Genomic DNA, 57,671 nt, shown 5'->3' with positions numbered 1-57,671 from the left:
AGACCTAAACAGGCTGTCAGTATAAAATCTACCTCTAGCGGAAAAGATTTGGTAACTCATATTCCTTATGACGGATTTGGAAGACAGGTCGATAGCTGGCTTCCTGTTCCTATGGCCTCGTTAAATGGAAATATCCAGACCGGAGTAGAAAATAGTGCCAATAGTTATTATCAATCTAATGATATTAATGATTCCTATCCTTTTGCTCATAAAACCCTGGAAAACTCTCCGCTTGATAGAGTTTTAAATCAGAATAGCCCTGGTAATGACTGGAAAAACAAGCCTGTTACTTTTGGATATGAAGCCAATGCACAAGGTGAAGTTAAAAAATATACAACTGTCACTACATGGCCAGACGGAGCTACTTCCTCCGAACTAAGCTTATCTGGTACCTATGGAGAAGCACAGTTGTATAAAAATACAGTAACCGATGAAGACCATAATAAAACCATTGAATTTAAAAATGGTAAAGGACAGACTCTGTTGGTAAGAAAAGTAATCAGCTCCTCAGAAAATGCAGATACTTATTATGTCTATAATGAATACGATCAACTGGCATTTGTTATTCCGCCTTTAGCCTCTGTGGCATCAGCCATTTCTGCTACAGTGAAAGAAGATCTTTGCTACCAGTACAGATATGATGGGAAAAGCAGACTTGTAGAAAAGAAACTACCTGGCAAAGGTTGGGAAAAAATGGTATATGATAAATCAGATAGGCTGATTCTAACTCAGGATGCTAATCTCAAAGATCAGAACAAATGGATCATTACCAAGTATGATAAGTTGGGAAGAGTGGCCTATACGGGATTTTTAACAGGTGATGATAGAGCAGGCAGGCAGAATCAGATTAAAGATCTGGTGATCACTGAAGATAGAAGTACAACAGGATTTGCCCGAAATGGCATCACTGTGTACTATACTGATAGTGCCTTTGTTGGAGAAGTACCAACCATTTTGAGTGTTAATTATTATGATACTTATCCACAGGAAGCACCAGTAGTAACTACGGTTTTAAATCAGGAAGTATTACCACAGACACAGAGCTCAGATCTAAGTACTAAAAGCCTTCCAACAGCCAACTATACTAAAAATATTGAAAATGATAGCTGGACGAAAGGCTACACCTATTATGATAAGAGAGGGCGAGTCATTGCTATCCATTCTTTGAATCATTTGGGCGGATATACCAAGACTGAAAGTTCTCTTAAATTTTCAGGAGTACCAGATTACACCCTTATTGAGCATAAAAGAACAGCCAATGACCCGAAGATCAACATTAAAGAAACCTTTGAATATGATCATCAGGAAAGATTGGTAAGACATTGGAATCAGGTGAATGGCGGAGCTCAGGAGCTTCTTGCTGAAAACCTTTATAATGACCTAGGACAATTGCGAGTTAAAAATGTAGGAAATACGACAGGCAGCCCGCTGCAGAGTATAAAATATGCCTACAATATAAGAGGTTGGATGACTAAACTTAATGACCCTAACAATTTACAGAATAAGCTTTTTGCTTACGAACTGCGCTATAATAACCCCAACAATCAATATTCAGGTTCTGCAAGATACAATGGAAACATTTCCCAGATGTCCTGGATTACTCAAAACGATGCTGTACTGAGAAATTATTCTTATGAATACGATGCCCTTAACCGTCTTAAGGAAGGTCGTTTCTGGGATGCTATGAATCTGGATAGAGGTGAATACCACGAACAGCTTACCTATGATTTTAATGGAAATATTAAAACGCTTTTAAGAAGAGGAAAGCAACTTCCAGGATACACTGCACCAGAAGTAATGGACCATCTGGAATACCATTATGAAAATGGGGAACAAAGTAACAAATTGTCTTATCTTAAAGAAATAGGAACGGGAAATGCCCTAAGCGGATATCCATTATCATCAGGAAGTACGGGAAGTACCATTACTTACGATGCAAATGGAAATATGACAACTCAGTTGGATAAAGGAATTTCCTCCATTCAATATAATTATCTAAATTTACCTGGAAAGGTTACCCAAAACTCCAAAGTAACGGATTATCTTTACAGAGCAGATGGAGTGAAGGTAAGAAAGGTTTTCGGAACAGAAACAACTGATTATCTAGATGGCTTCCAGTATACCAATTCAATATTAAAATTCTTCCCAACACCAGAAGGCTATTTTAATGTTGAAACCGGAAAGTATGTTTATAACTATACCGACCATCTTGGAAATACCAGATTAAGTTATTCTAAAAATGGATTAGGAATAGAGATCATTGAAGAAAATAATTACTATCCGTTTGGATTAAAGCATGAGGGATATAATTCTTTGTTGGGGAATTCTGCCTATCAGTACAAGTACAATGGAAAGGAATTACAGGAAACAGGAATGTATGATTATGGAGCGAGATTTTATATGCCAGATATTGGTAGATGGGGAGTGATTGACCCATTAGCAGAGAAAGCTGTAGATTGGACTCCATTTAGATATGCTTTTAATAATCCTATAAAATACTTAGACACTAACGGTTTATACGAAACTGATGGTCATTTTTGGACAGTTTATTTAATGGCTACAATGATGGGGAGAAAAGATGCATATTCATTAGCATATTATACAGAAGCTCCAGATAATATTATGGCTAGAAATGGAGAAGTTTTATCATCTCCTAGCACATGGCTAAATCCTGTCGAACAAAGACGACTTCATGCTTTGACCAGTGGAACATCGATATCTGCGCGAGATAATGCTATTGATATGTTATCAAATGCAGGCACTTATGAAGAAATGGGTAATGCATTACATTATTTTGGAGATAGTTACGCCCATACCCAAAGAAATGATGATAGGTTGATGTATCCTACTGGACGTGGTCATCTTTTTGAAGGACATACGCCTGATAAAATTTCTGAAAGACCTGAACTGTATCGTGAATATGTAAATAATTTAGCAAATGTATTAAGTGCCAAATTAGGAGGAGGGAAAATTGACATGTTTACTTTTAATTATGTTGCCAATAATGGAGGTACAACAGAGCAAAATAGTGCTGTTTTTGAAACAGAAATAAGAATAAGAGAAGGAGCAAAAACATTCTCTGTAGCAGGTAATCAAGTAGGTACCATTAATAACTATTTGAACGCTAGAAATAACCACTTTAGTGGTAAGGCTAAAACTAATGTTGTTAATACAAATGTAGATATGTACAAGCGAAATAAGAAAGGAGAATGGGAAAAAACAACTGAAAATAGAACATTTGTAACATTTGCTCAATAAAAATGAAAAAAATAATAGTATTTAGTATTTTATATCAGTTTCTTTTTTTTATATTTTCTTTATTCTTAATAGGTATAAAAGAAAAATTTGGATCAGAATTGTTTGCGTTTGCACTTTATTTTAACATTTTATATTTTTTAATAGGATCTTTAGCAAGTATAGCTTCTATTAAACTTATATTAAAAATTAAGAATATTAAAATGACTACTTTTTTTATCTACTTTTCTTTGTTCTCCATATTGGCAATAAATATCTTTGTATATTTTATTAGTCAGAAATTTCTTATTTGGGATGTTTTTGCTATGCAAAATGATACATGGTATATTTCATTGTCATATCATTTGAGTATATTATTATCTGTAATCACAATATATTACTCACGTATTAGAATTAATGATAAGCAAATTTGATTTCCCTTGCTGGCATCGGTTTCTAGCTCTTGTCAAATAAGTAATATAAAAGTCTCCCAGCTGGCGCGAGCATCTTGCTCGTGTCTAGAAACCAAAACAAAACCACTGCATGAGCAGTGGTTTTTATGTACAAATAGATTCTAATAATTATATTCTTCCATTCAGTATAATTATCTAAATTTACCTCAAAAGATTACCCAAAACTCCAAAGTAACGGATTATCTTTACAGAGCAGATGGCGTGAAGGTAAGGAAGGTTTTCGGAACAGAAACAACCGATTACTTGGATGGATTCCAGTATACCAATTCAATATTAAAGTTCTTCCCAACAGTGGAAGGTTATTTTAATGTTGAAACTGAAAAATATGTTTATAACTATACCGATCATCTTGGAAATACCAGATTAAGCTATTCTAAAAATGGTTTAGGAACAGAGATCATTGAAGAAAATAATTACTATCCATTTGGATTAAAACATGAGGGATATAATACGTTGTTGGGAAATTCTTCATATCAGTATAAGTTCCAAGGTCAAGAGTTACAAGAGACAGGTTTTTATTCATTTAAGTGGAGGAATTACATGCCTGATGTGGGAAGGTTCTTTAATATTGATCCTCTTTCTGAAAAATATTCTTATCAATCACATTACAATTTCTCAGAAAATGCCGTAGTTGCACACAGAGAACTAGAAGGTCTTGAAAAAGTATTTTTCCAAAATGTTTTATTTAAAGATGAAAGATTTCAAAAAGCTTATCAGGCAGAAAGAAAGACTACCGGCGGAAAAGAATTTTCAAAGGCAGTAAGTTCACAAAATAAAATCAACGTTCTCTATACGAATTTTTCTAGTACGAATGCGACAGGTATTGCACCATTAATAGATAATAAGAAAAATTTTTCTGAAATTTCTAAAACCTTTAAGATTGGCGTAAGTGTAAAAGAATATGACAAAATCTCAGAAAATGGCACAAAAAAAAATACAACTTATAGGTATTAGTTTTGGAAATAAAAGTGCACCTGCTTTTGATGTTGCAGCAACTATAAATCATGAAGAAGTAGCCCATGGTACAGACGCAATTAAAAAAAATGAAGAACAATCTAATGCTTCAGGACATAAAAGTTATTATGGTGAGTACATAGAAACATCTCCAGAGGACAAAGATGTTTTAACGGATAAAAAATATGAAGGAACAAAAGCAAATACCAATCTAAAAGAATTAGAACAGATTCTTGAAAAACCTAAAAATTGAAAACTATGAAAGTGAATATAATAATTTTATGTAATTTTTGGTTATTTTTCTTAAGTTGTAAAGAAAAACAAGATATAATAGATAATTCTTTTTCTAAAAAATTTAACGTTGACAAGACAAATCTTGTAATTAATTCCAATAATGAGGAAAACCAGACCTTTATTACTGGAGAATTCAAATATTTTTCCAATATTATTCTATTAAAAATCCAATTTACATTAAGGATAGTATTTATTATTATGATAAAAATAAAATCTTATTTGATTTTAGTTCTAAAAAAGAATCAGGTTTCTTTACTATAAATGATTCCTTGCATTTAAAAGTTTCATTTTTTAACGATATAATTTCAGATCAAAATAAATTTCGACTGTTTAAAATTGACAACGTGGAAAATTATCACACATTAAACTTAACAAAAGTTTATATTGCAAATTATAAGTACGGCATAGTGGGTGAATTTATAGTTACAAAAGAAAATAATGAGTGGTTGATAACCAATATTATTGGTTATTTTCCTAATAATAATTTGTTTCTTTCAAAATTTAAAAAAGTTAAATTAGAATGATATGATTAAATTTATTATAAGAATTAGGAGACTATAATAAGTTCCCCCGCTTCGCAAAGTTTATAACTTTGCGGTAATAATAAAACCCTCACATTTTGCGAGGGTTTTTGCTACCCTTCTATCCAATATAATTTTCTAAATTTACCTGGAAAGGTTACCCAAAACACCAAAGTAACGGATTATCTTTACAGAGCAGATGGAGTGAAGGTAAGAAAGGTTTTCGGAACAGAAACAACTGATTATCTGGATGTCTTCCAGTATACCAATTCAATATTAAAATTCTTCCCAACACCAGAAGGCTATTTTAATGTTGAGACCGGAAAATATGTTTACAACTACACGGATCATCTTGGAAATACCAGATTAAGCTATTCTAAAAATGGCTTAGGCACGGAGATCATTGAGGAAAATAATTATTATCCGTTTGGATTAAAGCATGAAGGATATAATTCTCTGTTGGGAAATTCTGCATATCAGTACAAGTACAATGGGAAGGAGCTGCAGGAGACGGGGATGTATGACTATGGAGCGAGGATGTATATGCCGGATTTAGGAAGATGGGGGGTGGTAGATCCGCTGGCAGAAAAGATGCGCCGTCATAGTCTTTACAATTATGCTTTTGATAATCCTATTCGCAATATAGATACAGACGGACGAGCTCCTATGGATATAATTTTTAGAATGAAAAACTCAGGGAATAAAAATGTTGATTATAGATACCAGAATGGTAAATTTTATAATACATCAACAAATAAAGTTTATGCTGGAGGTAATAAAACATTAGATAAGGTTCAATCCACTTTTAATAAAATAAATTCATCAAATGACGTTTATCTGAAAAGAATGGTTTCAACTTTGGAAAAGAGTGATAAAACACACATGATCCAAGAATCACAAGTTGGCAGAAGTCAAACGTTAGTCTCAAGTGATGATGCTTATAAGGCTTATCAATTAGGGAAAGGAGTTGGTACAGGCGTTTTTCTAGATTTGGATCAAGGAAACAAAAAAGCTGATGCTGATTATTTAGCAAGTGAGAAAACAACTAATTCAGATGGAGCAACAATTGTACACGAATTAAAACATTCATATGATTTTGATCAAGGATATATGAAAGGGGAAAGTAAGGTTGATGGTGCTGAATCTCCAGCAGAAACAAGAAGCGTAATTATGGAAAATAAATATCGTAAAATTGAAGGAACTGATCCCCGTTTATATTATGATAATGTTAAAGTTGATTTTAATAACACAAAACCTTTAGATGAAAAAAAATAGAAATTTTAATTTTCTTTTTTTAATAATTTTTTCATTAATTTTTATTACATCGTGTAAAAATAATAATGAAAAAAATATTTATTTTGAAAAAATAGAGAATGAACAAGAACTACAGTCAGCTATTTTGTTTAGTGTAAAAAATGATAGCATTTCAATTGTAAAATATAATATTTTAAAAGGTTTCTATAATGAACAAAAAAAATCATTTAGATACAATGATTTAAATAGTTTACTTAAAAACTTAAACAATCTCTCAACCAAAGAAAAGGAATTATTGTACTTCACTAAAAATTTAAAAAAAGATAATAGCTTACAAGAATTAGAAGATTTATCCTTTAATGATAAGGTAAAAAAGTTACAATTAGATAGAAATTCTAAAAATATATATTTTGTTTCGGCTTCAAAATATACAAAAGAAGAATTATATTCAATTTTATATATTTTTTACAAAGAACAAAATTATATATTATATGATGATAACATTGGGAAGTTTTTGATTTTACAAAACTTAAAATAAAGTATAAAGAGGCTGTCTCAAAAGAGATAGCCTCTTTTATATTGTATTTTTTCTTCTATTCAAATTTCATATCAATATACAGCCTGTTTAGTCTGTCTTAAAAATTGAACATAATCAATTATTACATGATTTGTTGAAGAATACTGAAGTAAATGTAATTTTTAAATTATTATTGTTAAGCGTAGGTAAGATGACTGCATAAAACTATTTAACCAAAAAATTAAAATTCAACTGAATAAAATGACAGAATCAGAATTAAAAAACATCATCGAAATATGTAATAAAGCCACCTCATCTCCATGGACTTCATATATTGAAGGCAGAGATTTTGATTCTGAATCGAACTTTATTATGACCGGAGAAAAAGACAATAGAAATTACGATATAGAATTTATTTCAATAAAACCTGAAGATCAGGACTTCATTGCGATGGCAAGAAATGTAATTCCATTATTAGTTGATGAAATTATTAAATTAAAAGAAGGTCAATAAGAATGAACAATGTTTTTCTTGATCTTCAATACAAAGCAACAGGCTGCCTTTTCCAAGGTAGCCTGTTTTATCATAAGATTAAAAAAGATTAAACCAGATCAAATCTATCCAGATTCATCACCTTCGTCCATGCCTTAACAAAATCATTGATAAATTTACCCTGTGCATCAGCACTTCCATAAACTTCAGCAATCGCTCTCAGTTCAGAATTGGATCCGAATACAAGGTCAGCACGGGTAGCCGTCCATTTTGGCTGGCCAGTTTTACGGTCTGTACCTATATATACCTCTTTATCGTCTGACATGGCTTTCCATTGCGTTCCCATATCCAGAAGATTCACAAAGAAATCATTGGTAAGAACTCCCGGACGACTGGTAAACACACCATGTTTAGAACCGTCAAAGTTCGTATCCAAAGCGCGCATTCCTCCTACCAAAACAGTTAATTCCGGAGCGGTAAGGGTTAATAGCTGTGCTTTATCAATTAATAAAGATTCTGTAGAAACTGTGAATTTCGTTTTCAGATAGTTACGGAAACCATCAGCAGCTGGTTCTAAATATCCCATAGATTCTACATCCGTCTGTTCCTGAGAAGCATCCATTCTTCCTGGTGCAAAAGGAACTTTTACATCGTGTCCTGCATTTTTTGCGGCGGCTTCAACAGCAGCACTTCCTGCTAAAACAATTAAATCTGCTAAAGATATTTTTTTGCCTCCGTTCTGAGCATTGAATTCATTTTGAATGCCTTCCAATACTCCCAGTACTTTTTGTAATTGAGCTGGATTATTGACTGCCCAGTTTCTTTGAGGCTCTAGTCTTATTCTTGCCCCATTCGCTCCTCCTCTTTTATCACTCCCTCTGAAAGTGGAGGCAGAAGCCCAAGCTGTTGAAACTAGTTCAGAAATAGTCAATCCTGAGTTCAAAACTTTCGCTTTAAGTGCTTCAACATCGGCATCGTTAACCAGTTCATGATTTACTGCCGGAATAGGATCCTGCCAGATCAATTCTTCCTGTGGCACATCCGGTCCCAGGTAACGGGCACGCGGTCCCATATCTCTGTGGGTTAGCTTAAACCACGCTCTTGCAAAAGCATCTGCAAACGCATCCGGATTTTCATAAAAATGTCTTGAAATTTTTTCGTAAACAGGATCTAATCTTAAAGAAAGATCCGTTGTCAGCATAGTCGGTCTATGCTTTTTAGTAGAATCAAATGCATCAGGAATGATTTCAGCTCCGTCTTTTGCTACCCATTGGTGAGCTCCGGCAGGGCTTTTAGTTAATTCCCATTCATTTTTCAAATAAGTTTTTAAAGAAATAGTTGCTCCATTGAGTCGGAGTTTCAGTCCAGGTCACTTCTAATCCGCTGGAAATAGCATCTCTTCCACTTCCGGATTTATAGCTGCTTGCCCATCCTAATCCCTGTTGTTCAATTCCGGCAGCTTCCGGTTCTTTACCCACATGATCTGCTGGTCCGGCACCATGAGTTTTCCCAAAAGTATGTCCACCTGCAATCAACGCCACTGTTTCCTCATCATTCATCGCCATACGCCCGAAAGTATCCCTGATGTCTTTAGCTGCTGCAATCGGATCCGGATTTCCATCCGGTCCTTCAGGGTTTACATAAATTAATCCCATTTGTACCGCTGCCAATGGATTCTCAAGGTTTCTGGAATGAATATCTCCATCTGCTTTATCATCTGTAGGAAGAACGGCTGCATGTCCTTCCACTACTCCTTCAGAACCGTGAGCATAACGCAAATCTCCTCCTAGCCATGTTTTCTCAGATCCCCAATATACATCTGCATCCGGCTCCCATACATCTGCACGTCCGCCTGCAAATCCAAAGGTCTTGAATCCCATAGATTCAAGGGCTATATTCCCTGTAAGAATTAAAAGGTCTGCCCATGATATATTTCTACCGTATTTTTGTTTGATCGGCCATAATAATCTTCTTGCTTTATCAAGACTTACATTATCCGGCCAGCTGTTCAATGGTGCAAAACGCTGTTGCCCTGCTCCTGCTCCACCTCTACCATCTCCTACACGGTAAGTTCCGGCGCTGTGCCATGCCATACGGATGAATAATGGACCATAATGGCCAAAATCTGCCGGCCACCAATCCTGTGAATCTGTCATTAAAGCATGAAGATCTTTTTTTACACCCTCAAGATCAAGGCTTTTAAATGCTTCTGCGTAATCAAAGTCCTTATCCATAGGATTAGACAGTGATGAATGCTGGCGAAGAAGATCTACTCTTAACTGATCCGGCCACCAATCTTTGTTTTGAGTACCTTCACCTGCTACACTCTTCTTCATTGTTCCGTTGTGAAACGGGCACTTACTGATGTCATTCAAATCTTTTTCCATTGTCGTTTATTTATTTTTTATATTGATTAATACAGTTTAAGTAACTTCTTTCTTGTAAGGACATGACAAACTTACAACGTTCATTCAATAAATACAATCTATTAATAATTATTTCAATGATAGTTAAAAACTATAAAGAAATAGTTCCGACAGCATATAAACAATAGACACAATTGTGGTATTAAGTTAGTCATTTTTTAAATCCATTCAGTCACCTGTGCTCTATTTAGAATTACTCAATGTAAGAGATAAAAGCTGGAAGAGGGAGGCTGGAAGAGGGAAGTTTATATTGTGTTTAAAAATCACTTTAAGCCATTTATTTTGATGAATAAAAAAGCAAAACTGAAAGAACTTCCAGCTTTTAGAATATTTAAAACCCATCTTCAAGTTCCGCTGTTCGTTCTCATCAAAAATCAATTCATACCAAGCTCTGCATTCATTATAACACAGTGTATCCATCCTTTATCATCAAATACTTCCAGCCTGCATTCATTAAAAAAACAGCATATCCCCTTTTTCACAATCAAGTACCTCCAGCTTCCCACTTCCAGCCTCCATCAAAAAAAATAATTAATACCAAACCCTGCATTCATTAAAAAACAGCATATTCCCTTTTTCACAATCAAGTACCTCCAGCTTCCCACTTCCAGCCTCCATCCAAAAAATAATTAATACCAAACCCTGCATTCATTAAAAAAACTGCATATTCCCTTTTTCACAATCAAGTACCTCCAGCTTCCCACTTCCAGCCTCCATCCAAAAAAATAATTAATACCAAACCCTGCATTCATAAAAAAAACAGCATATTCCCTTTTTCACAATCAAGTACCTCCAGCTTCCCACTTCCAGCCTCCATCAAAAAAATAATTAATACCAAACCCTGCATTCATTAAAAAACAGCATATTCCCTTTTTCACAATCAAGTACCTCCAGCTTCCCACTTCCAGCCTCCATCAAAAAAAAATGACTAACTTTAATTCACCAACATAAACACCTCCTCATGAAAAAAGTGCTCATCATTCTTCTCGTAGCTTTCGTTATCATTCAGTTTTTTCCTATTGATAAAACCAATCCACGTCCTACACCCGGCATGGATTTTTTGAAAATAAAAAATACTCCTGAAAAAATAGCTAAGATCATCAGGACATCCTGCTATGACTGTCATTCCAATGAAACCCAATATCCATGGTATACCAGTATTTCACCTGTTTCATGGTATGTAAAAAATCATATCAATGAAGGTCGGAAACATCTTAATTTTTCTACCTTTGCAGTATATGAACCTCAAAGACAGCTTCATAAACTGGAAGAATGTATAGAAATGATTGAGAAAAAAGAAATGCCTCTTGAATCTTACTATATAGGACATCAAAATGCAAAACTGACTGATGAACAGCGTGCAGATCTTGTTCAATATTTCAAACAAGCCAAAGAAGATACAGAAAGAAGGATCATGTTTAATAAATAAAGTTGTGGAAAACTGGGAAGACAAACACATTGTATTTTTTGACGGAGATTGTGGAGTCTGCAATTTCTGGGTACAATGGATTCTGGAAAGGGATAAAAAAGACAAATTCATGTTCGCTTCACTTCAATCCGAATTTGGGCAGCAGTTTTTATCAGAAAGAGGCTTAGAGACTAAAGTTTTCAATACATTATATCTTTGGAAACCGAAACACTATTACTATATAAAATCGAGAGCTGTACTGCAAATTGCCAGTATTTTAGGCGGAATTTATAAACTTTCCTTCATTGGTAAAATTATGCCTGCTTTTTTTAGTGATGCGTTCTATGATGTCATTTCAAGAAACAGAATGAAACTGGCCAATCAAAAGTGTTTTCTTCCGGATCAGCATCAGAAAAAAAAATTCATCCAGGTTTAGAAACTATAAATTAAAAAATAATCTCTCGCAGATCCCACAGATAACGCAGATGATTATGCTATAATTTGAAAATTCCAAACGATAATAAAAATCTGCATGATCCGCAAAATCAGCGAGAGATATAATTATTACTTATTAAATAACGAGTTTGAACTTATTACTTATCATTCATCATTTATAAATTAAGCGACCACACAGAATAACTATTTGGTGGACATTGAATTTTCACCCGCTTATCTCCCTGTGTTGTCGGATACCAGCTTGAGTGCCCTGTAAAATCTTTGATCTGTTGATTAGTCCAATTGGTATCTATCCACCTTTCCTGCCAGTTTGATGAGGTGTTAATATACACTACAAGTCCCGGATTTCCATTGTAACCGTTACGTCTTGCAATATATTCGTCATTATCGGTATATAAAATAGAAGTAGTTCCAGTAGCTTTATTGTTGTGAATCCAGATCAGGTTGTTGAGTCTTTCTTTATTCAACCATTCTTCATAGTCTCTGTAAAAAATAGTTGGATATCCTTCATGAGTTAGAATATAAGCATACGCCGGCATTTTATTGTAGATAATATCAGTATCATGATTGGCAACGAAGGTTACTGCTTTGTACGGATTTCTTTTCCACATCATGTCATCATTCAAAACGTTCAGATTGCCATTATCAAATGCTTCATCCATCTTATAGTAAGCAGCAAAATCAAAAACGGAACTATTTGCATTATTAGCCCACCATTCTAAGGTATTAACATTGGAGTCCCATAGTTCCCCCACAGAAAAGCCCCCTACTTTAGAATTCCAGGTGTTTACTACCCAAGGACCGAAACCTTTCACATAATCAAATCTCCAACCGTCAAACTTCATGACATTTTTATAATACTTGGCAACAGAATCATCCCTTCCCCACAGCCAGTCCTGTACATGAGGGTTGGCATGACAAAGATCCGGGAATCCTCCAAAGGCTCCTTCATCATTGTTTCCGTAGGAGTTTTTATAAAAATCATTGTAATTTCTCTGAAATTTTCCGGAAGCAACTCCTGAAAAATCCGTCCATGTATTCGTCCCGGTAAACGGATTAGCTTCGGATTGACCTCCACTGTTATGATTGATTACAATATCAGCATACACCTGCATATTTTCTGCATGGGCTTTGGTAATCAAAGCTTCCAGTTCTGTTCTTGACCCAAATCGGGTTTCTGTACTTCCATTTTGGTTAAAATTTCCAAAATCATAATAATCTGTAGGGTCATATCCCATGGAATAGGCTCCGTTTTGAGCTTTTGAAGCCGGAGGAAGCCATACAGCACCCACTCCTGCATTAGACCATGCCGTTAGTTTATCTTTAACGGTGTTCCACCAATTGCCTCCATCAGGAACGTCCCAGTAAAATCCTTGCATCAGGACACTTCCACCAGGACCTGCCACAAACTTTGCCTGTGCTGATCCTGATTCAGCTCCTGTACTGAAAGGTCTGCCATCATGATGGGTTACGTTTACAATTTTATCATGTACTTCATCCTTCTTCGAGGATTCCGTACTCAATTCATCGTTACTCTGACAGGAGCTAACAAGTGCTAAAGCCAGTAGGGAAAGAATAAAATGTGTTTTTTTCATTGGAATATTTAATTATCAAACTATTAAACAAGTTACATTTTTATTAAAAACAAATTCAAAATAAGGAGAAATATTTTTATTTTAAATAATAATTCAATGAGAATTATCTCTAAAATTTTCATTAAAAAATCATAAATTTTTAAGATTCTCGAAACAATTTTTCTTTTAATCCATATATTTGCATACTATGGAATACAATACCCAAAAAACTCAGCTTCATATGCCGGAATACGGCAGAATTATACAACAGTTGGTTGAGCGCTGCAAAGAACTTCCTACCAAAGAGGAAAGGAACGAAATGGCTATGGCAATCATCGATTTTATGGGTCAGAGAAACCCACAACTTCGCGACGAAGAAAATTATAAACATAAACTTTGGGACCATCTTTTTATTCTTGCTAATCATGATTTGGATGTAGACTCTCCCTATCCGTTCCCTACAATGGAACAATTGGCTGAAAAACCTAAAAGAATGGAATACCCAAAACTTCAGGGAGACTTTAAGTTTTACGGAAAAAGTATTCTTCAATTGATAGAAAAAGCAATAGAACTGGAAACGGGTGATGAAAAAGAAGCCCTTATCGAAGTAATTGCCAACAATATGAAGAAATCTTATAATGTCTATAATAAGGAACATGTGACGGATGATGTTATTTTCCGCCACCTGAAAGAGTTGTCTGAAAATAGGTTGGATCTTACCGGAATAGATTCTCTTGAAAAAAGTAAAATCTACTACACCAGCAATAACAACAACCGAAATAATAACAATAACAACAGAAACAGCAACAACAGCAATAATAAGAACAATAATAATCAGCCCAACAAGAGAAGGCATAATAACAATCATAAAAACAGAAAATAATGAGTGGAACATTTCAGATAAGAGGAGGGAAAAGACTGCAGGGTGAAATAACTCCACAAGGAGCCAAAAATGAGGCTCTTCAAATTTTATGCGCGGTACTGTTAACTGATGAGGAAGTAAGAATTAAAAATATTCCGGACATCCATGATGTAAACAGGTTGATTGAAATTCTTGGTGACTTCGGAGTAAAGGTTACTAAAAACGGTCATGGAGATTATACTTTCAAGGCTGATCAAGTAAACTTCGACTATATAAAATCTAATGAGTTTAAGAAAGACGGAGCCAAACTTCGTGGATCAATCATGTTGATGGGCCCTATGCTGGCACGTTATGGAGAAGCTTATATGCCAACTCCGGGAGGTGACAAGATTGGGAGAAGAAGACTGGATACTCATTTCCAGGGATTGGTTGAACTTGGTGCCGAATTCCATTACGATGAAGAAGAATATTTCTATTCTTTAAAAGCTAAAGAACTTACAGGAAAATTCATCTTATTGGAAGAAGCTTCTGTAACCGGAACGGCTAATATTGTAATGGCTGCCGCCCTAGCAAAAGGAAAAACAAGAATTTATAATGCTGCCTGCGAACCTTATCTTCAGCAATTATGTAAAATGCTGAACAGAATGGGAGCTAATATTTCAGGGATCGGATCTAACCTTCTTACCATTGAAGGGGTAGACTATTTAAGAGGTACGGAACACACTATGCTTCCTGATATGGTAGAAATCGGATCATGGATTGGTCTTGCTGCCATGACGAAATCTGAAATCACCATCAAAAATGTAAACTGGAATCAATTAGGAGTAATTCCTAATACCTTCAGAAAATTAGGAATCGAGCTTGAACAAAGCGGTGATGATATCTACATTCCTGCTCAGGAACATTATAAAATTCAGAAATTTATTGACGGATCTATCCTTACGATTTCTGATGCTCCATGGCCTGGATTCACCCCGGATCTATTATCTATTATCTTAGTTGTAGCAACTCAGGCAAAAGGAAGTATCCTGGTTCACCAGAAAATGTTTGAGTCCAGATTATTCTTCGTTGATAAATTAATTGATATGGGAGCTCAGATCATTTTATGTGATCCACACAGAGCAACGGTAATCGGATTAAACCAGGAAGCTCCGTTAAGAGGAACAACCATGGTTTCCCCGGATATCAGAGCCGGAAATGCCCTTCTTATTGCAGCCCTTTCTGCAGAAGGAAAATCTATTATCCACAATATCGAGCAAATCGACAGAGGATACGAAAACATCGATGGAAGACTGAAAGCACTTGGTGCTGATATCGAAAGAATCTAAACTTATTTTTTTTAGCATACAGCGCTCAGAGAGATCTGGGCGCTTTTTTTTAAACCACCCCTTCAAAAATTCTCTGAATCTTTGACACCTCTTCGAAGGAGGGGAATTTTCACTCTTTCAATTGCAATTTTTAGCAGTACTAGAAATTTACTCTGAAACTATCATTCTTTATTTTATCTTTTTAATGTTAAAATATCTGCGTAATCTGTTTGATCTGCGAGAGAATAAAAAATATTATTTAGAACAAAATAAAAAGTGCCCGGTAAAAGAACCGGACACTTTGAGTAATTAAAACTATATGAATCTCCCCTAAGAATACTTCCGGCAGAGATACTCTACCGTTGTATTCAAAAGTTTATTTTTATTCAGATAGACTTCCAGTTTCTGATAGTCTTCTGAATTAACATTAATGTATAATTGTACTGAACCCAAACTATATCCGTTCACATATTCCACGTTCGCTGACAACACTCTATGACAGATCCCCATTTGATTATAGATGGTATTCATTAAATGCTCAAATTTCATTTTGCCATTCAACTCTATTTCCAATAATAATTCTTTTTTAGACAGGTTCAGTTTATTTTGAAAAACCTGCAGACTAGGGTTAGGTGTAATCATTGCTAAACATTTTTTGGTTAAACATTTTCAGATCATTTTGCGTTCTGCATTTAAATCTGTGACAAAAATATAAAAAAATATTAGTCCACCAAATTAGTAGACTAATATTTTTTAAAATTTAACTTAAAAAAAGGAAACCATTACAGCTTCTTTGATTATTTTGATCAAAATATAAATAAGGAATGAGGTAAGGAAGTCTGAAGCTGGTGGCTGGAAGTCATTGTATTTTTCAAATAAATACAAGTAATTTTATTCATTTTAAGCCAATGTGCTAGTTCTGACTCATAAATTATGTGTTCAATAATAACTTCTAACCTCCCTCTTCCTGCTTCCAGCCTTAAAGATCTCCTACCCTTTCCAGTTTTTCTGAGCCAGCCAGCCCATTGGGATTACATCCAGGTTCTCCTTCAGGAACTTTCAGGTTTTTCTTTCCATAGAATTCTTCCCAGAAAGCATTAACTTTGCCAGTCTTGGGATCAATAAACGTCATAGGTTCTAATTTAAAAATATGATCCTCACGAAAAGCTCTTTCTATAAAGTCTGAACAGTAATATGAGTTTTCATCCAGAATATAATTGAAGTTATAGAGTTTTCCCAACATGGAATGAGCCTTTTCAATAGCAATAGGAATTGATTTCTGATATTCAGCTTTCAAACGGTAAACAACAATGTTTTGCTGATCCTTTTTCTGATCTTCAACAAATTCCTTTAAACTTTGTTTTTGTGAACCACCCTTTGGAGCTGCATGTAAAACAAATAATTTGTTTCCTTCTTTTTCAAGAATACCGATGTGATCAAAAGACGCTGTTTTCTGTTTTTGGGTAACATTATTAATAGCACCGGAGAGTCCCGTTTCTTTAGCAGTAACGAAAAGTAAATCTCCGTTTTGAAGCTGAACGGTATTTTTCTGAGTACTACACTGGGTTAAAAGCAATGGTATTAAACATAAAAACCCTGCAACTATACTCTTGATAATCATTTGTTTCTTAAATTTCGGCATTTAATTAATCTCTATTCTGCCAAAATTACAAAATAGAATTCATTACATTTGTGAAGAATATTACTTCATATTTTCACTTACAAACACTTCACCTATTCTTATGCCTCATATTTTATTAGTAGAAGACGATGACAGACTTTCCAAGCTTATCACAAAAGGGCTTCAGGAAGCTGAATTTGAAGTAAGCACAGCGTATGATGGATCAACAGGATTGAAACTGGCATTGCAGAAAAATTATGACCTCATAGTCACTGATATTGTGTTGCCTAAAAAAAGTGGTCTCGAATTTTGCATTGAAATAAAATCTCTGAAACCTAATCTTCCAGTCGTAATGCTGACAGCATTGGGGACTACGGATGACAAACTGGAAGGTTTTGATGCCGGCGCTGATGATTATATGACCAAACCTTTTGAAATGCGTGAATTGGCAGCAAGAATCAATGTTCTTCTAAAACGTTTTTCACAACAGAGGCAGCAAAAAATTTTCGTCCTTAAATACGAGGGTATTGAAATGAATCTGGAGCAAAAAACAGTAAGCAGAGACCATGTTCCCATCAAACTGACTCCTAAAGAATTCAACCTTCTCAAATTGATGATGGAAAATTCAGAAAAAGTACTTTCCAGAAGTGAAATTGCAGAAAAGGTATGGGAAACTCACTTTGATACCGGAACCAATTTTATTGATGTTTATATTAATTATCTGCGAAAAAAAATAGACAGAGATTTCGAAAATAAACTCATCCACACCAAAGCCGGAATGGGTTTTATTCTGAAAAAAGACTACGAAACGGGAAATATTTAATTCGGGACAAGTGTAATTTTCACCAGAATGAAAATAAGGACAAGACTTACTCTGCTTTTTACTTTAATTACTGCAATGCTTTTAAGTGTTTACAGTATTACGATCTATTATTCCTCAAAAGAAGCCAGAGAAAAGTCTTTTTACAGCGAGTTACAGAATGAGGCTATTGCCAAAGCAGATTTATTTTTCCAAAGTTCATTACCGGAACAGGAAATGCATAAGCTCTATAAAAACAACAACAGAACTCTTAATGAAGTTCAGGTTGCCATTTATGACTCAAAAAAACAACTTGTCTACCACGATGATGCGAAAGTGGATTATGTAAAAGAAACCCCGGAAATGCTTGCTCAGATATTTGAGAAAAAGAAAATAAGTTTCTTTATGGAAGACCTGCAAGTGATCGGAATGGTATATCATCATCATGGAAAGACCTATGCCGTCACAGCTGCTTCCTATGACAAATATGGGTATGAATCCCTTAGGCATCTCCTCACAATAAGCATTGCTTCTTTCATCAGTATCTTAGTACTCATTTATCTGGCCGGAATATTTCTTTCCAAAAAAACATTAAGTCCTCTGAGTGAAATGGTCATCCAGATCAAAAAAATTACTGCCGGAAAGTTACAGTTACGTCTTAAAACTACTGGAGAAAAAGATGAACTTAACGAACTGGCTCAGAATTTTAACGGAATGCTGGAACGTCTTGAAAATTCGTTTGATGCGCAAAAGTATTTTGTCTCCAATATTTCACACGAACTTCGTACACCACTTTCCGCAATTATCACAGAATTGGAGCTGGCTTCTGAAAAAGAACTGACAAAGGAAGAATACAGGTCAACCATTCAATATGCATTAGAAGATGCCCGTAATATGGTTAAGTTATCCAATAGCTTAATGGATCTCGCTAAAGCAAGTTATGATCCTAATGAAATCAGTTTCTCAGAGATACGAATTGATGAAGTACTTCTGGAATCTTATGCAAAGATTCTAAAAGAAAACCCAAGGTATAAAGTTTCCCTGAATATTGATGATACGGTGGAAGAACATCAACTGATTACGCAGGGAAATGAATACCTGCTGCAGGTTGCTTTCACTAATTTAATTGATAATGCCTGTAAATATTCGCCTGAGCACTTATGCTCTATAGATGTGAAAGCAGATACAGAGAAACTTTATATCAGTTTCATCAATACTGGAATCATTATTTCTGAAGAAGATTTAATTCACATTTTTGAACCTTTTTACAGAAGTGAAAATTCCAGAAAAGAAAAGGGATACGGAATCGGACTTTTCCTTACTGAGAAAATTATTCACCTTCATCAGGCCTCTATAAAAGTCACCTCAGAAAATAATACAACTGTTTTTATGGTAGTCTTTGATATTGAAAAGGGTTAATTTTTTTTACGTGCAAATTTTTTGAGCTATAAAGAAACATAAGTTTAGAGAATACCTGGTTTTCTTATCCATAAAGATCTGTATAAATCTGTGTTATTTGTGGGAAATAAAAAATAACCTTCTTAGAACTTAATTATGAGAAACAGCCTTTTTATTGAAAACGGTAGTTCCTATACTAGCCGCAATTACACAGGAAATAGAAATCCATTGTAGAAAACTAAGTTCTTCAGCAAGAAAAACCAAACCGGACAGAGCAGCAAATGCTGGTTCAAGACTCATCAAAATACTGAAAGTCTTTGCAGGAAGCTTTTTTAGAGCCATCATTTCCAATGAAAATGGTAAGGCGCTCGATAGGATGGCAACGCCCAGCCCTTTTACAAAAATAGTCGGAGTCATATTAAACACAGCTCCATCCCAAATCGTAAAAGGAATAATCACTAAGCTTGCAAATAGCATTCCTGTGGTAACAGCATCTTTTCCATCCATTATTTTAGAAACCTTTCCACCCATTACAATATAAAGAGCCCAGAATATTCCTGCCAGAAATGCTAATCCAAGTCCTAATAAATCGATATGATCGCTCTTCCACGGAACGATAAGTAATATCCCTGCACAGGCTAATAACGCCCATACCACATCCAATACCTTACGAGATAATGCTAATGCAAGAAATAAAGGCCCCGCGAATTCAACGGTTACAGCCAATCCCAAAGGAATTCTTTGAATAGCCATATAGAAAATAAGGTTCATTGCAGCCAATCCTACTCCATACATGGCACAATACTTCCATTTTTGCGGGGTAAACTGTAAAAATTTGGGCCGGTTGATAATGGTAAGTAAAATAGCAGAAAGTACAATCCTCAAAGTAACGGTTCCAATGGCTCCAATTGCCGGAAAAAGCTGCTTGGCAATGGATGCTCCGCCCTGTACACAGATAATGGCTAATAATGTGGCGGGGATCGCTAAGTTTGAATTTTTCATTTCTAAAATATATAATTTATAAAGACTACTTTGGGTTTGAAACCGGAGATAAATCAACCTTTATTCTATAGAGCTCTCTATAATATAAAGCTGAATTTTGTCAAATGTATTAAAATTTTATCTTAAAAAAAGGTTACAGATTACAAGTAAATTTCCCATCTGTAACCATTGGTAAATCTTTGTACAGCAGTAATTTCCAACATTGAACTGAAATACAACTGATTAAAAGTAATTTTACTTACAATCTGATCAAGAAACTTCATCATTGATAATATCATATGATACTATCAATAATCTAATTTTTATTTCAAAAGCGTCATTCCACTTTCTCTAATAGTTTTCTAATAACATTCTAAAGCCTTTCTAACGGCTGAAAAAAGCCAGTCTTACTACTTTTGCCCTGTAAAAAATAAAGCACATGGACGCAGATCCTTATAGTAATTATCAATCTTAAAAGCTTTAGTTGTACTCACTTTTCCCGTACAGCTTATAAGCTTTATGAAAAAAGGAAAAGTTATGAATACATTTGAATTTACACTTCGTTTATTAACTGCATTCTGTTTAGGCGCCGGTATAGGCTTCGAGAGACAGTGGCGTAAAAAAAATACAGGACTCCGCACCAATACTCTAGTTTGCATAGGTTCCGCAGCATTTGTACTCATTGCCATCAGAATTGGTGGTGATGCAGCTGGAAGAATCACTTCTTATATTGTCAGCGGAATCGGATTCCTCGGTGGCGGTGTTATCATGAAAGATGGCCTTACCGTCCGGGGATTGAATACTGCCGCTACTTTATGGTGCTCTGCTGCTATAGGAGCATTATGTGCACTCGGATATCCCAAAGAAGCACTCATTACTGTCTTTTTTATTGTTTCTACGAATATATTTCTGCGGCCTACTTTATCTACTCAAAAGGAAGCACGAAGTAAAAAACTGGTCATTAACAAGAAAAAGAACAATCCAAAACCCAAAATCAGCAACAGTACCCAATTTTATTAAGATTATGAAAAGAATTATCTTAAACATTATCATTCTTTTTGCAATGTCCTGCAAAGACAATGTCCCACAAGATCCGGAACAGGAAATTATCCTGAAAAACAATCAGGTTACCATTTCCGAAAACAATCCTGTATTCAAAAAAATAAAAACGGAAATCGTTGCTGAACAAGAGCATAGTGATGGAATCGTTTCCGCTGGAACGATCCAGGCTATTCCCAACCATTATGCAGAAATTGCCAGTCCCTTTTCCGGAAGAATTACCAAATCCTTCATTCAGCTTGGGCAAAATATTTCAGCCAACAGCCCGCTCTTCGAAATCCTTTCCTCTGATTATTTCTCAGTTCAGAAAGATTACACAGATGCACTGAACGATGTACAGCTTGCAGAGAAAAATTACAGACGCCAGCAGGATCTGGTAAAACACGGAGTCGGTATTCAGAAAGAACTTGACGAAGCAGAAACGGATTTCAAGAATAAAAAAACATCACTTTCCAATGCATCTTCTGCATTGAAAGTTTACAACAGCAAAGGCGGCGGTATCGGAAGCCCTCTTATTGTAAGAGCCCCAATTAATGGAGAAGTTATTTCCAACAAAATTGTCAACGGTCAGTTTCTGAAAAGTGATGCCGATCCTGTCATCATCATTGCTGAATTATCTAAAGTCTGGATTTCCGGAGATGTAAAAGAAAAAGATATTCGGTTTGTCAATATCGGAGATCATGTTTCTGTAAAAGTAAGCGCTTATCCGGACAGAAATATTACCGGAAAAGTATATCATATCAATGAAGTCGTAGATGAAAGCACCCGCAGTATAAAAGTCCTTATCGAATGTGATAATCCGGATAGGAAATTAAAACCCGGCATGTATGCGACCGTCAATTTCGCTACTACTCCTGAAAAGGCAGTTATGATTCCTATCGGTGCCCTCATGCAGCAAGACAGCTCTCAGTATGTATGGCTCAAAACAGGAAAAAATCAATTTACCAAACGCTCGGTAACCACCGGAGAAACTGATCAGAAAATGATCAGAATCACTTCCGGATTAAAGACAGGTGACACCATTATGACCGAAGGTGGAATTTATATGCTGGATGCGAAATAATGTAAAGTGAACTGATGTAAAAAGTACAGGACATATCTGTGCTGTACATAATATCTATTAAGAACATGAAAAAACTTTTGACAATCTCTATACAGAAGAGATGGCTGATGCTGGCACTCTTCCTTTTACTGGGGTTCTTTGGCTATTATTCCTGGACCAAATTATCCGTTGAAGCCTATCCTGATATCGCTGATGTAACTTCGCAGGTGGTTACCCAGGTTCCGGGATTGGCTGCTGAAGAAGTGGAGCAGCAAATTACGATTCCTTTGGAAAGAGCGCTTAATGGCCTCCCGGGAATGCATGTTATGCGAAGCAAGAGCACCTTCGGACTTTCCATGATTACTATGGTTTTTGATGATGGTATTGATGATTATTGGGCAAGGCAGCGTATTCAGGAAAGACTTACAGATGTTACTCTTCCTTATGGTGCACAGCCAGGTCTTGATCCTCTTACCTCTCCTATCGGCGAAGTGTACCGCTATATCATTGAAAGTAATAATCATAGTTTACGGGAACTTACAGATTTGCAGAAATTTGTAATCATTCCACGTATCAAACAGGTTTCAGGAATTGCAGATGTGACTAATTTCGGTGGGATTACCACCCAGTTTCAGGTGGAGTTAGATCCTCATAAACTTGAACAGTATGGTCTTTCATTATCTGAAGTTACCGAAATCATTTCAAAAAATAACGTGAGCGCCGGAGGAAGTATGCTTCCCCGTGGAAATTTAGCGTATGTTATCCGAGGAATCGGTCTTGTAAAAGATTTAAATGATCTTGGAAAAATTGTAGTAAAAACTGAAAATGGTGTTCCGGTATTCCTGAATGATGTAGGAACATTGAAATACGGAAATCTTGAACGAAAAGGTATTCTGGGATATACAGACAGAAAGCGAAACTATCCGGAAAGTATAGAAGGAATTGTGTTATTATTAAGAGGACAAAACCCATCACAGGTATTGGAAGGTGTTCATCAGGCAATTGATGAATTAAACAATGAAACCCTACCTCCTGGTGTGAAAATTCATCCTTTCCTTGACAGAACAGACCTTGTAAGTACTACCCTTCACACGGTTTCCCATACGCTTACTGAAGGAATTGTACTTGTTATTATTGTACTGATTATATTCTTAGGAAGCTGGCGTGGAGCTTTATTGGTAGCCATTACCATCCCGCTTTCATTATTATTTGCATTTATTTTAATGCATTTTACCAATATTCCGGCTAACCTTCTTTCCCTAGGAGCTATTGACTTCGGAATTATTGTAGACGGAGCCATTGTAATGCTGGAAACCATTCTTAAGAAAAGGGAAGAGAATCCTGAAGAATCTTTGGGAGAAAAAACCATTACCCAAAGAGTGATTGAAGTAGCAAAACCTATCTTCTTTTCTACAATTATCATTATCACAGCCTATCTTCCATTGTTTGCATTCGAAAGAGTAGAGAAAAAGCTGTTTACTCCCATGGCATTTACAGTAGGATATGCTTTACTGGGTGCTCTTGCTGTAGCATTGCTCCTTATTCCCGGTCTGGCTTATGTGATCTATCGAAAACCACAAAAAATATATCATAACAAATGGCTGGAAAAAATAAGTACTCTTTATGGCAAAAGGATTGAAAAAATAATGCAGGCTCCTAAAATGGTAATCATACCAATAAGCATTGTTTTATTATCAGCCGGCATCCTTTCTTATACTGTAGGAAAAGACTTCCTGCCTGAGCTGGATGAAGGTTCTATATGGCTTCAGGTACAATTACCTCCAGGTATTTCCCTGGCTAAAGCAAAAGAAATGAGCGATACTTTACGAGCCAAAACACTGAAACATTCCGAAATTACTTATATGATGGTTCAGGCTGGCCGTAACGACGACGGGACCGATCCGTGGACAGCTTCTCACTTTGAAGTTTCTATAGGGATAAAGCCTTACGACGAATGGCCTTCCGGAAAAACCAAAGCAGACCTCATTAAAGAATTAGCGGCTGATTACAAAGAAATGCCAGGTTTTACAGTCGGATTCTCACAACCGATGATTGACGGAGTAATGGATAAAATTTCCGGAGCACACAGTGAACTCGTTGTAAAGGTATATGGAGAAGATTTCAAGGAAACCAGAAGAATTGCCGAAAATGTGTTGTCTACTTTAAACAAAATTCCAGGTTCTGCCGACCTTGCCATTGATCAGGAACCTCCCCTTCCTCAGCTGCAGATTATTGCTGACAGAGATAAGATTGCTCAATATGGATTAAACGTCTCAGATGTTGCCGATCTTATTGAGGTAGCCCTTGGAGGAAAAGCAATTTCGCAGATCTTTATTGGGAACAAAGTCTATGATATTTCCTGTCGTTACACAGAAGACAGCCGTGACACTCCTGATAAAATAGGAAACCTGATGCTCACCTCAGCTTCAGGAGCTAAAATCCCACTATCTCAGGTTGCAGAAGTAAAATTAAGTACCGGAGAAAGTACCATTACCAGAGAAATGAATAAAAGACACCTTACCGTAAAACTGAATTTAAGAGGAACTGACCTTTCTTCTTTCTTGAAAAAAGCCCAGGACAAGATTGAACAAGAGATCAAATATGACCATGAAAAATATCAGATCAAATGGGGTGGGCAGTTTGAAAACCAACACAGAGCGTATTCCCGATTGGCGTTCATTGTTCCTTTGGCATTGGCTATTATGTTCCTGTTATTGTATGGTGCATTTGGAGATTTCAAACAGGCATTGGTATTGATGTCTATCGTTCCGCTGGCCTTATTTGGAGGAATGCTTGCTCTTAACCTCCGTGGAATGTCTTTGAACGTATCTTCTGCTGTAGGATTCATTGCTCTTTTCGGAGTTGCCATTCAGAATGGTGTCATTATGATTTCTCATATCAATGATCTCCGTAAAAAAGGATACGATCTGAAGCTTGCCGTCATCAAAGGGGCACAAGATCGTTTCAGACCGGTATTGATGACAGCAACAGTGGCAGTAATCGGATTGTTTCCAGCGTCACTGGCTACGGGAATCGGATCTGATGTACAACGGCCTTTGGCAACTGTAATCGTGTACGGATTAATGTTCTCTACTATTTTAACACTATTCGTTCTTCCTGCTATCTATTTTATGGCAGAGCGCCGCAACGAAAAACAAAATTTAGAATCAGATGAAGCACTTACACATGAAAATTAGAGTATACTTTATCATAGGAATAACCTTATTACTCAGCGTGACCAATAAGGTACAGGCACAGGAAAAAGAAGTTCTGAATTTTGAAGAATACCTGAGCCTTGTCGGAAAGAAAAATCTGGGATATGCCGCTCAGAAATACAATGTAGGAATGGCGGAAGCCTCTATTCAGACGGCAAGTATGTTTCCGGATCCACAACTGGATCTAGAAACGACCAATAATGGAATTAAAGAAAATATGGGGTATGTATATGGTGCTTCTGTTGGCTGGACCCTTGAAATGGGAGGAAAAAGAAAAGCAAGAATAAACCTGGCCAAAGATCAGGCTGAATTAAGTAAAATTCAATTACAGGATTTCTTCAGAAATCTTCGTGCTGATGCGAGTCTAAGTTATGTAGAAGCTTTAAAATCCAAGGCAATTCTCGAAGTACAGCAGGATTCTTATAAAAACATCCTGCAGCTTGCAAAATCAGACAGCATCAGGTATCGTTTAGGAACAATATCTTTGGTCACCTCAAAACAGAGTAAACTGGAAGCGGCATCTCTTCTGAATGAAGTATATCAGGCTGAAAGTGCAGAACAACAGTCAATGACCGGACTGGCTGTATTTCTCAGTGATGGCAAAATAACAGATAGAAATGTTGCCGGGGATTTTAATGCTTTCAACAGGGATTTTAATATTGACGATCTGCTCATTCAGGCATTAAATACAAGAGCAGACCTGCTGGCCGCTAAACAGAATACACAAGTAGCCAAAAGCCAGATCAACCTTGAAAAAGCCAACCGAAAAATAGATTTGGGCATCAATGCCGGAGCAGAGCGCCACACTGAAGCGACAAACGAAATTGCCCCCTCTCCCACTGTAAATGCAGTAAAACTAGGAATAAGTATTCCTTTAAAATTTTCCAACAGAAGAAATGCAGATTTAAAAATAGCAGAAATGGCTCATTCCCAGGCAGAACTGGAATACCATCAGGCTGAACAGGCAATACAAGCAGAAGTCATGCAGGCCTATCAACAATATAGAGCCACTCAAAAGCAGGTAAAACAGTTTCATAACGGAATGCTTACTGAAGCAAAAAGCATATTGGACGGCATCACCTACAGTTATAAAAGAGGAGAAAGTTCCATTCTCGAAGTACTGAATGCCCAAAGAACCTACAATGGAGTAAGAAAAGATTATTACCAGGCCCTTGCTGATAATGCAGCCGCTTTGATCGAACTTGAACGCAGATCGGGAATCTGGGATATTAATTTTTAAGAGAAAGGAAGTTGGAAGCGGGAAGGCGGAAGTTGATCCAACCGAAAATAACTCGAACACCTTTTAATTAACCTTTCAAAACAGAGGATATTTTCCATCAAAAGACTGAAACAAGTCAGTAACACAAAAAGTACTTCTAACTTCACTCCTCCAGCTTCCAACCTCAACAATATAAACCAAATGACATCAGTCTTCCTCATTCAAAAAAAAGCCCTGAGGTTGATATAATCCAGGGCTTTTTTTAAGAAAGGAAGTTGGAAGCGGGAAGGCGGAAGTTGATCCAACCGAAAATAACTCGAACACCTTTTAATTAACCTTTCAAAACAGAGGATATTTTCCATCAAAAGACTGAAACAAGTCAGTAACACAAAAAGTACTTCTAACTTCACTCCTCCAGCTTCCAACCTCAACAATATAAACCAAATGACATCAGTCTTCCTCATTCAAAAAAAGCCCTGAGATTGGTATAATCCAGGGCTTTTTTTAAGAAAGGAAGTTGGAAGCGGGAAGGCGGAAGTTGATCCAACCGAAAATAACTCGAACACCTTTTAATTAACCTTTCAAAACAGAGAATATTTTCCATCAAAAGAATAAAAGAAGTCAGTAACACAAAAAGTACTTCTAACTTCCCTCCTCCAGCTTCCAACCTCAACAATATAAACCAAATGACACCAGTCTTCCTCATTCAAAAAAAGCCCTGAGATTGGTATAATCCAGGGCTTTTTTTTAAGAAAGGAAGTTGGAAGATGGAAGTTGATCCAATCGGAAAATAACTCGAACTCCTATTGATTAATCTTTTTAATATTGAGAATATTCTCCATCAAAAGAATGAAAGAAGTCAGTAACACAAAAAGTATCTCTAACTTCCCTCCTCCAGCTTCCAGCTTTCTCCCCTTACTTTTTATACTGAGACTCATAAATCCCAATCCAATCTTCTACAGTCATTTTTTTGCTTAATTCTGCAATTAATTCAAAAGGAATATCTTCCGGTTTTTTAAAGCGTACACAGGATTTACCCATATCCAGTTTTTTCTTGGAATGTTTAGGATATTCGGCTACAAACCAATCCAAAAGTTCAGGTCTGGAATACAATCCCATATGATACAATGCAATAAAGTTCTTTTGCGAAGCCAGATTAATAAAAGGCAATGGGGCACCTGGTGTACAATGATAGCCTGCAGGATAAGTTTTTAGAGGAACTACCCAGCCCAACATTCCATAATTAGACATTTCTTCAAAACCTTTAGGCAGGTTGTCATTCACTGCATCAAAAAGTTTTTTAAATGGCTCCTGTCTTTCTTCCGGAATTTTTGAAAGGTAATCTTCCAGTGAGTTGGATATAATTTGCATTTTCAGTAAGTTTTTGAGGCTTAAATTAAGAAAAATTATTGATTATTGGACAGGAAGCTGGAAGATAGAGGTTGGAAGTTACTCTCCGACATATGATTGCTGAAAGTATAATACATTAATATCATTAGATTACATGATTTTAAAGATTACATGATTTTAAGATTTTGAGGACTTTCTTACATAAAAAAAGCAGCAGTACAAAAATGTACCGCCGCTCAACTTTATTTACACTAAAAAAATTATTTTTTGATTGCCTTTACAGTAGAATGAGATCCGTCCTTAAAGTAAAGAGTCACAAAATACAGTCCCGAATTTAATCTGCTTAGATCAAGTTCTTTTCCAGAACCTTCTACCGTTTTCACTGTTCTTCCTGTAGTATCTGTTATGGTTACCGACTTAATATCTCTTGTATCTGATATATACAGAATATCCTTAAACGGATTCGGATGAACGGATACTTTTTTCTCCTGTCGGTTTACTTCCGAGGTACTTAGCTGAGCATTTTCAATCGTGAAATTCTTCACATAGAAATTATAATCTAAGTCTTCGTCTAATGGTCCTGTACTTCCATAAAAAGCAAATATGGTATTTGCATTCGTAAAGTTAGCCAGGTCGAAAGTGTATTCATTTGATGTGTTAGATGGAGAATTATTTGCATCCCAGGTTTGCAGAATCATCCATGTAGTTCCACCATCATTGGAAACCAGGAAATGAACAACATCATCGCTATCCATAGAAGAAGATCCAGTACCTGAATAGGTAGTAACTCCATAATTAAATTTCACTTTATATCCTCCTGCTGACAGGTTAAAAGCTCCTGTTTTCAGCCACCCTGTTCGATCCGAAGAAAATAAATTCATAGATGCTGAAGGTCCATTTGCTGAAGTATTTAAAAAGCTACGTGATCCCCAATAAGAAGAGCCTGTACCTGATGGTCCAGTAGTGGGATCTCCTCCTACTAAATTATTAGCCCAGCATAATCCTGGAAAACTACTAAAGTTATTAGTATAGGAAGGCACTACCGCACCACATTGTGTTGTAAATGATTTAGCAAGAGACCATGCACTTTTACTTGTTGCTGTACTGCAATTGGCTCTTACCCAATAATAATAAGTAGAACTTGAAGATAAGTTATTCAGAGTATAAGAAGTTCCTGTAACATTTGAATGATTAGGATTGGCACTAGCCGCAGGTACAGCTGAACTTGTGCTATAATAAATATCATAACCTGTAGTCTGATTGCTTGCCGGAACAGTCCATGAGATTTGTGCAGTATTTGAAGTTATTCCAGTTGCAGCATCTGTAACAGGTGCCATACAATCTGAAAAAGCGTCTGCTGAGAAAGCAAATATGTTAGGAATACCTGTTCCTGAACTTTTGGTAATTGTAATACTCTGTATTGGCTTAGCCTGATTGGCTGCATCAATATTCAAAACGGACTGATACAGTCTTGGATTATTACTGCTAGGGTCCAAAACATTGTTATCCCTATTAATTCTTCCAATCCCCTGAATGGCAAAATTAGAACCACTGTACCAATCTGAAAGACTGATATTGGAAAATGTCTGAGTTGTATTATCTGTGAAAGTTACTGTAGCACTTACAACGGATGTTCCACTACCACTCGTAGCAAGCATATACAGTTTAACAGCAGCTTTTGGAGTAGTCAGCACCAAAATTCCGTTATCCCCGCTTGAAGCTAGCTTTAAAGAGTTATTGGCACTTAAATCGCCCAATTGATAGGAAAGTCCGGGAGTAGAAGCTACCACTGAATTGATGATTCCGTCTACAGGAAGACCATATGTAAGAGGAGTACTGGTAGAGGTTAGTTTAAAATCTCTCGCCACAAAAGCAAAAGACACCCCATCTACATCAGATGTTGTAGAAACCGATGCTGATCCTATTCCATTAGCAATTACATCCGCTGTAAATCCGGATGCAATGGGCATCGTTTGAAAGTTTTGAGCTGTAATAGAGCCGACTGAGAGAAGAGCAATCGCAGGAAGTACTCTAGAAAATAAACTTATTGTCATTTTTTTTATATTTAAATTGAAAATTAAGAAAAATATCAACATAAAAAACTTATTTCTAAGAAATAATCAATAATTATTAAAAATAAACTCAACATTAATATTACAATTATTAAAATCATCTGCACTTCTAGTAGATCATAAGCCATTTCTTTCTTCTGCTTAATTTTATTATTGAGAAATTAAATCCTATTTTTGTCATACAAATTTTTTGAACAATGCCGAATATTTCAAACAGAGCACTGCATATGCCGCCATCGCCGGTAAGAAAACTGGTTCCCTTTGCGTTACAAGCAAAACAAAAAGGAATAAAAGTATATCACCTTAATATCGGGCAGCCTGATATTGAAACTCCGGAAACAGCGTTAAATGCTTTAAAGAATATTGATCTTAAAGTACTGGAATATGCACTTTCTGAAGGTAACCTGGATTATAGAAAAGCCCTTACAGAATATTACCATTCTTTAGGTTTTTCAGATCTTACTCCTGATAACTTCATTGTTACCAACGGGGGTTCTGAAGCCTTGAACTTTGCTATTTCAACGTTGTGCGATGATGGAGATGAAGTAATCATCCCTGAACCTTATTATGCAAACTACAATGGATTCACCAGTACGTTTGATGTGAATGTAGTAGCAGTTTCGTCTACCATTGATACAGGTTTTGCTCTGCCTCCAATTGAAGAATTTGAAAAAAAGATTACAGAAAAAACCAGAGCAATCATCATTTGCAACCCAGGTAACCCTACAGGATACCTTTATACCCGTGAAGAGCTTAAGAAGCTTTCTGAAATTGCTTTAAAATATGATATCGTAATTATCTCTGATGAGGTATACAGAGAATATGTATATGATGGGAAACAGCAAGTATCTATTCTTGACTTCCCTGAACTAAAAGAAAACTGCATCGTTATCGATTCAGAATCCAAGCGTTATTCTATGTGTGGAGTAAGAATCGGATGTATGGTAACACGTTCTCAAAAAATCCGTAATGCAGCAATGCTATTTGCACAGGCAAGACTAAGCCCTGTTCTTTTGGGACAGATTGCAGCAACAGCGGCTCACCAGAATGATGGAGCATATATCAGAGCTGTAAGAGAAGAATATACCCACAGAAGAAATATTTTAGTAGACCTTTTAAATGCTATTCCGGGAGTAATCTGCCCTAAGCCAAGAGGTGCATTCTACTGTGTTGCTGAACTTCCTGTAGATGATACTGAGAAATTTGCACAATGGCTGCTTGAGTCATATTCTCTTAACAAAGAAACCATCATGGTAGCTCCTGCCGGAGGTTTCTACAGCGATCCAGAATTAGGTAAAAAACAGGTAAGAATTGCTTACGTACTGAAAGAAGAAGATCTTAAAAGAAGTGCTGAAATTCTGAAAGAAGCTTTAAAGCAATACAGAGAAGAATTTAGCCTATAAATTATCAATGATGCCGACAACAAAAAATGCATATCTGAAACTCATCTTTCCGATCTTTTTGCTGTCGGCATTTTTTTCCTGTGATTCAAAAAAATCAGAACAAGCTCTGCCCTCCAAAAATTCAAATGAAATAACCCTCATCAGGCTGTCTCATATTGGAGGAACTCTGGGTGAATATAGGATTATCAAGGTTACTAAAGATTCTGTCTTTACAGAAAAAGGAGCTACCGTTAATAAAACCCATCAAGAATGGGCCGCAGCTATCAACAAGGATACATGGAAGCAGCTCATCTCCTCAATCAATATTAAAGATCTAGACAATATCAAAAGTTCACCAAGCCAGCAATCAGTAGATGGTATTGATGAGACTTTTCAGATACGCACATCCAAGAAAGCTCATTTCTACGTGAACTCTTTTGCCGATCCGGAACATTACAAACAGCTTCAACAGCTTAAAGAACAATTAGACAAAATTCTTCCAAAAGAATACCAATAAAACATGCAAGAAAATTTTTCATTAAAGCCTTATAACACATTTGGGGTTGATGCCCAAGCAAAATACTTTGTTGAAATAAACAGCATTAAAGAATTAAAAGATGCTCTTACTTTTTCAAAAGAAAATGCCCTTCCTCTTCTACTTCTTGGAGGCGGAAGTAATATTCTGTTGACAAAAAATTTTGAAGGTCTTGCTATTAAGCTTAATCTAAAAGGGATTTCTGAGAAAAATCTCAATAAAAATGAAATTCTGGTTACTGCAGAGGCAGGAGAAAACTGGCATGAATTTGTGATGGATTGTCTGAATAAAAATTATGGCGGATTGGAAAATCTATCTTTGATTCCCGGAAATGTAGGAACTTCTCCAATGCAGAATATTGGAGCTTACGGAACGGAAATCAAGGATGTATTTGTTCACTGCCAGGTGTTGGATCTGGAAAACCTTGAGATTGAAACTTTCGATATTGAAAAATGCAGGTTTGGGTATAGAGATTCCATCTTTAAACAAGAAGGAAAAGGAAGATACATCATTTTAGAAGTTACTTTTAAGCTTACAACAAAGGATCATCACATCAAAACTGAATATGGAGCTATTACCTCTGAACTTGAAAAATTAGGAATTGAAAACCCTTCTATTCAGGACGTATCCAGAGCGGTGATCAACATCAGACAAAGTAAACTTCCGGATCCTAAGCAAATTGGAAATGCAGGAAGCTTTTTCAAGAACCCAACCATTCCTTTAGCTCAGTTTGAAGAATTACAACAGAAATTTGAAAGCATCCAGGGATATCCTAATGGTAATATGGTAAAAGTGCCTGCCGGATGGCTGATTGAGCAATGCGGATGGAAAGGTAAGCAAATCGGAAATGTAGCTTCCCATAAGCTTCAGTCTTTGGTCATCATCAATGCAACCGGAGAAGCAACCGGAAAAGAGATTTTTGATTTCTCCACTGAAATCATCAATTCTGTACAAGAAAAATTCGGGATAAAATTGGAGCGGGAAGTGAATATTATATAACTTTCACATCAGATTATATAACAGAAATCCGGGCATTTTCCGGAATTTTGCTTTTTATTTTAATTTATTCTAAATAACCATTGTCTAGCGTTATTATATTTTATAATTTTGCAGTCTTCTTATTTAGAATAAATAAAAATGACTAGATCTTTACTTTTTGTTTTCTTTTTCATTTTCAGTCTACAGTTTGTAAAAGCACAAAATGAAAACTCTCAATTGCAAATCACTGTATTTGATGAAAACAACAAAGAATTAAAAGGGGCTTCTGTTACCATCAATCAAACCTCTTTAACAACTGATAAAAATGGAAATACAAGTATTACTATTCCCAACGGTAAATATCACATCAAAATTACCCATCCTGAGTTCCAGGAAAAAGAGCTGAATATTACGCATGCTTCCCCTCAAAACATTACGATTAAACTTCTGCCCATCAATAAACTGGAAGAAGTAGTTGTATTTTCTAAGGAAGGAAAAGGCTTAACAACCAAATCTGTAATTGACAGACAGGCAATGCAGCACTTACAGCCTTCCAGTTTCTCCGATCTTATGGAACTTCTTCCCGGAGGACTTTCAAAAACGCCCATGTTAAACTATAATAATAGAGCAACTCTTCGGGAAAATACCGCAGGTTATAGCGGAAATGAATACAATACTTCCTCTCTTGGAGTACAATTCATGATTGATGACAACATCATCAATTCCAATGCAGATATGCAAATTTCGGTAGATAACAGACAATTTGCAGAAGGTCCGAAAGGTAGGGAAACAGCAACTTCCGGAGTTGATATGAGAACCATATCCACCAATGACATAGAGAAAGTAGAAGTCATCCGCGGTATTCCCTCAGCGGCCTATGGAGACCTTACTTCAGGGTTGATCAAAATTGAACGTAGAATAAAAGCTTCTCCCTTGCAGGCAAGATTTAAAGCTGATGGCTTTAGTAAGCAGTATTATCTGAGCAAAGGCTTTAAGATTACTGATAAGTGGCAACTGAGTGCAAGCGCAGACTACCTCGACTCAAAGGCAAATCCCACTGATGATTTTGAAACTTACCAGCGTATCACAGCTTCCATCCGTTCAAAGAAAATTTCAACATTATGGTCAAGACCATTAGAATGGAAATCTACGATTGATTTTTCTACTAACATTGATAATAAAAAATATGATCCGGACAATGGTTATCCATCAACCGATAAATATGAATCCAATAATAAAAGAATCAGCGTAACGAATAACTTTATCTATCAACTTGATAAAAATTCTTTTTTCAATAAGTTAACTTTAAATACAGCCATCCGTCAGGGATTTGAAAAAATAGAACAGGTAAAACTGATTCAGCTTTCTGGTCCACGTTCATTTTCTCTTGCTACGGAACAAGGAGAAAATGTGGGATACTATCCAGACCTCCGCTATATCACTGAATTTTCTACAGAAGGAAAACCTTTGGATATCACTGCTTTTTTTCAGGCAAACGGAACCAAGAAAACCTTTGGAATTACTCATCAATATGAAGCTGGGATTGATTGGAGGTATTCAAAAAATAATGGTAAGGGGATGCAATATGACATGAAAACGCCACCTTCTGCCAACTCAGGAATCGCAAGACCAAGACCCTACAATGATATTCCCGCTTCCAGCTTATTAGCAGCTTTCTTTGGCGACCAAATGAGCTACGCTCTTAATCAGCATAAATTCACCTTGTATGCAGGATTGAGATTGTCAAAAAATCTGGGGATTGACAATTCTTATGCAATCAGTAAAAAAGTTTTTGCTGAACCAAGATTGAATTTCCAATACAGTCTGCCCCACCTCATCATTAATGGCTATCCTTTAAAAACAGATGTTACCTTAGGATATGGTCTTTTCTACAAACAGCCTACGCTGCTGATGCTTTATCCAAACAAAGAATATTGGGATTACACTCAGCTGAATCACTATCATAATGATGAACAGTATCGATATGTAAATTTCATGACCTATGTACAGCCAAAGGAAAATAAAGAACTTGAAGCAGCTAAAAGCATTAAAAAGGAAATTCGTTTAGATCTTTCTTACAGAAATCATGAATTCTTTATGACTTATTTTAAAGAAAATATGACCAATGGTTTCCGAAATATGGAACAAACTACAGTTCATCGTTATAAACAATATGATAACACAAAGGTAGATTTAACCCAATGGACCCCAAACGGACCAGATTTAACCAAGGTCCCTTATGAAGTTAAAAATGTTTTTGGAGAATACACCACTACAGAAAACGGAAGTGAAACGTTAAAACAAGGAATTGAATTTGGATATACCTCGCCAAGAATCAAGGCCATTAATACAAGATTTACCTTTACTGGTGCATGGTTCAAAACCCAATACAGAAATTCAGCACCTATTATTAAAAGACCTAATGGCTCTATCGGAACAGAAGCTTATCCTTATTATGGGATCTATAAATCTGATTATGGTTATGTGAATTCAAACCTAAATTATAACCTGCTTATAGACACCTATCTTCCAAGTCTTGATATGATTATTTCAGCTTCTATACAAGGAAGCTTATATGACCACAGCAGAAATGACAGAAGAATTGCTGATCCTATTTCTTATTATGGAGTTGATGGAGTAATACATCCTTTTACAGAGGCAGACAGAACAGATACTTATAAACAATGGCTGGTAAGAAACGTTTCAGTTTCTGATAATCTGGATAGACTTTACACTTTTACCATGATAGGAAATATTAAAGTCACTAAGAGTATTTATAAGGCACTTCGTACCTCGTTATTTGTCAACAGGCTTTTCAACTATAGTGCCCCTTATGTTTTCAATAATGTAAAGGTTTACAGAAAAGGAGCGAATGCCCCGTATTTCGGGATGGAATTAAACTACAATTTTTAATATATATCAAAAAAATAACATGAAAAAAAGAGTTTTACTACTAAGTTTAGCCGCAATGATGGCTACAACATTTACAGTAACATCATGTACCAGTGATGATTTCGGAACAACCACTACTCAAAATGGAGTTTTAACATTAAATTTTTCAGGTGAAAATATTTCGTCTTACAAAAGTTTGGATCTTGAAATCAGAGAAGTCAATACAGGTGCTGTAAGAAGAGAAACCATTAAGAATGTGAATACATATTCTTTACCTTTACCTTATGGATCTTACAAAATTACAGTAAACGGTGGGGTAATTTCCAATAATGAAGAGGTATCAGCTGGAGCGATGGCTCAAACCGATATTGCTTTGCCGGCCACTAACCTTAATATTCCAATTATTATTAAGAAATTTCATGATGACTTTATCATTGAAGAAGTTTTCTTTACAGGAATCAAAACAGTAGAAGGTAAAAATTACAACTCAGGGCGTTATTTTAAATTAACCAATAACACCAAGGAAGTATTATATGCAGACAAACTCATCATTGGGCAATCTGAGTTCCTGACTGTAGAAGATAAAAACCCTACTCCATACAACGCTAACCTCTCATTCCCGGTAAAAGCAGTAATGGTACTCCCAGGTTCCGGAACTGATTATCCTGTACAGCCAGGAGATTTCATCGTTATTGCAGACAACGCGATCAATCATAAGGCTCAGACAAGTACAGCTTATGACCTTCATAATGCGAACTTTGAATATCCTTCAAACAATCCGGCATTAGGACAGGTAGACAACCCTTCTGTTCCGAATGCAAAAGTGATCTATTCACAAATGAACTTTAACATGTTCTTTTTACACGATCGTGGTTTTGAAAGCTATGTGATCGCTCGTTTTCCATTCAATGAAAATGAAGAAAGCTTCCTGAATAAAAATAAATATGACTATACTTACATTAACAGTGCAGGTGGAGTTACATCAAAAAGTGCTTATTCTATTCCTAATTCTTGGATTATTGACGGGGTAAACAACAGTATCTCTTCTAAATTTGCCCATACCCTGACTTCTGCAAGTATTGACGGCGGATGGACTTCCGTAGGAACTATTGATAAGGATCCTACCCGTTTCGGAAAATCGGTAAGACGTAAAGTAAACGGACAGATGACGAATGGTAAAAACCTTTACCTGGATACCAACAACTCATCAAATGACTTTGTAAAAGACGCTCAACCAAGTTTAAGAGATGGTATCGTTCACTAAAATACAGTCCGATATTCAACAGCAAATTATGTTACATACAAAAACATTTTTCTGTCTGTTATTGATTGGGGCTTCTTTTAATATAAAAGCTCAGGATAGTTTAAAACTGTTCAAAACACTCACTAATCAGTACAATCAGGAAAGAGATTTTAAAAATAACTTTTACTATAACCCGGCATCTATATCAGGTTATAGTACTTCTTCATTTTCAGAATTCAGTGTCGGTTATCAGAACAACAATGAAAATGTTTACCGTCAGCAATTAGGAAATGGCAGCAAAGGACTGATGATAAAAGCACAGTCTTTTCAAAAGCTGAAGCCCAACCGATTTGTATGGGGAAGCGCAAGCTATCAGAACTTAAAAATAGGCTCTGTAAAGTGGAACGAAACATTAGATTATGAACGTATCGCTCCCTACATTACCTCAGATTCCGTTGGTGGAAAACTCAATCTGGAACGTTATCAGTTTGCTGGAGGATACCTTGAGAAAATAAACAGATGGACTGTTGCCGGGCAGATAAGCTATTCTGCACAAATGGGCTATCGTTCAAAAGATCCCAGGCTGGAAAGCAGAACTTCAGACATGAGAATAAATGCAGGGGTAAACTACCAAATTTTCAGAGAATATGAAGTGGGCGTTTTTGGTGAATTTAATAAATACACTCAGAACAATTCAATTCAGTTTCAAAGCCTTTTGGGCAGACCTTATGTATATTTGATGTCGGGACTTGGTTTCTCTAATTACTTATTTAATGGAGGAACGCGCCCTGCCAATACTTTCGAAGAATTTGCTTATAAAGGAGGAATTCAGATTTCCAACAAACAAGGAAAAGACTTCTATCTTCAGGCTTCAATGGGAAAATCCAGCAATATTAAAAGTTATAATGATAGTTCCAACGAAAACCATAACACTTCTGACCTGAAAAATGAAAAAATTGAATTGGAAGGAGCAAAGTTTTTTACTATTAATGAAAAACACCGTGTTGGTTTATCAGCTGGATATATAAGCTCCCGAAAAACAGGCTCTGAATATGGGTATTCTATGAATACAGCTATAATGACTCAAATTTTCAAAAGAGAAGCCTACCGTAGAGAAAATTACACAGCATCTGTCAAAGGTTTCTATCAGTATACCCAAGAGAATTTCTCGATTACTGCAGTTCCTTTCTTTGGATATGAAGAAATAAAAGAACTAAGACTTTATCCCAACTCAGGGCAGAAGTTCACCTATTCCTACTTCGGACTTAATGCGGATTACAAACAACAAGTTAACAATAACCAGGTATTTACATTTCAACCTTATTTCTATAAAAGAGTAGTCAACCAATCCATCAATGCTCTGGGCACAACCTCAAATGCTGCTGTTGATGAATGGGTATTGCAGGACTATATGTTCCAGGCGAGTGATATTACAGCATTAGGAGCTTCCGTAAGATATGATTTTAAACTGGATAAACTGCCTGCATTCTTTGTAAGCGCGCAATACCAGACACAGAAAATCCAGGAAAAAAATAATAATTTCGTAGGCGCAAGCATAGGGATAACATTTTAGACATGAAAAAATTAATGTATTGGGGATTAGGAGGTATTGTCCTGATTTTAGTGAGTTTTACCCCTAAAGTAAATCAAAATATACTTGACATTCAAGATCCCACTATTGAAGATATTGTAAATAGCTATAAAAAGGCAATCGCAGAATGGCCGAAACCGGATATTGATTATGGTGTAAAGTGGAAAGAATTCTCGCCTATTAAAAGAGACTCTGCATTTTTTGTAGAACAGGATAAACCTGGTGTTATCCTGGGGAAAATGTTATTCTTTGATCCAAAATTATCCCAATCTAATCAGATTTCGTGCAGCTCATGTCATGATCCTGAAATGGGTTGGTCAGACCGAAGACAGGTTGCTTTAGGAAACAACCACCTTTTGGGAAACAGAAATACGCAATCTCTTTATAATATTGCCGAAAGACAGATCTTTTTCTGGGATGGCAGAGCAAAAACGCTTGAGGAACAGGCAGCCGGTCCATTAGGTGCCCATCATGAGATGGCAATGGACGTAAAAACATTACCTGCAAAAATTCAAGCTTTGAAGGGATACAAACCTCTTTTCAAGAATGCGTATGGAGATGAGAAAGTAACCTATGATAGAATTGTAAAAGCAATTGCCGATTTCCAGAAAACGATTAAAAGCCAGCCAAGCCGTTTTGATAAATTTCTGGAGGGAAAGTACAATGCCTTATCTGATGAAGAAATCTATGGAATGCATATTTTCAGAACAAAAGCACGCTGCATGAACTGCCATAGCGGACAATATCTTACGGACGAATCTTTTCATAATATTGGACTTACTTATTACAAAAGAAAATATGAAGATCTAGGATTGTATAATATCACCAAAAAACCTGAAGATGTGGGAAAATTCAGAACCCCTCAATTAAGAGACTTGATGCTCACCCAGCCATGGATGCATAATGGATTTTTTGGAGAACTGGAAGGTATCGTAAATATATACAACAGTGGAATGCATATGATAGATCCATCTCCTGAAGCTAAGCAGAAAGATCCTCTTTATCCTGTAACAGATCCTCTTTTAAAGCCTTTAAAGCTGACAAAAGAAGAAAAAAAAAGCTTTGGTTTCCTTTCTTGAAGCTCTTTCAGGAACAAAATATAAAATGAGACGACCAGAATTCCCTGTGGAGTAAAACTATTTTGACACATAAAAAGAGTCTGGCATCTGCCGGACTTTTTGATTAAAGAGGAAGCCTATATAAGTTAACCTTCTATTTCCTATCACAATAAAAAACATTATTTTCGTTTCAAAATCACCACAACATGAAAATAGCTATTTTGGGAGCCGGAAATATGGGACTATCTTTTTCAAAATCATTTTTGAAATATGAACTGATAAAACCGGAAAACCTTCATCTGATTACCCGAAGCCAGGCCAAAATCTCCAAAATAGCAGAAGATTTCCCCCAATCAAAAATATCTACCTTTGATGAAGTTACAGAACTGGATGCTGACCTGATTATTATTGCCGTAAAACCACAGGACTTCCAAACAGTGGCTCAGAATTTCAGATTTACTTTAAAGGAAAACCAAATGGTTTTATCCATTATGGCCGGAATTAATATTGAGAAAATTCAAAAATCATTAAACCATCCATTGGTAGTAAGAGCAATGCCTAATTCTCCTACCCTTCTAGGAATGGGAATTACTGGTTATACTGCTGCAGACGGCATTTCTTTTAGCCAGCTTATCAATATTGAAAGGCTGCTAAACAGTACCGGGAGATCTGTTTATTTGGAAGATGAAAATCTTTTGGATGGTGTTACCGCTCTTTCCGGAAGCGGACCTGCCTATTTCTACTATATTATTGATGCCATGATTAAGGCAGGAATTGAAATGGGAATTGAAGAAAATCTATCTAAGCTATTTGTAAAACAAACTATGCTGGGTGCTTATCATCTCATCAACAATTCTGACAAGAACCTTGAAGAATTGATCAAAGATGTAGCTTCCAAAGGCGGGACTACAGAAGCAGCATTAAAAACCTTTGAAGAAAACAACTTCAAAGAAATTCTAAAACTAGGAATTTTAAATGCCGAGAAAAGAGCTAAAGAGCTCAACAGCTAAATCTCTTTTCAATCAATCTTCTAAGCTGCCATCCTAAATACACTCCAAATGTATTCAGGAGGATATCATCTACCTCAAATATTCCCATTCTTGTAAAATACTGAAGTCCTTCCACAATGGTAATGGCAGGTATAAATGTAAAAATTAACGATTTCAAATCGGCTAGTTTTGGAAAGATCCATCCCAGAAAGCCAAAAGGAACAAACATCACGATATTTCCTATCACAATAATAACAATATCCTTCCAGGACATTGCACCTTGAATAAATTTAATGGTAGAAAACACAGGTTCCACAGTAATCAGATTATCTTCATACTGAAATCTTCCCATTCCCAGAAACAGCAGGTACAATAAAAACAGCGTATAAGGGAGAATAATAATTTTATATAATTTCTTTAACATCGGATGCTAATATATTCATTTCAAAAACATTAAATTTGTATATTAAAATAATTTAATGAAATACGTTCTGCTAACACTTATTTCAGCAATGCTGCTGTCGGTCTCTTGGCCTACTTATGGAGTTCCTTTTTTTATCTTTTTCGCCCTCGTTCCTCTTCTGATGATGGAACACGGCATTTCAAAATTTTCAGATTACAAAAGAAAAGGCTGGATTATCTTTGCCCTATCCTATCTTTGTTTCGTCATCTGGAATATTGTCACTACAGGATGGCTGTATGGCTCCAAAAATCCGGACGGAAGTCATTCTATGATGGCTGTTGTATTTCCGGTTCTTGTCAATTCACTTTTGTATTCCTCGGTATTCCAATGTTATCATTGGTATAAAAATGCTCAGGGAACGTATTGGGGACTAGGATTCTTCATTGCTATCTGGATGAGTTTTGAAAAATTTCATTTAGGTTGGGAACTTACCTGGCCATGGCTGAATTTAGGAAATGTATTTTCAGATTATCCCAAACTGATTCAATGGTATGATACCTTAGGAGCAACCGGCGGAAGCTTTTGGATCTTACTAATCAACGTTCTTATTTTCTATACGGTAAGAACATGGGAAGCAGGAAGAAAGAAAAAAGACCTGATTAAAAATTCATCGATTATAGCAGCTTTAATCGCTGTTCCTATGATTATTTCGATCATAAAGTATAACAATTTTAATGAAAAACCATCCGGACAGGTGAATGTATTAATGCTGCAGCCTGATCTTGATCCGTATGCCGAAAAATATTCAAAAGACAGTTTAACGATTGAACATGATCTTTTGGCACTGGCTGAAAAAAATTCAACCACAAAAATAGATTACTATATTGCTCCGGAAACAGCCCTGCCTGGCAGAGGTTCCATTTCTGAAACCGGCTTGGAAAAAAGTTTGCTTTTAAATAATGTCAGAGATTTTCTGTCTAAACATCCGGGATCTGTTTTTGCAACAGGAATATCTTCACACCGCTTATATTTCAATCCGGCAACTTTACCCAAAGAAGCTTATGAGATTAATCAGGGAGTTTGGGTAGCAAGCTACAATACAGCAATTCAGCTTGCTCCTCAACAAAAAACACAGGTTTATCACAAAGGAAAACTGGTTCCCGGTGTCGAGATCTTCCCTTATATGAATGTTCTAAAGCCTCTTTTAGGAGATGCTATGCTGAATTTAGGCGGAACTGTTGCCTCTTTAGGAACAGACAAAGAAAGAATTGCCTTTTCTAATCCTTACAACAAGGGGAAAATGGCGCCTATTATCTGCTACGAAAGTATTTATGGGGAGTTTGTCACAGATTATGTAAAAAAAGGAGCTAATTTCCTGGCTATTATGACCAATGATTCATGGTGGGGAGTTACAGAAGGCCACAAGCAGCTTTTATCTTACACAAAACTAAGAGCCATTGAAACCCGAAGAGAAATTGCCCGTGCAGCCAACAGTGGAATTTCTGCCCATATCAATGCCAAAGGTGAAGTGACAGCAGATACTTTCTATGGAGACCAAACTGCATTATTTTCAAAGGTTAATCTTTATGATGGAATGACATTCTACTCCAGAGCCGGAGACCTCCTTTCCAGGTTTTCAATGTTTGCTTTAGGATTTCTATTATTCTATTATCTGATTAAATGGTTTCAGGCAAAAACAAAGAAAGCATAGTGATTGAAAATCAGCAACACTGATTTTTACACTTTAAAATATAGTCTGCGTTATCTGCACAATCTGAGAGATATTGAATTCTCGCTGATGAAGCAGATAACGCAGATTTTTATTTAACCACAAACATCTGTGCTGATCTGTGAAATCTGTGGGAAATAAAAACTTTTGCAGATTGAATGAGTAACTCCGTTTTCTTATTTGAATAAAAATAACCACACCCATCTGCGTCATCCGCGAGATCTGCAAGATATTTAAACTCGCTGATGAAGCAGATAAAGCAGATTTTTATTTTACCACAAACATCTGTGCTGATCTGTGAAATCTGTGGGAAATAAAAACTTTTGCAGATTGAATGAGTAACTCCGTTTTTTTATTTGAATACAAATAACCACACCCATCTGCGTCATCCGCGATGATATGTAAGAAACATTTAACCCCATTTCCATAAAGCCAATCCCCAACAGATTACCGGAATAAAAAAAGAGAAGCCAGCTGGACGTCTGGCTTCTCTCAAGATAGAATGATTCAGTTACTTAATAGTAAGCTTTTTGGTGGTTATTTCGTTTTTTATCTTCAGTTTTAATAGATATACTCCTTTTGGCAGATGAGATACATCAATAGATTGATCTCTGTTTAAAATGATATTTAGTTTTCTTCCTTCCATAGAATAGATTTCAGCTTCTGAAACCTTCTCCCCTTTTATATACACTTTATCAGAGGTTGGGTTCGGATAAATAGTAAACTCTTTTTCACGATTGCTAGTATATTCATTGGTTGATAACGAACCTTGTGTAGAAGCATCAGAATATACTTTAGACGCATCAATTGATCGTACACTCCAGTATACATTCTGAACAGACGGATCAAGATCCAGAAACCATGAAGGAGTAGTTACAATATATTTGGCAATATTATGTGATCCTGGTGTAGATCCCACTTTAATTTCATAACGTAATGCATTAGGAGGGGTTTTATCATCTACTGCCCCATTCCATGTGAAATTAAATCGATTTCCGTTTTTAGTCAGATCCAAATGAGTGGGGGCCATTGGCTTTCCATTCTGCTCTGTAGAATTATTTTTAAAAACCTTTGTCAAAGATGGATTGTCCTGTCCAGCCCAATCAAATCCACTTAACAATACATCCAGATGATTATCATTGTTAAAATCAAATAGCTGCATCGTCCCAGGCCCTCCTAAACTGTGCAAGCCTGTGATAGTTCCTTCAGTAAACGTTTGACCGGATGGATTATATAAATAGGATTTTACCACTGCGTTATAATTAATATCTCCTGCAATCATAAAATCATAGTATCCATCATTGTTCAGATCTCCAACACTTATTGAAGCTTCAGAAATCTCTGATGTGATCTGATGGGTAACTAAATTACCGGTTCCGTCATTCATCAGAACAGCAAGATAAGGATCATCATTTGGATCTTTACCCGCTACTACAATATCCTGGAAACCATCCGCGTTAAAATCCGCTACTTCCAGTTTTCCTGAAATTAAAGAATCAAGAGCCTGTGTATCTACCAATGTTCCGTTCTGGTTGATATATACTTTAGATACCGGATCACCATTGATATCCGATCCGATAATTACAAGGTCTAAAAGCTGATCATTATTAAGATCTACCACTTTAAAACTTCCGTTTTGAGTTCCATCAACCCAGTTTTCAGTCAGATCAAAACCTGCTCCTGTGTTTTTATAAAAATCAACAGAATTTCTAAAACCTCCTCCATGAGCAAACTGTGTCCCATTATTGGCATAGTCTGGCTTTCCATCATGATTAAAATCAAAAACTTCGAGTGAGCCATATATCTTTCCCGGAAGCTCATTTTCTCTTACAAAACCAACCCCTGTATTTTTAAAACGATAATGCTTATAATTTACAATATCCATATAACTCAATCCGGTGGAAATAATATCCATCAGCCCATCATTGTTATAATCTATAAATTTTATATCCCCTAGATGCGTCACATCGCCACCCAGATCTGTATAAGGCTGTAAAGTAGTTCCCGTATTTTGATATACTTCATTATAAGTTGCATCAGGATTTCCATCTCCATCAGAATCTATGGCACCATTCATTGCAATATCCAATGTACCATTATTATCCACATCAGCAATATCTGCTGCTGAGAAATAAAAATTATTCATTCCGGTCTGTATCTCCGTAAAATTCTGAGCACATAAACCAACTGGCAGCATAGACAATAGAATATAAATTCTCTTCATAATTTTTATTTAGATTAATTAAAAACAAAGATAGAATATTAATTTTCTTGCCTGAAAAAAAGCCTGTATGAAATATATCAGCACTGATTTCATGCTATATCCCAGAAATTCGGATATTTTAAAAAATCAATATTTATAATCAGCCACTTATTTACAAATATTTTCCAAAAGATTTGTCTATATAAAAAATTCTTCGTTATTTTGCACTCTCAAATATTATACAAATAAGAACATCGAGATATGTCAAGAATTTGCCAAATAACAGGAAAGCGTGCAATGGTTGGTAACAACGTTTCTCACGCTAATAACAAAACGAAGCGTCGTTTTGAAATTAACTTATTAGAGAAGAAGTTTTACCTTCCAGAGCAAGATAAGCACGTTACACTGAAAGTATCAGCTCATGGATTGAGAGTGATTAACAAGATTGGAATCGAGGAAGCTATTGAAAGAGCTACTAGAAACGGATTGATTAAAAAGAATTAATAAATCATGGCAAAAAAGGAAATAGAGTTCAAGTAATCCTTGAATGTACAGAGCACAAAGAAAGCGGTATGCCAGGAATGTCTAGATACATTTCTACAAAGAATAAAAAGAACACTACAGAGAGATTGGAATTGAAAAAATACAATCCGGTTCTTAAGAGATCTACCCTTCACAAAGAAATCAAGTAATTTATAAATATAACTTACAATGGCAAAGAAAGTAGTAGCAACCCTACAAACCGGGTCTAAGAAAATGACTAAAGTGGTGAAAATGGTGAAGTCTTCTAAATCAGGAGCTTACGTTTTCGAAGAAAAAGTAATGAATGCTGATGAAGTAGATGGTTTTTTGAAAAAATAATCAATACTTTATTTACAATATAAAAAACTACTCATATTTTGGGTAGTTTTTTTGTTATCTTTGTTCACCAGATTATTAATCAGTGAAATATGATGAAGATTTTTGTTCTAATATGTACAGCTATTTTCCAATTTTCATTCAGTCAGAAAACAATGGATTCTATAGAATACAAAAATTCACCAAGAGTTTTCAGCATCCCGGGATTATCACAATCAGTAAGCATTGATTGCGGTACTTCCAAAATGATTTTACTGTCTGGTCAGGTTCCTTTAGATTCAAAAGGAAACCTGGTGGGAAACAATGTAGAAGAACAGACCCAGCAAGTTTTCAAAAACATTGAAAATATTCTGAAAGAATATGGAGGTACAGGAAAAGACATTGTCAAACTAAGTATTTTCATCACAGACATCTCAAAAACTCCGGATTTCAGAAAAGTCAGGGATCAATATGTCAATCTTCAGAATGCTCCTGTAAGCAGCCTTGTAGAAGTAAGCAAACTTTTCAGGAGTGATGTACTGATCGAAGTAGAAGCCACAGCAGTGATTAAAAACAAAAGATAAGAATAAACTAAAACTATGAGTTGGTTTAAAAATATTTTCAAAAAGAAGAAAAGGAAACACTGGATAAAGGATTGGAAAAATCCAGCCAGGGATTCTTTGAAAAAATGACGAAGGCCGTAGTCGGTAAAAGCAAAGTAGATGATGAAGTTCTGGATGATCTGGAAGAAGTACTGATTGCATCTGATGTAGGCGCTTCCACTACCATTAAAATCATAGAACGAATTGAGGAACGTGTTGCCCGTGATAAATATGTGGGGGTAAACGAACTGGATACTATTCTTCGTGAGGAAATTTCAGGATTACTGCTTGAAAACCCTCACGCTGGAACAGGAAACATTGATACTTCAAAAAAACCTTATGTCATCATGGTGGTAGGAGTAAACGGTGTTGGAAAAACAACAACGATCGGAAAATTGGCTCACCAGTTCAAATCAGAAGGTAAAAAAGTAGTTCTTGGAGCTGCGGATACCTTCAGAGCTGCGGCAGTAGACCAACTTGTTATCTGGAGTGAAAGAGTGGGTGTTCCTATTGTAAAACAAGAGATGGGTTCTGATCCTGCTTCTGTAGCTTTTGATACCGTACAAAGTGCTGTAGCTCAAAATGCAGATGTTGTGATCATTGACACTGCAGGAAGACTTCATAATAAAATCAACCTGATGAACGAACTTTCCAAGATTAAAAGAGTAATGCAGAAGGTAATTCCTGATGCTCCTCATGAAATCTTATTGGTACTTGATGGTTCTACAGGACAAAATGCATTTGAACAGGCCAAGCAATTTACCGCAGCAACTGAAGTAAACGCTTTGGCAGTCACAAAATTAGACGGAACAGCAAAAGGAGGTGTTGTCATTGGCATCTCAGATCAATTTCAAATTCCAGTAAAATATATAGGCGTAGGAGAAAAAATGCAGGACCTGCAGCTTTTCAATGGTACGGAATTTGTAGACTCATTCTTCAAGAAAAGATGATTTATATCATGTTTTCCCTTATATTAGTAAACAAATCAATTTTAAATATTAACCATTAAAAAAATTTGCAACTATGGGAATTATAACATGGATCTTATTCGGTCTTATTGCAGGTGCAATCGCTAAAATGATCATGCCGGGAACTCAGGGAGGAGGTTGGCTTATCACCATTATCCTTGGTATTGTAGGAGCATTTGTAGGAGGAGCTATAGGAGTTTACATTTTGCATTGGGGAGATGTTACCACATTCTGGAATCCAAGAAGCTGGATTCTCGCTATTGGAGGCGCTTTAATTGTCCTCTGGATTTACGGAATGGCTACGAAGAAAAGCTGATGTAATGCTGATAAAAAATAAAATCCCGGATCTGAAATTCAGATCCGGGATTTTTGTACAATATAATTTAGTTAGTTGTTGATTCTAATCTGGTAAGGCATTTCCATTTTCACTTCAGACTGCAGTTTCTTGTCTGTAATCTGTTGAAGAATTTCATAATTGGACTTCCCTATCTTATTTTTGATAATTCTTGCAGAAACATCGTCTTCATTAAGATCTTTGAAGATCTGCTCGAATGGAGTCATTTTCTTAGGATAAACTTCTACATAGTAAGACTTCACACCTGCTTTCTGTGCTGCAAATTTCACAGCATCATTAAGAGTTCCAAGCTCATCTACCAAACCGATTTCCTTAGCACGTACACCACTCCATACTCTACCGCCGCCTACATTATCAATCTGCTCAAATGTTTTCTTTCTATTCTGAGTAACGAAATGTACAAATCTTTTATAAGTACCCTCCACACTTTTTGTCATCATGTTTACTCCATAAGGCGTTACTCCGTTTAACCCTGAATAATACATGGAATTAGCATTAGTCGCCACAACATCTGCACGAATACCGTTTTTATTTGCGATATCTTTATAGTAAGGCAATACTCCAAATACTCCAATAGAACCGGTAAGCGTATTAGGCTCAGAATAAATCTTATCAGCAGCCATTGCTACATAATAACCACCAGAAGCTGCATAGTCACCAAAAGAAACAACCAGTGGTTTTTTCTTTTTCAGCTGCTGTAATTCAAATAAAATTTCATCTGAAGCATTTGCACTTCCTCCAGGAGAATTAATTCTGAATACTACTGCTTTCACTTTATCATCCTCCTGTAGTTTTTTAATGTATTTAACATACTTCTCAGAGTGAATGTCATTGTATTGATCTCCATTATTAATAGATCCCGATGCATATAATATCGCTACTTTTTCACCCGATTTATCATCATCAGCGAAAGAACTGATATAATTTATCAAAGAGACCTTATTCAGTTTCTCTTCATTCTTTACATTCAGCTTTGTTTTAAGCATATCCTCATATTCTGATTTCTGGATAAGCTTGTCTGCCAGTTTATATTTTAGTCCCTGCTCAGGAATCATCCCGTATAAGCTGTCCACAATTGTTCTGAACTGAGCAGTATCAATTTTTCTGGAAGCAGCCATTTTGTAGGATGTATTTTTCCAAAGATCATTTAACAGAGTACTCAGCTGTTCTTTATTTTCAGGAGAAATATCATTTCTTAAGAAAGGCTCTACTGCAGACTTAAATTTACCATGACGAATTACCTCTATTCCAACACCGTACTTATCTGCAAAATCTTTAAAGAAGGTTACCTCAGTAGAAAGGCCTTTCAATTCTATCCCTCCAGCAGGATGAAGATAGTATTTGTCTGCTACTGATCCAAGGTAATAAGCAGATTGAGAAACTCCGTTTCCATAAGCATATACGAATTTCCCGCTTTTCTTAAAATCTTCAATAGCATTTCTAAGATCATCAATTTGAGTAAGTCCTGCATTCAGGTCATCGGTCTCAATACTGATTCCTTTAATATTATCATCAGTTTTTGCTTTATTAATCGCCTCAAGTACATCATACAGAAGAACGTTTTTATTCTGACTGCCCAGCCCAAACAGGTCCATTTGTTCTTCAGTAGGGCTGTCTATTATATTGGTCTTTAAATTAATGGTAAGAACCGAATTCTTTTTCACCGCTACCGACTTGTCACTTCCCATAGAACTGAACACAAGCATCATAATAAAAAAGACGAAAAATACAGCACAAAGTATGATTATTGCTACTATATTTGCCAAAACATTTTTAAAGAAACTTCTCATAAATCAATCAATTTTCCAATATGTCGCAGCAAAGAGTAGTTTTGTTACTAGGAAGTAACCTTGGAGAGCAAAAAAAAATATTGAACAGGCTTTACAAAAAATAAAGGAAGCCGGGAATCAAATTTCACAGGTAAGCGAATTTTTAATGTCTGATCCTGTAGAATTTGTCAGTTCCAATATTTTTTGTAATATTGCAGCAATAATATTCACGCATCTTTCACCAATTCAGCTGCTTGATTGTATTAAAAACATTGAAGCTGAAATGGGAAGAATTAATGATTCAAAAGTATCTGGTGGTTATACAGACAGGATAATAGATATTGATATCATTACGTATAATGAATTAAATTTTATATCAGAAAGATTAGAAATCCCTCATAAAAAACATCTTTTTGAAAGGGATTTTTCCAGAATATTATTAAAAGATTTTATTTAAAACATAAAACATATTGTATGAAATTAGGTTTATTATTATTGGCTACAACCTTGCCAATTGCTGCTTTCGCACAAAGCAGCAGTACTACAGTAAACTCTTCTACTGAGTATCCTAATACATTCTCTTCAGGCTCCGCTAACGTACAACCCTTTGACAACAAAGCAAGACGCTTCAGAGATTGGTCTATTTCAGTAGGTGGAGGAGCCGCATTTATGGTTCATTCTGACCTTAAATCTCTACGTAAAGATAAAACCAATTGGGGGTATAATGCTTATGTAAGTATTGATAAGCAAATCTCACACACTTTTGGTTTAAGCTTAATGTATACTAAAGGAGAAACTAAACAGACAGGACAACTTACAGGTGCTGCGGGTGCCGCTGCAGGAGTTGCTACTGCAACAACCCAGTTTGACCAATTAGCTTTAATGGGAGACATCAACTTCTCAAACTTGTTAAGAAGAGTTGACAACCATTCTCCTTACAGATGGGCTTTCCATGGATACATGGGTATTGGACTTCAGGCATTCAGAACGTCATTACATGATAATAATGAGAACAGATGGAGTGATAATCCAAAAAGAATTCCTTCATTTGTAAGACAGCCTCTGGATATTGGTTCCGTATTCTATCAGGGAGGTTTAGGACTTAAATATAATGTTTCTAAACTTATTGATGTTGAAGCAAGAACTATGTACATCATCAGTGGTGATGACGAATTTGATGGTGGTGGCCCAGCTTATACAGCATACAACATGCTTAATGACAGAAAATCTGATAACGCATGGACTGTAAGTTTAGGGGTATCTTTCAAATTAGGAAAACACGATTCTCATTTGGCTTGGCATGACCCACTTCAGGAAGCATACTACAGAACCTACGTTTTAGAAAATAAAACTACAGATCTTGTAGTGTGTGAAAAAGGAGATGCTGATAATGACGGAGTATGTGATGATTGGGACAGACAACTTGATACTCCTGCTGGAGCAAGAGTAGATGGTGCTGGTGTAGCTCTTGATATGGATCTTGACGGTGTTATCGATCTTTATGATAAATGTGTAACAGTTCCCGGACCTGTTGAAAACAACGGATGTCCAACCAAATAATATAAAAGCAGAAAACCGCTTTAAAAAATCAAAATAAATAATACACGATGAAATTAAGTTTAGCAATTGTTGCTTTAGCATTGGCAATCCCTACAGCCAGCTATGCACAAGATTCATCAGCAGCTACAGATGGAAAGTATCCTAATACATTCTCTTCTGGTTCTGCTAATGTTTCCCCATTTACCAATCAGTCAAAAAGATTTAATGACTGGTCTATTTCAGTAGGAGCTGGAGTTCCGTTACTTCAATCAGCGGATTTAACTTCTATCAAAAATGGTAATGGTAAAAACCTTTTTGGATATTCAGCCTATGTAAGTATTGATAAAGCCATCACTCACGCTTTTGGAATCAACTTACAATATGACAGAGGTGAGACAAGACAAGGATGGTTCAATACCAAAGATGCAGCCCCTGATGCGGGTGCTGTAGCAGGCAGAACTCAGTATGATGCAATCTCCCTTTTAGGAGATATCAATTTCTCTAACCTTTTGAGAAGAGTTGACAACCATTCTCCTTACAGATGGGCACTTCATGGTTATGCAGGTATTGGTACTATTGCTTACAGAGCTTATCAGAAAACGAGTAAAGGACAAACATTAGCTACTGAAATTAAACCTTTCCAATTAGGTTCAATGTTTATGCAGGCTGGTGCAGGTCTTAAATTCAAAATAAACAGAAGAATCGATCTTGAAGGTAGATTAATGTATGTAGTAACCGGTGATGATGAATTTGATGGCGGGGGTATGGCATACAGCGATATCAACAGACGTTCAGAGCAGGTTTCTGATAATTTCTTCAACGCTACTTTAGGTCTTTCTTTCAAGCTAGGAAAACACGAGTCTCACTTAATGTGGCATGACCCGCTTCAGGAAATCTATTACAAGCTTGATGTGTTGGCTAATAAAAACCAGGATATTGAAGTATGTAAAAAAGGAGATGCTGATAACGACGGAGTATGTGACGATTGGGACAGACAGCTTGATACTCCTGCTGGAGCTAGAGTGGATGGTGCCGGTGTTGCTCTTGATACAGACCTTGATGGGGTTATTGACCTTTACGATAAGTGCGTAACAGTTCCTGGACCTGTTGAGAACAACGGATGTCCTGTGAAAAAAGACAATAATCAAACTGCTGTAGAGGTAGAGAGAACACTTAAAGATATTTACTTTAACTTTAACAAAGCTACCATTAGACCTGAATCTAACAGTAAATTAGACCTTGCCGCTTCAATTATCAAAGAAAACGGAGGAAATTACTTACTAACAGGACACACTGATATTAAAGGAAATGCAGCATACAACTTAAGGTTATCTAAAGAAAGAGCTGCTGCAGTAGTAAGTGCTCTTGAAAACAGAGGGATCAATGAAAGTGTCTTAAAATCAAGAGGAGTAGGCTCAGCAGAAGCTACTATTCCAGCTTCAGCTTCAGATGCTGAAAGATTAGCAGACAGAAAAGTTACGGTAAGATTTATAGAAAGCTCAGAATGGAATTCTATTAAAAAGAAAGACTATGAAGATGCTCCTGTGAAAAAACCAGTAAAAAAGGCTCCGGCTAAGAAAAAGAAAAAATAATTTCTTATTACAATACATAAACCGAAAAGAATTGTTCTTTTCGGTTTATTTTTTTCTACTACGACTTTTTTTACATACCTTTATATCATTTTCCGGGCAATAGGCACAAAATCATCAAGATATACCCATGATTGTTTTGGAAAAAATAATATAAAAATCACTTTTTAGCGTAAAAAAATCATTTAAAATAACTTAACTAAAAAAATAACACTATGAAATTAAGTTTAGCAATTGTTGCTTTAGCATTGGCAATTCCTACAGCCAGCTATGCACAAGACTCAACGGCAGTTTCAAAAGGAGAGTATCCCAATACGTTCTCGTCTGGGTCTGCCAATGTTTCCCCATTTACCAATCAATCAAAAAGATTTAATGACTGGTCTATTTCTGCGGGGGTTGGAGTTCCGTTACTTCAATCAGCGGATTTAACTTCTATCAAAAATGGTAATGGTAAAAACCTTTTGGATATTCAGCTTATGTAAGTATTGATAAAGCGATCACTCACGCTTTTGGGATCAATTTACAATATGACAGAGGTGAGACAAGACAAGGATGGTTCAATACCAAAGACCCAGCCCCTGATGCAGGTGCTGTAGCAGGAAGAACTCAATATGATGCAATCTCCCTTTTAGGAGACATCAATTTCTCTAATCTTTTGAGAAGAGTTGACAACCATTCTCCTTACAGATGGGCACTTCATGGTTATGCAGGTATTGGTACTATTGCATACAGAGCTTATCAGAAAACGAGCAAAGGACAAACATTAGCTACTGAAATTAAACCTTTCCAACTAGGTTCAATGTTTATGCAGGCTGGTGCAGGTCTTAAATTCAAAATAAACAGAAGAATTGATCTTGAAGGTAGATTAATGTATGTAGTAACCGGTGATGATGAATTTGATGGCGGAGGTATGGCATACAGCGATATCAACAGACGCTCTGAGCAGGTCTCTGATAATTTCTTCAACGCTACTTTAGGTCTTTCTGTAAAATTAGGAAAACACGAGTCTCACTTAATGTGGCATGACCCGCTTCAGGAAATCTATTACAAACTTGATGTGTTGGCTAATAAAAACCAGGATATTGAAGTATGTAAAAAAGGAGATGCTGATAACGACGGAGTATGTGACGATTGGGACAGACAGCTTGATACTCCTGCTGGAGCTAGAGTGGATGGTGCAGGTGTTGCTCTTGATACAGACCTTGATGGAGTTATTGACCTTTACGATAAGTGCGTAACGGTTCCTGGACCTGTTGAAAACAACGGTTGTCCTACAACCACTACAGGACCGGTAGTAGAAACAGAAACTAAATTAGAAGGAATTGAATTTGACTTAAATTCTGACAGAATTTTACCTTCAAATACTCCTATCCTAAATAATGCTGTCAACTACATCAATTCTTCAAACGGTTCTTACAATGTTGTAGGAGCTACTGATACAAGAGGTACTGATGCTTACAACCAAAAATTATCTCAAAGAAGAGCAAATAACGTTAAGAATTATCTAATTAAGAACGGAGTTCAATCTGGTAAGTTAAACGCTGTAGGTAAAGGAGAAAAAGATCTTAAATATCCTGAGTGTGAACCAGCAACGAAGTGCCCTGAATGGAAAAACAGAGCTAACAGAAGAGTATACTTCGAAGCAAAATAAATAAACTTATTAAGTTACTATATAAAAGTCACGCATCGCGTGGCTTTTTTTGTCTGATACTTTCCTTATTTTTACAACATGATTTCTCCACAGGATTTTCAAAAGCTAAAATATGATACTCTTAAGTATTTCTGGGGCTACACCGGCTTCAGAGATTCTCAGGAAGAAATTATCAATGCTGTCATCAATGAAAAAGATACACTGGTACTGCTCCCTACAGGTGCTGGAAAATCATTATGTTATCAGCTTCCCGCTTTACTAAAAGAAGGAACCTGCCTGGTAATTTCCCCTTTGCTGGCTTTAATGAAAGACCAGGTAAATCAGCTTAAACTGCGTGGTGTAGAAGCAGAATATCTGTCGTCCGAATTAGATGAATATGATGCTGAAACCATTTACAACCGTTGTAAAGAAGGACTCACCAAATTGCTGTACGTATCTCCGGAAAGATTAACCAACACCCAGTTTCTTCAGAATATCGAAGAAATTGAGCTGTCATTCATTGCCGTTGATGAAGCACACTGTATTTCCGAATGGGGACAGGATTTTCGTCCAAGCTATCAAAATATCAAAAGTTTTAGAAGTAATAATCCTGAAATTCCTTGTCTGGCATTAACAGCAACAGCAACTCCAAAAGTTCTTGAAGAAATTAAAAGTAAACTTGAACTGAGAAATCCTACAGTTTTCCAGAAAAGCTTTAAAAGGGATAATATCAAAATTTTCACAGAAGAAGTCTCTGATAAATTCCAGCGTGTTCTGGATATTCTAAAGTATAATACAGATTCCGGAATTGTTTATGTAAGAACCCGAAAAGAGGCTGAACTGCTTTCAGAATTTTTAAAGAAAAATCATCTGAAAAATGTAGATTATTTTCATGCCGGGTTAACAACAAAGGATAAAAATACAAGGCAAAACCTCTGGAACAATAGTGACAATCATGTTTTGATTTCAACCAATGCCTTTGGAATGGGTATTGACAAGGACAATGTACGCTTTGTACTTCACTATTCACCTGCTGCTTCGATTGAAAATTATTATCAGGAAATAGGAAGAGCCGGAAGGGATGGTAAAGAAAGTTTTGCATTTATGCTCTGGAATAAACAGGAGCTATTAAATTTTGATCAAATTCTCAAAAATCAAATCCCTAATAAAGCGGAATTTTTAAAGATCATCAGCTACCTCTATTCTATTTTTCAGGTAGCAGAATTTGAATTACCCGAGAAGACTTTCCAGTTAAATACAACCGGAATACAAAATTTCACCAGGCTATCAAAAGCTAAGATCAATAACGTTCTTAATTTTCTTCATAATCAGGAAATCATTTACCACAATGATAATAAGAGCCTATCCTCGTTGGAGCTTTTTATTAATCCTGATGAAATAGATCAGCTGCCTCAAAAAGATGCTTATTTCATAGAGCTTCTTCTCCGTACGATGTCCGGAATTACCACACACAAAGTAATGTTCAGCGAGCAGCAGATAAGCAATAAAATTCAGGTAAGTGTTCCTTTGATTAAAGAACGTTTAAAAGAGCTTCAACAGAAGAACTATCTTGAATATATAGACGGCGCTTTATCGAGTATAAAATTTCTGAAACCTCGTGATGAAAGAGTTGTAAACAATGCTTATTGGAAACTTTTTGAACATATTCAGCGAAACAAGATTCAGAAATGGGAAGAAATGAAGTTCTATGTGGAAGATAAGGATTACTGCAAAATGAAACTTATCCTGGCTTATTTCGGAGAAAAGAATTCAAAAAACTGTGGCCAATGCTCTGTATGTGAAAAAAATAAACAATCTATTTTCGGAAAAAATATTTCACAGCAGATCATCAATGTATTAACAAAAAAATCAGCAACTATAGAAGAACTTTCTATACAACTAAGTTATCATTCTAAGGAAAGCATTCTGGAAAACTTAATTTTTCTATTAGACTCCGGAAAGGTAAAAATGCTGAATTTCAGAACATATGCATTGAACCATGAGTAATAAGTAATGAGCAATGAATAATAAGAGGAAATAATAACAATCTTGAACTTTAAACATTGAACTCTAAATTGTCTGAATTTCCTCCGAATCAAGACTCACCAACTTCGCATATCATCTACAAAACCTTATCTTTGTAGTATGAAATCATTGAAAGTCGTTTTTTTAGGTACTCCTGAGTTTGCAAAAACTTCTTTGGAGGCTATTCATCAATCTCATCATCAGGTGGTAGGTGTGGTAACTGTAGCAGATAAAGCAAGCGGGCGTGGTCAGAAAATTAACCAGTCACCAGTAAAAGTATATGCTTCAGAAAATAATATTCCTGTTTTTCAACCTGAAAAATTGAGAAATCCTGAATTCTTAGAGGAACTTAGACAGCTTGATGCTGATGTTTTTGTGGTAGTAGCGTTCAGAATGATGCCTAAGGTTCTTTTTGAAATGCCTGCAATGGGAACTTTCAATCTTCATGCTTCACTTCTTCCGGATTACAGAGGAGCTGCACCTATTAACTATGCCGTCATCAATGGTGAGGAGAAAACAGGAGCAACCACTTTCTTCATTAATGAAAAAATTGATGAAGGAAATATTCTCCTTCAAGAGGAAATTAAAATTTTACCTGATGAAAATGCGGGACATCTTCACGACAGGCTGATGGAAATGGGGTCAAAATTAGTGGTAAAAACACTGGATGGATTAGCTGACAATGCTATTGAAGAAAAGCCACAACCAGAGGTAGAACATCCTAAAAATGCTTATAAAATATTTAAGGAAGATACCCGAATCAATTGGACGGCCGCATCAAAAACGGTACATCAGTTTATCCTTGGAATGTCTCCGTATCCTGCTG

At 36.1% G+C, this 57,671-nt stretch carries 41 protein-coding genes and 6 pseudogenes (2 of these 47 cut by a window edge); 37 read left to right on the top strand and 10 right to left on the bottom strand.

Annotation, left to right across the window (positions count from 1 at the left end; all coding sequences use genetic code 11):
- From H5J24_RS02635 to H5J24_RS02610, 6 genes and pseudogenes are all read left to right on the top strand, one after another.
- Positions 1-3,258 carry the 3' portion of a DUF6443 domain-containing protein gene (locus H5J24_RS02635; protein WP_068944516.1) on the top strand. The gene continues 351 nt to the left of window position 1, outside the view, so only the last 3,258 of its 3,609 coding nucleotides appear in the window; its start codon lies beyond the left edge, outside the window; its stop codon occupies positions 3,256-3,258.
- Positions 3,259-3,908: 650 nt separating this feature from the next.
- Positions 3,909-4,661 (top strand): RHS repeat domain-containing protein, encoded by a 753-nt coding sequence (locus H5J24_RS26105; RefSeq protein WP_068944518.1) that lies wholly within the window; start codon positions 3,909-3,911, stop codon positions 4,659-4,661.
- On the top strand, positions 4,627-4,914 hold the full coding sequence (locus H5J24_RS02625; protein ID WP_141395724.1) for a hypothetical protein: 288 nt from the start codon (positions 4,627-4,629) through the stop codon (positions 4,912-4,914). Before H5J24_RS26105 ends, H5J24_RS02625 begins: the two co-directional genes overlap by 35 nt.
- 682 nt (positions 4,915-5,596) lie before the next feature.
- Positions 5,597-6,136: pseudogene (locus tag H5J24_RS02620) on the top strand (RHS repeat-associated core domain-containing protein); the annotation flags it as partial.
- A gap of 601 nt (positions 6,137-6,737) precedes the next feature.
- Positions 6,738-7,268 carry a hypothetical protein gene (locus tag H5J24_RS02615; RefSeq protein ID WP_068944523.1) on the top strand — a complete coding sequence of 177 codons (531 nt, stop codon included), beginning with the start codon at positions 6,738-6,740 and terminating at the stop codon, positions 7,266-7,268.
- A 240-nt stretch (positions 7,269-7,508) separates the two neighbouring features.
- Positions 7,509-7,760, top strand: a complete 252-nt coding sequence (locus H5J24_RS02610; protein ID WP_228407668.1) for a hypothetical protein — start codon at positions 7,509-7,511, stop codon at positions 7,758-7,760.
- 88 nt (positions 7,761-7,848) lie between these two features.
- Here the strand turns inward: H5J24_RS02610 and katG are convergent.
- A pseudogene (gene katG, locus H5J24_RS02605) lies at positions 7,849-10,126 on the bottom strand (catalase/peroxidase HPI).
- 1,000 nt (positions 10,127-11,126) lie between these two features.
- Between katG and H5J24_RS02600 the strand changes: the two are divergent.
- Positions 11,127-11,594: a heme-binding domain-containing protein gene (locus H5J24_RS02600; protein ID WP_068944527.1), complete on the top strand. Its 468-nt coding sequence runs from the start codon at positions 11,127-11,129 to the stop codon at positions 11,592-11,594.
- Positions 11,595-11,598: 4 nt separating this feature from the next.
- The gene (locus H5J24_RS02595; RefSeq protein WP_068944528.1) at positions 11,599-12,009 is read left to right on the top strand and encodes a thiol-disulfide oxidoreductase DCC family protein; all 411 of its coding nucleotides are present in this window, start codon (positions 11,599-11,601) and stop codon (positions 12,007-12,009) included.
- Positions 12,010-12,184: 175 nt separating this feature from the next.
- Here the strand turns inward: H5J24_RS02595 and H5J24_RS02590 are convergent, their stop codons facing one another.
- On the bottom strand, positions 12,185-13,624 hold the full coding sequence (locus tag H5J24_RS02590) for an alpha-amylase (protein ID WP_068944529.1): 1,440 nt from the start codon (positions 13,622-13,624) through the stop codon (positions 12,185-12,187).
- A 187-nt stretch (positions 13,625-13,811) separates the two neighbouring features.
- Between H5J24_RS02590 and H5J24_RS02585 the strand changes: the two genes are divergently transcribed.
- Positions 13,812-14,486, top strand: coding sequence for a DUF4290 domain-containing protein (locus tag H5J24_RS02585; protein WP_068944530.1), 675 nt, complete (start codon positions 13,812-13,814; stop codon positions 14,484-14,486).
- Complete coding sequence (gene murA / locus H5J24_RS02580; RefSeq protein WP_068944531.1) at positions 14,486-15,793, top strand: UDP-N-acetylglucosamine 1-carboxyvinyltransferase; 1,308 nt, start codon at positions 14,486-14,488, stop codon at positions 15,791-15,793. The genes H5J24_RS02585 and murA overlap by 1 nt, the downstream gene beginning before the upstream one ends.
- Before the next feature lie 309 nt (positions 15,794-16,102).
- On the opposite strand, the gene H5J24_RS02575 is transcribed toward murA, so the two are convergent.
- A complete protein-coding gene (locus H5J24_RS02575; RefSeq protein ID WP_068944532.1) occupies positions 16,103-16,414 on the bottom strand; it encodes a cysteine methyltransferase in 312 nt (103 codons plus the stop codon).
- Between the two features lie 337 nt (positions 16,415-16,751).
- Positions 16,752-17,414, bottom strand: a complete 663-nt coding sequence (locus H5J24_RS02570) for a YiiX/YebB-like N1pC/P60 family cysteine hydrolase (protein WP_228407669.1) — start codon at positions 17,412-17,414, stop codon at positions 16,752-16,754.
- 100 nt (positions 17,415-17,514) lie between these two features.
- Between H5J24_RS02570 and H5J24_RS02565 the strand changes: the two genes are divergently transcribed.
- Complete coding sequence (locus tag H5J24_RS02565) at positions 17,515-18,216, top strand: response regulator transcription factor (protein WP_068944533.1); 702 nt, start codon at positions 17,515-17,517, stop codon at positions 18,214-18,216.
- A gap of 27 nt (positions 18,217-18,243) precedes the next feature.
- The gene (locus H5J24_RS02560; RefSeq protein ID WP_068944534.1) at positions 18,244-19,611 is read left to right on the top strand and encodes a HAMP domain-containing sensor histidine kinase; all 1,368 of its coding nucleotides are present in this window, start codon (positions 18,244-18,246) and stop codon (positions 19,609-19,611) included.
- A gap of 129 nt (positions 19,612-19,740) precedes the next feature.
- Here H5J24_RS02560 and H5J24_RS02555 read toward each other — a convergent pair whose 3' ends face one another.
- On the bottom strand, positions 19,741-20,592 hold the full coding sequence (locus H5J24_RS02555; protein WP_068944535.1) for an EamA family transporter: 852 nt from the start codon (positions 20,590-20,592) through the stop codon (positions 19,741-19,743).
- Between the two features lie 516 nt (positions 20,593-21,108).
- On the opposite strand from H5J24_RS02555, the gene H5J24_RS02550 reads away from it, so the two are divergent.
- From H5J24_RS02550 to H5J24_RS02535, 4 genes are all read left to right on the top strand, one after another.
- Positions 21,109-21,591 carry an MgtC/SapB family protein gene (locus H5J24_RS02550; RefSeq protein ID WP_068945192.1) on the top strand — a complete coding sequence of 161 codons (483 nt, stop codon included), beginning with the start codon at positions 21,109-21,111 and terminating at the stop codon, positions 21,589-21,591.
- 4 nt (positions 21,592-21,595) lie between these two features.
- Complete coding sequence (locus H5J24_RS02545; protein ID WP_068944536.1) at positions 21,596-22,693, top strand: efflux RND transporter periplasmic adaptor subunit; 1,098 nt, start codon at positions 21,596-21,598, stop codon at positions 22,691-22,693.
- 65 nt (positions 22,694-22,758) lie between these two features.
- The gene (locus tag H5J24_RS02540; RefSeq protein WP_232816006.1) at positions 22,759-25,869 is read left to right on the top strand and encodes an efflux RND transporter permease subunit; all 3,111 of its coding nucleotides are present in this window, start codon (positions 22,759-22,761) and stop codon (positions 25,867-25,869) included.
- Positions 25,859-27,127, top strand: coding sequence for a TolC family protein (locus H5J24_RS02535; protein ID WP_068944538.1), 1,269 nt, complete (start codon positions 25,859-25,861; stop codon positions 27,125-27,127). Before H5J24_RS02540 ends, H5J24_RS02535 begins: the two co-directional genes overlap by 11 nt.
- Positions 27,128-28,021: 894 nt before the next feature.
- Here the strand turns inward: H5J24_RS02535 and H5J24_RS02530 are convergent.
- Positions 28,022-28,477, bottom strand: a complete 456-nt coding sequence (locus H5J24_RS02530) for a DUF1801 domain-containing protein (RefSeq protein WP_068944541.1) — start codon at positions 28,475-28,477, stop codon at positions 28,022-28,024.
- 239 nt (positions 28,478-28,716) lie between these two features.
- Positions 28,717-30,510: a T9SS type A sorting domain-containing protein gene (locus H5J24_RS02525; RefSeq protein WP_068944542.1), complete on the bottom strand. Its 1,794-nt coding sequence runs from the start codon at positions 30,508-30,510 to the stop codon at positions 28,717-28,719.
- Between the two features lie 215 nt (positions 30,511-30,725).
- Between H5J24_RS02525 and H5J24_RS02520 the strand changes: the two genes are divergently transcribed.
- The 8 genes and pseudogenes from H5J24_RS02520 to proC all read left to right on the top strand — a co-directional run.
- On the top strand, positions 30,726-31,931 hold the full coding sequence (locus tag H5J24_RS02520) for a pyridoxal phosphate-dependent aminotransferase (RefSeq protein ID WP_068944543.1): 1,206 nt from the start codon (positions 30,726-30,728) through the stop codon (positions 31,929-31,931).
- Positions 31,932-31,941: 10 nt separating this feature from the next.
- On the top strand, positions 31,942-32,427 hold the full coding sequence (locus tag H5J24_RS02515) for a hypothetical protein (RefSeq protein ID WP_068944544.1): 486 nt from the start codon (positions 31,942-31,944) through the stop codon (positions 32,425-32,427).
- A 3-nt stretch (positions 32,428-32,430) separates the two neighbouring features.
- Positions 32,431-33,444: a UDP-N-acetylmuramate dehydrogenase gene (gene murB, locus H5J24_RS02510; RefSeq protein WP_068944545.1), complete on the top strand. Its 1,014-nt coding sequence runs from the start codon at positions 32,431-32,433 to the stop codon at positions 33,442-33,444.
- A gap of 138 nt (positions 33,445-33,582) precedes the next feature.
- Complete coding sequence (locus tag H5J24_RS02505; protein ID WP_068944546.1) at positions 33,583-36,336, top strand: TonB-dependent receptor; 2,754 nt, start codon at positions 33,583-33,585, stop codon at positions 36,334-36,336.
- A 19-nt stretch (positions 36,337-36,355) separates the two neighbouring features.
- Entirely contained in the window at positions 36,356-37,579 is a 1,224-nt protein-coding gene (locus H5J24_RS02500; protein ID WP_068944547.1) for a DUF4876 domain-containing protein, read from the top strand.
- A 28-nt stretch (positions 37,580-37,607) separates the two neighbouring features.
- The gene (locus tag H5J24_RS02495; protein WP_141395725.1) at positions 37,608-39,131 is read left to right on the top strand and encodes a DUF6850 family outer membrane beta-barrel protein; all 1,524 of its coding nucleotides are present in this window, start codon (positions 37,608-37,610) and stop codon (positions 39,129-39,131) included.
- 2 nt (positions 39,132-39,133) lie between these two features.
- Positions 39,134-40,283, top strand: a pseudogene (locus H5J24_RS02490) (cytochrome-c peroxidase).
- Between the two features lie 124 nt (positions 40,284-40,407).
- Positions 40,408-41,217, top strand: a pseudogene (proC, locus tag H5J24_RS02485) (pyrroline-5-carboxylate reductase); the annotation flags it as partial.
- On the opposite strand, the gene H5J24_RS02480 reads toward proC, so the two are convergent.
- A complete protein-coding gene (locus H5J24_RS02480) occupies positions 41,207-41,620 on the bottom strand; it encodes a VanZ family protein (protein ID WP_068944551.1) in 414 nt (137 codons plus the stop codon). The pseudogene proC and the gene H5J24_RS02480 overlap by 11 nt on opposite strands.
- A gap of 55 nt (positions 41,621-41,675) precedes the next feature.
- Between H5J24_RS02480 and lnt the strand changes: the two genes are divergently transcribed.
- Positions 41,676-43,310, top strand: a complete 1,635-nt coding sequence (lnt, locus tag H5J24_RS02475) for an apolipoprotein N-acyltransferase (protein WP_068944552.1) — start codon at positions 41,676-41,678, stop codon at positions 43,308-43,310.
- 529 nt (positions 43,311-43,839) lie between these two features.
- Here lnt and H5J24_RS02470 read toward each other — a convergent pair.
- On the bottom strand, positions 43,840-45,552 hold the full coding sequence (locus H5J24_RS02470) for a T9SS type A sorting domain-containing protein (RefSeq protein ID WP_068944553.1): 1,713 nt from the start codon (positions 45,550-45,552) through the stop codon (positions 43,840-43,842).
- 240 nt (positions 45,553-45,792) lie between these two features.
- Between H5J24_RS02470 and rpmB the strand changes: the two genes are divergently transcribed.
- The 6 genes and pseudogenes from rpmB (at position 45,793) to H5J24_RS02440 (ending at position 48,254) form a co-directional block, all read left to right on the top strand.
- Complete coding sequence (gene rpmB / locus H5J24_RS02465; protein WP_002976757.1) at positions 45,793-46,035, top strand: 50S ribosomal protein L28; 243 nt, start codon at positions 45,793-45,795, stop codon at positions 46,033-46,035.
- On the top strand, positions 46,035-46,223 hold the full coding sequence (gene rpmG, locus H5J24_RS02460; RefSeq protein WP_232816360.1) for a 50S ribosomal protein L33: 189 nt from the start codon (positions 46,035-46,037) through the stop codon (positions 46,221-46,223). The genes rpmB and rpmG overlap by 1 nt, the downstream gene beginning before the upstream one ends.
- Before the next feature lie 19 nt (positions 46,224-46,242).
- Positions 46,243-46,392, top strand: coding sequence for a DUF4295 family protein (locus H5J24_RS02455; RefSeq protein ID WP_065395045.1), 150 nt, complete (start codon positions 46,243-46,245; stop codon positions 46,390-46,392).
- Positions 46,393-46,481: 89 nt separating this feature from the next.
- Positions 46,482-46,952: a RidA family protein gene (locus tag H5J24_RS02450; RefSeq protein WP_068944554.1), complete on the top strand. Its 471-nt coding sequence runs from the start codon at positions 46,482-46,484 to the stop codon at positions 46,950-46,952.
- Positions 46,953-46,967: 15 nt separating this feature from the next.
- Positions 46,968-47,920: pseudogene (gene ftsY / locus H5J24_RS02445) on the top strand (signal recognition particle-docking protein FtsY).
- A 73-nt stretch (positions 47,921-47,993) separates the two neighbouring features.
- Positions 47,994-48,254: a GlsB/YeaQ/YmgE family stress response membrane protein gene (locus H5J24_RS02440; RefSeq protein ID WP_068944556.1), complete on the top strand. Its 261-nt coding sequence runs from the start codon at positions 47,994-47,996 to the stop codon at positions 48,252-48,254.
- A gap of 71 nt (positions 48,255-48,325) precedes the next feature.
- On the opposite strand, the gene sppA is transcribed toward H5J24_RS02440, so the two are convergent.
- Positions 48,326-50,083: a signal peptide peptidase SppA gene (sppA, locus tag H5J24_RS02435; protein WP_068944557.1), complete on the bottom strand. Its 1,758-nt coding sequence runs from the start codon at positions 50,081-50,083 to the stop codon at positions 48,326-48,328.
- A gap of 79 nt (positions 50,084-50,162) precedes the next feature.
- Here sppA and folK point away from each other — a divergent pair, with 79 nt between their 5' ends.
- From folK to fmt, 6 genes and pseudogenes are all read left to right on the top strand, one after another.
- On the top strand, positions 50,163-50,519 hold the full coding sequence (gene folK / locus H5J24_RS02430; protein ID WP_346729983.1) for a 2-amino-4-hydroxy-6-hydroxymethyldihydropteridine diphosphokinase: 357 nt from the start codon (positions 50,163-50,165) through the stop codon (positions 50,517-50,519).
- A gap of 17 nt (positions 50,520-50,536) precedes the next feature.
- A complete protein-coding gene (locus H5J24_RS02425) occupies positions 50,537-51,622 on the top strand; it encodes a flagellar motor protein MotB (RefSeq protein ID WP_068944559.1) in 1,086 nt (361 codons plus the stop codon).
- A gap of 47 nt (positions 51,623-51,669) precedes the next feature.
- Positions 51,670-53,193 (top strand): OmpA family protein, encoded by a 1,524-nt coding sequence (locus H5J24_RS02420; protein WP_068944560.1) that lies wholly within the window; start codon positions 51,670-51,672, stop codon positions 53,191-53,193.
- A gap of 212 nt (positions 53,194-53,405) precedes the next feature.
- A pseudogene (locus H5J24_RS02415) lies at positions 53,406-54,841 on the top strand (OmpA family protein).
- 78 nt (positions 54,842-54,919) lie between these two features.
- On the top strand, positions 54,920-56,827 hold the full coding sequence (locus H5J24_RS02410; RefSeq protein ID WP_068944562.1) for a RecQ family ATP-dependent DNA helicase: 1,908 nt from the start codon (positions 54,920-54,922) through the stop codon (positions 56,825-56,827).
- Positions 56,828-56,965: 138 nt separating this feature from the next.
- A protein-coding gene (gene fmt, locus H5J24_RS02405) for a methionyl-tRNA formyltransferase (protein WP_068944563.1) crosses the window boundary here: on the top strand, positions 56,966-57,671 show its 5' portion. 242 nt of this gene lie beyond the right edge of the window; only the first 706 of its 948 coding nucleotides appear in the window; it begins with the start codon at positions 56,966-56,968; its stop codon lies off the right edge, out of view.

The sequence above is a fragment of the Chryseobacterium capnotolerans genome, assembly GCF_021278965.1.
GTDB lineage: Bacteria > Bacteroidota > Bacteroidia > Flavobacteriales > Weeksellaceae > Chryseobacterium > Chryseobacterium capnotolerans.
The sequence above is the reverse complement of the archived record's forward strand: the minus strand, read 5'-3'. Positions and strand labels throughout refer to the sequence as shown.

Excerpts from the sequence above, each read along its gene's own strand:
- H5J24_RS02625 (WP_141395724.1), top strand. The coding sequence starts at position 4,627 with ATGGCACAAAAAAAAATACAACTTATAGGTATTAGTTTTGGAAATAAA.
- H5J24_RS02615 (WP_068944523.1), top strand. The coding sequence starts at position 6,738 with ATGAAAAAAAATAGAAATTTTAATTTTCTTTTTTTAATAATTTTTTCA.
- H5J24_RS02610 (WP_228407668.1), top strand. The coding sequence starts at position 7,509 with ATGACAGAATCAGAATTAAAAAACATCATCGAAATATGTAATAAAGCC.
- H5J24_RS02600 (WP_068944527.1), top strand. The coding sequence starts at position 11,127 with ATGAAAAAAGTGCTCATCATTCTTCTCGTAGCTTTCGTTATCATTCAG.
- H5J24_RS02590 (WP_068944529.1), bottom strand. The coding sequence starts at position 13,624 with ATGAAAAAAACACATTTTATTCTTTCCCTACTGGCTTTAGCACTTGTT.
- H5J24_RS02585 (WP_068944530.1), top strand. The coding sequence starts at position 13,812 with ATGGAATACAATACCCAAAAAACTCAGCTTCATATGCCGGAATACGGC.
- murA (WP_068944531.1), top strand. The coding sequence starts at position 14,486 with ATGAGTGGAACATTTCAGATAAGAGGAGGGAAAAGACTGCAGGGTGAA.
- H5J24_RS02575 (WP_068944532.1), bottom strand. The coding sequence starts at position 16,414 with ATGATTACACCTAACCCTAGTCTGCAGGTTTTTCAAAATAAACTGAAC.
- H5J24_RS02570 (WP_228407669.1), bottom strand. The coding sequence starts at position 17,414 with ATGCCGAAATTTAAGAAACAAATGATTATCAAGAGTATAGTTGCAGGG.
- H5J24_RS02565 (WP_068944533.1), top strand. The coding sequence starts at position 17,515 with ATGCCTCATATTTTATTAGTAGAAGACGATGACAGACTTTCCAAGCTT.
- H5J24_RS02560 (WP_068944534.1), top strand. The coding sequence starts at position 18,244 with ATGAAAATAAGGACAAGACTTACTCTGCTTTTTACTTTAATTACTGCA.
- H5J24_RS02555 (WP_068944535.1), bottom strand. The coding sequence starts at position 20,592 with ATGAAAAATTCAAACTTAGCGATCCCCGCCACATTATTAGCCATTATC.
- H5J24_RS02550 (WP_068945192.1), top strand. The coding sequence starts at position 21,109 with ATGAATACATTTGAATTTACACTTCGTTTATTAACTGCATTCTGTTTA.
- H5J24_RS02545 (WP_068944536.1), top strand. The coding sequence starts at position 21,596 with ATGAAAAGAATTATCTTAAACATTATCATTCTTTTTGCAATGTCCTGC.
- H5J24_RS02540 (WP_232816006.1), top strand. The coding sequence starts at position 22,759 with ATGAAAAAACTTTTGACAATCTCTATACAGAAGAGATGGCTGATGCTG.
- H5J24_RS02535 (WP_068944538.1), top strand. The coding sequence starts at position 25,859 with ATGAAAATTAGAGTATACTTTATCATAGGAATAACCTTATTACTCAGC.
- H5J24_RS02530 (WP_068944541.1), bottom strand. The coding sequence starts at position 28,477 with ATGCAAATTATATCCAACTCACTGGAAGATTACCTTTCAAAAATTCCG.
- H5J24_RS02525 (WP_068944542.1), bottom strand. The coding sequence starts at position 30,510 with ATGACAATAAGTTTATTTTCTAGAGTACTTCCTGCGATTGCTCTTCTC.
- H5J24_RS02520 (WP_068944543.1), top strand. The coding sequence starts at position 30,726 with ATGCCGAATATTTCAAACAGAGCACTGCATATGCCGCCATCGCCGGTA.
- H5J24_RS02515 (WP_068944544.1), top strand. The coding sequence starts at position 31,942 with ATGCCGACAACAAAAAATGCATATCTGAAACTCATCTTTCCGATCTTT.
- murB (WP_068944545.1), top strand. The coding sequence starts at position 32,431 with ATGCAAGAAAATTTTTCATTAAAGCCTTATAACACATTTGGGGTTGAT.
- H5J24_RS02505 (WP_068944546.1), top strand. The coding sequence starts at position 33,583 with ATGACTAGATCTTTACTTTTTGTTTTCTTTTTCATTTTCAGTCTACAG.
- H5J24_RS02500 (WP_068944547.1), top strand. The coding sequence starts at position 36,356 with ATGAAAAAAAGAGTTTTACTACTAAGTTTAGCCGCAATGATGGCTACA.
- H5J24_RS02495 (WP_141395725.1), top strand. The coding sequence starts at position 37,608 with ATGTTACATACAAAAACATTTTTCTGTCTGTTATTGATTGGGGCTTCT.
- H5J24_RS02480 (WP_068944551.1), bottom strand. The coding sequence starts at position 41,620 with ATGTTAAAGAAATTATATAAAATTATTATTCTCCCTTATACGCTGTTT.
- lnt (WP_068944552.1), top strand. The coding sequence starts at position 41,676 with ATGAAATACGTTCTGCTAACACTTATTTCAGCAATGCTGCTGTCGGTC.
- H5J24_RS02470 (WP_068944553.1), bottom strand. The coding sequence starts at position 45,552 with ATGAAGAGAATTTATATTCTATTGTCTATGCTGCCAGTTGGTTTATGT.
- rpmB (WP_002976757.1), top strand. The coding sequence starts at position 45,793 with ATGTCAAGAATTTGCCAAATAACAGGAAAGCGTGCAATGGTTGGTAAC.
- H5J24_RS02455 (WP_065395045.1), top strand. The coding sequence starts at position 46,243 with ATGGCAAAGAAAGTAGTAGCAACCCTACAAACCGGGTCTAAGAAAATG.
- H5J24_RS02450 (WP_068944554.1), top strand. The coding sequence starts at position 46,482 with ATGATGAAGATTTTTGTTCTAATATGTACAGCTATTTTCCAATTTTCA.
- H5J24_RS02440 (WP_068944556.1), top strand. The coding sequence starts at position 47,994 with ATGGGAATTATAACATGGATCTTATTCGGTCTTATTGCAGGTGCAATC.
- sppA (WP_068944557.1), bottom strand. The coding sequence starts at position 50,083 with ATGAGAAGTTTCTTTAAAAATGTTTTGGCAAATATAGTAGCAATAATC.
- H5J24_RS02425 (WP_068944559.1), top strand. The coding sequence starts at position 50,537 with ATGAAATTAGGTTTATTATTATTGGCTACAACCTTGCCAATTGCTGCT.
- H5J24_RS02420 (WP_068944560.1), top strand. The coding sequence starts at position 51,670 with ATGAAATTAAGTTTAGCAATTGTTGCTTTAGCATTGGCAATCCCTACA.
- H5J24_RS02410 (WP_068944562.1), top strand. The coding sequence starts at position 54,920 with ATGATTTCTCCACAGGATTTTCAAAAGCTAAAATATGATACTCTTAAG.